A 57671-nucleotide genomic window follows, 5' to 3' on the forward strand; every position below is an offset into this window, starting at 1 on the left:
CTTCATGTTGCCGAAGTCTAACACGGAGTTCCCCGTCTAATCTTTCACCCCTTACCAACAGGGCGAAATCCTGCGAATAAGCGAGCATTCGTGAGAAAATTATATCGTACCGAGGGAGTTCAATACTGAAGGGCAGGATAGTTTAGGGAGTGAATACAATGGGTTCATGGGGAGTAGCTATTTTTTCAGATGATGTAGCGGAAACTGTACGGTTTCACTTTAAGGATTTAATTGGAGATGGATATAGTGCTGAACAAGCTACTCAACTTCTAGTCGAAAAATACGCAAAAGAATTAGATGAAGAAGATGATTTGCTTGTATTTTGGTTATCATTAGCTGCTATTCAGTCAAATTTAGGAAGGCTTCAAGATAATGTAAAAACAAACGCAATTAGAATTATTGACAATGAAACGGAGCTAAAGCGTTGGGATGAAGACCCAAAACTCAAAACTAAACGCCAAAAAGTTTTGAGTAAATTAAAGGAACAACTTACCTCACCTCAACCTCCACCGAAGAATGTTCAAAAACGATATGTTCAAAAAACCAATTTAAAGATTGGGGATGCTATAAGTTATCAATTGCTTTCAGGTAATTACATCATTCTAAAGGTAGTTGATGTTATAGAAGAATGGCAAGGTGACACCTATCCTGAATTCCTAATATGCGATTGGAAAGGGGAAAAAATCCCTGAAAGAAAACAAATTGATGAAGTCTCTCTTTTGAATTGGCGGTGGGGTAATGGTACAGAAGAACTTAAGGGACTTAAAATATTCCGTTCGGGAAAAAGAGATTACCCAGAAAAAAGAATTAGTCATGTAGCCGAACAAGTTAATATAGAGAAGGATAAGACGACAAGTTCTATCCTAATACACTGGAAGGAATTTGATGAAACACTTGAAAAATTTTACAACTTGAAATGATGCTGGAATAGATTTTGTTCAGCTAACGGGTACGATAGTTGAACGATCCAGGAGCGGACCGCTGCGGCAACTGCTCCTTTTATTTTATTTCGTTGAAGTAACGGGAGAATAGTTTAATCATCACGCAATTATATCTATATATCTGGTATAGAGAATTGGGAAGTTGTAAATCGTTATATACAATGGGTGGAAAGTATTATTAAAGTGGGTGATACCAACATGACAACTTATGATCAATTTATGAGTAACCATTTTCCAAATTTGATTCTCAGGCCACCATTATTCTACGACTGGAATGTAGGAATTCGATTTGAACTTGGGGATTCAAATGCGTATGATTTAGATACGAATTTCTATATGGAGCGAGTATATAAACGAGCTATTGAGTTATTCAAAGCTATCAATGAGATAAATGATGAAATTATTATTGTTACAAATGCCGTTTTTGCTTATAACCTAAAAAACAAAGTTAAAAGGGTAAGTTTATATCGAAAATACATTAAGAGTAAACACTTGTTAAGAAATCTAAAGCTAAAAGTTATTCCCGATGTCTTTGCAGATGAAGATGAAATACCAGACGAATTAGATAATACTTTTAGATATATGATCAATTGTAAAGTTAATGAGCTAGATTATCTCAATTTAATTAAAGCTATTTGTAACCAAGATGTAGGGATCAAGCCTTCAATTCATCACGATGTTTTCTTTCTCAATATTAGAAGAGGAACAATTTATCATATTTATGATGATCGTGGATGCGATGTGATTTCAAATTCAATTTCAGGAATTAAAGATATTTTTCTTAAATACAACGATTGGATATTAAATTATGATAGGGAATCTATTAATAAAACATTTGATGAAGTCTTCTAAGAAGCCAGCAACAGCATTTAATCGTGTTTTGGGTAATCGCCCCCGAAGATACTTCTAAGTACATGTATCATTAAGCTAACGGGTACGTTAGTTCAATGAAGTACTCTATACAAACGAAAAAGGAGCTGCCGCGGCAGCTCCTTTTTCATCTTCACAAAATGAGGAATTTTGTACAGATGTCGAGCTTAGGCAGTGCCCATTTACTAAAATCCGAACCAAATGTACAAGCATAACCTATCAGTTTCCATAGATTATAGAATACCAAAAAGGAGTGTGATTTAATATGTGGGGTTTTCATAAATGCTGTGAGTGTCATAGACGCTGTGATTGTCATAGACGCTGTGATTGTCATAGTCGCTGTGATTGTCATAGTCGCTGTGATTGTCATAGACGCTGTGATTGTCATAGACGCTGTGATTGTCATAGATGCTGTGGTTGTCATAGACGCTGTGATTGTCATAGATGCTGTGGTTGGTGAAGTACTACTATTTGTTGTACTAAGCAGTCTTGCAATTGGCCAAGTAGTTAACTGCGTTGAGTATGATAACGGGACTGTTCGGTTATTTATGAAGTTGACAGGGTTTGAAATGGAAATGCAACATTTGTTAACGGTGCAGGTGTCATAATAGCCATACCACCAAGCAAAATCACTTTTATTGCCGTTTAATCTCCAAAAAGACGATTACAGCGTAATCTGCCGTAGTCGTCTTTTTCATCATAGGACTACCTCACAAAATAATGATTTTTGTACATATGTAGCTGAAAAGGCGTTATACGAACGGGCAGAATAGTTATAACTAAAGTTTTCCCAAAATAAGGGATTACATTTGATATAATCATCTAAGCAGCTGGTTAACGGCTGTCGTTTTCTCAATAGATGGGTATCTATGCCCCGCAACATGATAACGAGTATATCCAGGATAATACGCGCTACCTCATCGACAAAGAAGAAAATGGAGGAATAAATGAATATTGAACTTGAAAAGCTGATTTATGCTTTAAACCAACGGTTCAAGACGAATATCATCTCCACCGACTGCCAAACTATGCCGTTACAGGGCGGAACTGTGGGAAATGTGTACCTGGTAACGGGGATCGCCGAAACCGTGGATGGCGAAAAATTGCCTTACCATATAGTGCTGAAAATCCAGAACAAATGGGAGCGTTACGGCGATCCGGGTTCATGGCGTCGGGAATATGATCTCTATTCGTCTGACTTGGGAGCGACTTTCTCGCAAGCCCTCCGCTGGCCGACATGTTATCACGCCGAGTTTAATGCCGAAATTAATGAATACCATCTGTGGCTGGAATATATCGATGGCGTAACCGGTTTAGACTTGACCGGTGATATGTATGAAAAGGCCGCGCTGGAGTTAGGGCGCTTTCAAGGCAAGCTGTATGCGGAGCAACCCGACGTGCTGCAGAGCCTGACCAACCTGAGCCATGCGGATCTCATGAAGAATACGTATTTGCATTACAGGTCATGGCCGGTCGTCTACGATTATATACGATCGGAGGACTGCGAATTGCCTCTGCACGTGCGGCAAATGCTCATCGACATTGATGAGCAAGCAGACGAGATATTCGCCCGTATTGAAAAATTGCCCCTCGTGCTATGTCACCGGGACTTCTGGGTAACCAATCTTATTTATGCTGACGGGAATTTCGCGCTTATCGATTGGGATACCAGCGGATGGGGCTACCTGGGCGAGGATCTCGCAAGCCTGATCGCGGATGAACCGGATATCGATCACATGGTCGAACACTACCAGCGATGCATCCCTGCGTATTACAAAGGCTTTTCGGAGTATGCGGATGTATCCCGAATCGCCGATCATTGTGTCTATGAGATAATCCTTCTCGTATTCGGGTACAGGCTTGTGGAGGGGTATCTCCACACAGAGGCTGATGACGAGAAGACGAAGCATGTCCATACTCTCCAAAAAATCTATGAAATGAAGACCATACCCTTTATGGTCACATCTGGTTACATAGCCTAAACTAACGGATAACGATAGCACAATAAGTAATCAGGAAGCAGACACCGCGGGGATCCGGGATCCGAAAAATAGGATGGGGGAATATACTATGAATAAAAAACAACTCCTAGACTACATCGTTTTGAGTTGTTTTATCATGGCTCTTATTTTTATATTAACTAAACATGGCTCAATTGGAATACCAATTCTGATAGCAGGCTTAGGCATCCAGATCTCAATTATCATTTCAAGGTTGAAACAAACAAAGCGAAATTATTGAGCTAACGGGTAACGATAGTTCAACAATATAGGGTTTACATATTAGTTATGTATAATATGTAAACCTCCATGATTTTATGGGATTTTTCAATTTTAGGTCTTGATAAAAGACGGAGTAGCTTGTGAAAAGTAAATAAGTAAACAGAAGCCCACCGACCATAGGTTAGTGGGCTTCGTCTTATTTTGTGATATTGCGATTTGTATTAAACCATGTATCTAAATAATAAGCTGCCGCTCGGGATTTTGGTCTTTCACGGACGCCATTTCCATCTATGTTCCTCTCATTTTTATGCCAAAATATCGTTTTTCATCATGGCACGTGCCTAAATTGAATTTATGATGTTTTGGCATAATAAAACAAGCCCATTTTCACTTTGTTGTAAAGTATGCTTTCTGACACGTTTTTAAATGGGGTATCATTAAGCTCCTATGGAAGAACGCAATTACTTCCATAATCTGTGGTGTCGCGTCGGGTGAGCGGCATGTAAAGAATATGATTTTGTTAAAGGTGTTCACGATGTATTGCCAGAATGGAATTATGAAGAAGAGAGACCAGGGTTTGAGTGAACCGTATCACAAGTAGCGGCGTAAATTGCCAAGAGGGAGCGAACCCCTTATGATTTTGCTAATTGACTCATCTCCAATAGCAGGATGGTCGTTCTCCATTAACTTAGTTTACTGGTTAAACAAAGTATGGTACAATGGAAATGAAGTTTACAAACGCCATTGTAAAGCTGTTACTTTCACCAAGGAGGAGATCCCGATAATGAAGAAACAAGGTTTTAATCCCTATCTCCCTTCGTGGGAATACATTCCCGATGGGGAGCCGCATGTCTACCATAACCGTGTGTATGTGTACGGCTCTCATGACCGGTTCAATGGACATGTCTTCTGCTTAAATGATTACGTCTGCTGGTCGGCGCCCGTGGATGACTTGGCGGACTGGCGGTATGAAGGCATCATCTATCGGAAAACGGACGATCCACTCAATCCGGACGGCCGGATGTGTCTCTATGCGCCGGACGTCACGCAGGGTTCCGATGGCCGTTATTATTTGTATTACGTACTGGACAAGGTCTCCGTTGTATCGGTCGCCGTCTGCGATACGCCGGCCGGCAAATTCGAGTTCTACGGCTATGTGCAGTATCCCGACGGCACTCGCTTTGGCGAACGGGAAGGCGATCAGCCCCAGTTCGACCCGGGCGTCCTGACAGAGGGCGAGCGAACGTACCTGTACACCGGATTCTGCGCCATCGGCGACAAGACCCGCATGGGACCCATGGCAACGGTGATCGGACCCGATATGCTTACGATTGTGGAAGAGCCTGTTTTTATCGCACCAAGCGAACCGTACAGCCAGGGGAGCGGGTACGAGGGGCACGAGTTTTTCGAGGCGTCTTCCATTCGGAAAAAAGGCGATACATACTATTTCATCTACTCTTCGGTTGTCATGCATGAATTGTGTTATGCTACGAGCCGGCATCCGACCCAGGGCTTCGTCTACCAGGGCGTCATCGTCAGCAATAACGATCTCCATATGGATACTTACAAACCGTCGAACAAGCCGATGTATTACGGCGGCAATAACCATGGAGGCATTGTAGAGATTCTGGGGAATTGGTACATCTTCTATCACCGGCATACCAACGGTACGAGCTATTGCCGGCAAGGCTGCATCGAACCGATCGGGTTCCGGGCGGACGGGACGATTCCCCAAGTCGAGATAACGTCTTGTGGGCCCAATGGGGGACCGCTGATCGGCCGCGGGGAATACCCCGCCTATCTGGCCTGCAATCTATTTTGTCAGGACGAGGAGTTGTACACGGGCACACATGGGGCCTGGATGGACGGTCGATTCCCGAAGATCACTCAGGACGGTAAGGACGGCGACGAAGAAATCGGGTACGTTGCCAACATGCGGGACTCTGCGACGGCCGGATTCAAATATTTCGATTGCCAGGGCATCCGTCAGGTCAAAATCAAAGTTCGTGGCTACTGCCGCGGTTATTTCGCCGTGAAGACGGCTTGGGACGGACCGGATCTCGGCAGGATTTCGGTCGACTTTACGAACGAATGGACAGAATATTCGGCGGACATCGTCATACCAGATGGCAAGCAAGCCTTATATTTCACTTATGTGGGCATGGGCAATGCCAGCCTGGCTGCGTTTACGTTAAATTAAGGAATGTGGGGACCCACGGCAAAAGCGCCCGAGCGGCTGAACTGCAGCCAATCGGGAGTTCTCACCCTAGCCTGTGTTTAAATACAGGCTTTTTTTTCGTCGTTAGAGCCCATACGGAGAACCATACCACAAGTAACGGAGAACTATATTGCGGAAGATTACATGAGAAGCCCCTCCCGAAAAATATCGAGAGGGACTTGCTTATTCAGGCTATTTCCGAAAGCATCCCCTTTCCCCCTCGGATCTATTGCACGGGAGCCGAAATTATAGCTTTCAGGTTGTCTTCCTGGTACTTGTCCATGCCAGAGAAAACGGCAGTATAATAAATATCGTCCTGCTTCCACAAGTAATAAGGCAATTTTACTTCTTTGCTGGGTGCGAAGTACACATGGTTCTTGTCTTCATAAGCCGAAATTTCGACGCCATTAATCTTCAGCATCCGAGTGAGCGAGAGCTTGGACGTGTCGAAAAGCGGCTCCTTGCTCTGATAAAGCGAGAAATTATCGTTTACATCATAGATTGAGGAATCGTGCGGTGCGCCATAGTCTGTCCATAGAGCGTCCGTCGCTTGTCTGAACGCATACGCGGTATTCTGATCGCCAGCCCTGAGCAATCTCGAACCACTCAGCTTAAGCCCGGGCAAATCCAACGGGATTTTCACCTTAAAGCCGAGAATGTTCTTCGCTGCAAGCAAATCCTTTTCATCATAAAGAGGAAATGAATTTCCATCTCCGTCGTAGCGGACATGCTGAACTTGCTGCGGGAAAACAAAGGATTGCACCATTTTTGTGAGCTCTTCTTGCGACATATGCTCGCTATAATAATCGATTGCGTACCAAACACTGTCATCCTGCCAGTAGAAGCTTTTGCCCATTTCTGGCCTTTGCTTGTAGCGTCTCCTATCCGTGAATAAAGTGCCTTTGACATTGCCGATCGTAACAGCTTCCTGCAGGTATTCAGGAGTCTCGTTTGCACTTTGGGGAGCCCCCCGCAATTGATTGTGCTCCAACAAATTGCCATTGCCCTTGGAAGCTTTCACCTCTATGATTTGTTCATTTTTTTTACCAAAGTTAGATACAAAAGTAATGGATGCTACATCAATAAGATTGGCATCGTTGGGGCTGGTGAAATTTCTATAATATAATACATTCTCAAACTGATAACCTTCAGGAAGATAATCAGGTATTTTAAAGTTATATTTCGGAAAATCGAGTGCCCGATCGAGACTATGAAACCATCTGAACGAATCGTTGTATATAGGATATAGATCCAAACTAAGGTTTGCTGCTTGGGCAGCAGTATCCAACCCGGTACCCTTCCCGGCATCCGACGCATTGGTGAGCAAGATGGCGCTCAAGACAATAACCAAGAGAATAGCAGCGGCGGATAGCTTGTACGAACCTCTCTTAAACTTGGTGATCATCATCATTCTCCGTTTTGCTTCATATTTGCTGTCCCCAAAATGCGATAGGTTGATCTGAGGAGAGGGTTGTTGGGAAAATGAACGCGACAGCATGAGTAAGGTCATGCCATAGGACAAAGCTTCACGCTCGCCCAGCGTTTCAAGAACACTCGCGTCGCAGGCCACCTCCTGATCGGCTTTCATCTTTCTTACGGAAAGCCACACGAAAGGGTTGTACCAATGCATCCCTACGGAAAGAGCCCACAGGGAGTTGAACCATAAGTCCTTACGTTTGTAGTGAATCAGCTCATGCATCAGTATATGCGTTAGTTGATTTGAATCGGCGATCGTGCCGATATCTTCGGGCAAATAAATCCTCGGCTTCCATAAGCCATAAAGACAAGGGCTGCGAAGATGGCTTGTTTCATAGGCGTATATCTGTTTTTTAATGTTCAGCTTCTGTTTGCACGCCTCAAGAACGGTGAGTACTTCAGCGTCCTCGATCTTTAGGGAGTTTCCGACTCTTATTCTGAAAATCAGTGCGCTAAACAGGTAATATCCACCCAAGCATAGAAGCCCTACAAGCCATACCAGCGAGCCAATCGATAGCCAAGTTAGTCCATCCGTGGTCCCTGGGAAATGGTCTTGAGAAGAACGTATTACGACTGAAGATCCTGGTTCGTCCGCCCGGTTCAGGGTGAACTCGGGAAGCTGTTTTTTTACATCAATATAATTGGATTGAATTTCCGTGCTGGAACCGGTCTCAGTAAAGGGAGTGGGTTGCTTACTCTTCTGATCTGAATTCCATTCCATCGGGAACGTTTGCGGCAGCACATTAAACAGGCTTATCGGACTCTGCGGAGCAATGGGAACCAGAAGCTTAATCAACACAAGAAACCACAATATATGAACAACTCTAGGTTTAAGGTTCTTTTGAAACAGCTTCCGAATCAAGAGTAATAACAATAGGATTACCGTCGATGCCACTGACGCAGTGAACAGAAGAGAGAAGACCGTTTCCAGATACTTCATGACTTCTTCTTGTTCTCCAAGATTTGTTGAAGCTCCTCAATATCTTTCTCCGAGAGTGTCTCTTCTTCGAGAAATTTCGCGCACAGTATCCCTACGGCTCCTTTATAAACTCTATTCAGGAATGAACGATTCTCGGCTTTTAAGTATTCATCATGCGAAACCAGCGGATAGTAGAGGTAGTTCCGGCCGGACTTTTCGAATCGAATCGCTTTTTTCTTGTGAAGCCTATTCAGGAAGGTTTTAATCGTCTGATGCGACCATTGCATTTTATGGGTTAATTTGGAAATTATCTCACTGGCGGACAAAGGCTCTTTTTGCCAGAGGAGCTTCATCACTTCGCTTTCGGCCTCGGTAATGTGTGTGGACTCGTGCATCGTATTCACCCTTCTTGATTTTCTTTGTTTACACTTGTAAACGATATATAAAGTTTACAAGTGTAAACGTAACGTGTCAAGAGTAAATCGAGCTCCCCGAACATAAGAAAGCGTCGCGCACAGTCACAGTTGCAGAAACGAAAGTGGTATGGATTTATTTCTTATAAGTAAAACCTTGCAATTACAAACTTATTTTTCGCCGATAGATCCGTTAAGCTGAACCGTATCATAACCCGCTGAACTAACGGGTAACGATAGTTAAATGTCGAAGGGGCTGCCACGTGGTCGCCCCTTCACTCAACTACCATGAAAGAATGGATTAACTTTCATGCTCTGTGGTGCAGCATAAGAGATGCATGGATGGCTAACGGGCAGGTTAGTTTTTACTATTGTATCCACGCTTGGCGTGGTAAAATTTATGAAAAAGACAAAGGGGGATAATCATGAGCTTTGTACTTTCAACGGCTATTGTTCAAGTGTTATCAATAGTGTTAGTTATAGCATTCATTTATGTCATATTCCTTGTAATTAAAAAACTGAGGAAGTAACTGGTTAGTGTCTTACCCGATCGATCGTTTTCGTTCAACTAACGGGTACGATAGCGCAATGAACATGAAGTGACGGCAGCCAGTGAAATGGTAAGGAGATCTAAAATGGAAAAAATCTTAAAAATAATTAATACCGTTTCTTTGCTCATTCTCGCTTTGAGTTTGCTTTACATTGCCATGCAATTTCCTGACCTTATCGATAGGCTTTTTATGATTGCACAGATGCTAGGTTCTCATTGAGCTAACGGGTATGATAGTTAAATGTGGATTGGGCTCCCTAGTGGCGGCCCTTCTTTCAGCTAGTGGGCTGTATAGTTATAATTATAAATACCCGATAAACGAGCACAACGAGAATGTATCGGCTGATGTTACAAGATTTAAACATGACATTTAATGAAGAAGCAGCAGCGCGGACTTTCTAAGATCCCGAATGGAGGAACTGTCCGGCATGTTACTTTTATCCTATTGATTAACCGATTGCTTCGGCATAGAATGTACTTGTACAAACTATAGAAGTGGGATTGTGACTGAATTCTCAGGCAAGACCCGAAATGATGCGAGAGTGGCCATATTTATGGTACTGCTCATTCTTGCTCATTTTGGGTCTTTTTTTCGTGCGGAAAAGGGACCTTTAGACACGGGCGCAAAAATGATTTTATAACCGTTTACCACCGCCGGATGTCCGTTCTTATCCTGCAGCGGCCAAGTAACCCAAATTATAAACTCCGAAGTGATTTCCTCAAGCGCTTCAGGAACGCAAGGACGAAGTGATCCGTCAGCAGAAACGGAAGGAGGCGCTGGATCGCATGACTGAGCGCAAAGACGTAGAGAAGGAGCGCGAACTGTTGGCTGTACGAGAGGAATACCAGGCGAAGCTGCGAGAGCTATACGCGTAAATGGATCACCTTCGAGAACAGAATGAACAGAAAATCCGCGAGCTTCAGCAGCCAAAGTAAAGCCAGAAAAAAGAGTAACTAGGAAGGTGAGTCTTATGGAGCACCCCCGTAAAGCAGGAAAGATTGAGCTCCGAATGGGTGAAGAGACAAGCTGGGAAATCCGCTCCGCCAGATCCAGGAGATGAAATGGAAACCTGAAAAATATTCGTAATCGAAATTTGAGGAAGTGTTCCATCATGAAAAACAAATGCTACATTGGAATAGTTGTTATTCATAATCAGTTATACGTTACTTATGGCCCTGATTATGATTATTACGTAGAATTGTTACGCATTTCGTCATTGACTGATGTAAAAAGAGACATAGAGGGAATTTCTAAAGAAATGGGCATACCGGTATTGACCGTTTTGACGGTTCAACATTTAAAAGGAGGCTGTCTGATTTGGCCCCGATAGACTGGTTGGTCGCGGATTCTAGGGTTCCGCTAACAAAACGTAGTTAAGAGGGTAGATGCATTTTAAATTTAAGTACGGTAATGTAATTCAATGAATATTGTGTTATATACGACGAAGCAGACGTATTTCACTAGTTTAAACGCTAATTGTGTCCACTTCAAAGAGTTGCCGATATTTAAGGCCATGCGAATATTCAGTATACGCGAGTTTATACAAAGTCGAGCACCCAGGAAAGAAGGGGAGCTATTGAAAGTCTTTCCTCCATTCAGTGAAAGGAGCTGTCATGAACCGTCATTACCAAAAAATGGAATGATCGGGGTCGTTAAATGCTCGATGAAAATAAAGAATAAAAAATAAAGACTCACATGGCGGCGCTGAACTCCCTTCGGTAGTTTAATATGATTAGGGAAGCTAATATTCAGTCTAATTGTTATTTATTTTGCAATACTAATAATAAAGACCAACGAGAAGCAGGGGATTTCATGATTCGAGGAATATCGAAAAAACTTGAAAAATTAGTGGAGAACGTACCTTTTGTTCGAATTGGCAGTTTCCTAATTCCTGTTATTTCGTTAATCATTATGTTTAGAATCCCTAGCCTCGTCTGGGGGATGATCTTCTTTTTCTTTTTGGGGTTATTTTTTCTCGTTGAAGGTATTCATCCATCTGGAACTTGGAGAGCGTGGAAATACATCATCCAATACGCAGCGACTTTATTTTTCATTCCAGAGAACATTCATCCCAAAAAAAAGAGAAATGACCATGATCTTTAAAGTCCTTCACTGAAGTGAGGTTTTTTTTTGCGTTGATTTAACGGAGTGGGAGCGGAAGGGGCATGGCCGTTCAAATAATATAGCTTCTGTTCTTCGGATCTAAAACTAGAACCATACAAGAAAAAGGACATCGAGTGGTTCCTCGCCCGCGGCGGAGGTAGTTCGGCTGTGCGACGGCCTGACTGACGAGGAACTGCGAGACTACTATCCGGATATCCTATGTCGGTGATAGAAATGCATCACCGATCTCAGGAAGTGACATTCGGAACCGGAGCATCCTTGGCCGCAGAGGGGCGAGCGTTGGCCGGAAGCCGACTAGCTGCTCCTGGTCCAAGCGCGATGACAACAGTCGCTTCGCCTATTCGAGTTCCATCAAGAATATGCCGTGCCCCACTCCGGGCTCATCTCCCCTGCGCGCGGACTGGAATGCGATCTTGCGTCCATCGGGACTGACGACGGGGTTTGATGCCTTGTATCCTGGATAGTCGCCCCAACGGGTCAGCCGCTCGAAAGATTTGCTGTCCGGCTCGAGCCTCAGCTTCCAAATGTCGATTGTCTCGTAGCCTTGCGGGTTTGGCTGATCTTTGCTCGATTCCACCAGAATGTAGCGTCCGTCCGGAAAAATACCTTCCGCCTCATTATATTCCTCGGGCACCTTGCGATAGGTGGTCACCTTCCCGGTGTTCAGGTCAACACCGAAGATGTCTGCATAGACGTTGCGGTAGCAGGTGTAGATCAGTTCATTGTCGTTGTTACGGAAATCCTGCACCTCCAGCGTACATTCAGGCTTTCGGGCACGCAGCACCTCCCGCTTGTTCGCAAGCTTGGGAACACCGTCTTTGTAGACGATATCTGCAATGTAGACGACCGATTCGTTCTGTTCGAGCAGGTCGGGATAATTTCTGCTGGTGTTCGCCCAGGCAACTTTCATGGAGTTGCGCGAGATGGCGACCCCTTCCGAAATCTTGTGTCCGAGCGGTACAGCCTTGGATCGGCCATCGCGTTTGAGGACCCACATCTCCTGATCGGCAAAGCGCGTTTTGTCGATATTCTCGAACGTCGGCGCCCCGATGAGAAAGAGATCGCCGTTCGGCAGATATTGCGCCCTCAGATAACCAGCATGAGGATAATGGGTCAGAAGCCGGATCTGCTTTGTCTCCAAGTCGATCTCGAACACATCGCCAAAGCTCTTTTCCATGAACGCGATCTTGCGACCGTCCGGCGACCAGGATGCTCTCTCTCCGAAATGAGTGAGCTGCGTGATGTTCTCCGGAAGATTCTCTTCCGGAGAGCCGCTGCTCTTTGCCGGCGTCTCGTCCGAAGCTGCAGCAAGGGATGCAACAGTCATGATTTCTTTCACGTTTTCCTTCTTCGGCTTGGCCGTAACCAGCGACACAACTATGACTAAGCAAAGCATTGCCAGCAAGTTGCACACAAGCCATTTCTTCATTCCATTCACCTCACCTTCGATAATAATTTTCCTTTGTTAGAATTCGTTTCTTCCTTCGAAGTTATACTAGGAAAAAATTATATTACACGGGAACAAGGTGGAGTGCTTTCCGGCGCTCGAGAAGCGGGATGAATCAAGACCTTCTGCGGGCGGAAGCTGCGATTTTTGCCGCAGTCATTCCTCGGATTGGAGTATAATCTTTTTAAATATGGAGTGCCGCGGCAGCTCCTTTACATTTTCACAAAATAAGAAATTTTGTACATATGGTAGTCGTTAAGCTCCCTCGGAGAACGTTAGTTCAACAACTGGCCTCTTAAGTAGGTGATCAAGCTTTTTGCGATCAATAGTTTAGTGCGCCACGGAGTAACGCAAACAGTACTTAAATAAAAAGGAATTTCTGCCGAATAGGGAGGACTAACAATAAAAATAGGCGCAAACAAAGGGCGGTATGGCCTCCTTGTTTTGCGCCTATTTGGTTTGCTTGCTATGGGAAGCTTACAACCGGATTTTAAATGATTTTTTAGTTAGCGGATAAAGCCATTTTACGCCGCTCGGCGTCAGCGTGTCCGCAACGAGATGGGATAAATAGCCGAGCATGGAGACGATTGCGATACCCTCGATTTGCAGTTGATTTTGCAATCCCCAGCCGATAGCTCCCCAGATGGGTACGGCCCATATCGTATGCGTCATACCGCGGTGCTTCAGCCATGGTACCCAAGCGGCAAACAGCCCGAAGCCGATGAGCCAGTTCATCTGGTAATAATAACCGGCATACATGACGATTCCGCCTACTGCGCTTGCGAGCACATTTCGTATGACGCCTTGCTTAGCGACGAGACCAAGCAGGAAGACAGCCGCAGCAACACCTATGTACACGGGCGAGGTCGATTTTTCAGAAAAGAAATAATAGCAGACGATGCCGGCTAGCAGGAAGCCCGACCAAAGCGTTAACTCGCGGATAAGCTTAGAGAGCTTGCTTAGTTTGGTGCTCAGCATGCTGGGGCCGTCGAGATCGGCGCTTAATGCGGAGAAACCGGCTACCGCAATGAATAGAGCTGCATGTTCCAATGTGAAAGGGTAATAAATGGAGGCGGCTGCACCTACAGCCGCTCCGATTGCCAAATGGGTCTTTCCTGTCATAAATCCTCCTGTGACTGACGATGAATTGATTCTTTTCGATAGACGCTTGGCGTCATGCCTGTGCACCTTTTAAATAAATGGTTAAAAGAATGAATATCCGTGTAGCCGACCATTTCGGCAATGGCGCTGATTTTAAGCTGGGAGCCGCGAAGCAGCTCTTGGCTTTTTTGAATGCGCAAATTTTGCAGGTAGCGGTGAAAGCTCTGGTTCGTATGCTGCTGAAAGAGCCGCTGAAGATGCCGCTCGCTCCAGCCGCTTGTTTCGGCCAGCTTGGCAAGCGTCAGATCTTGGCCGTAGTGCTGATCGAGGTCATTCAGGAGCATAATGAAAGCCGTTTGCTGCGGAGCCGGAGCCGGACTTTTGCGTTCCAACGAACGCTGCAAAGCGATGAGCAGCTGCAGCAGCAAAGTATGCAAATAATCGGATGAGCCGGTTTGCGGCAGTGCATATTCGCGGTGCAGGGACAGAAACAGCTTCTCGAACTGGCCGTTCGTATCCATACAAGAGTAGTACGGAAAATGTCCGCTTTCCATGTCATTCAGAAATTGGACGATGCCGTAATCGGAAGCGAATGAGCTAAGCTTACGCAGCAGCAGCGGCGAGAAAACGCAGTTATACACGCTCAAAGGGTTGCGGGCTTTACTCAAGGAGACCGGCCTGAATACATGCGAAATGCCGATCGGAATGAAAAATATCTGTCCCTTATGCACCTTATGCACTTGGTCTGCAATGTGATGATAGCCGGATCCTTCAGCGATATATACGCATTCGAGAAAATCATGATCATGATAGGGGCTCATCATGCTCTCGCTGGCGCGATTGACGTAAAGCAGCTGATTTTTTTGGAAAAAATGTTCCCCGCGTAACGTTTCAGCAGGATGATTCATGGTAAGCGCTCCTCACGAATGTTTTTCTGCTTTTCTCGAAAATGTCCGGATTGCCGCATGCTATTGTCCGCTTTGCCATCAAAATTTCCGCTGTGCTTTTTTATAATTATAGAGGAAACAGCAGTGGCAAGGAAGGCGAACACGCAAATAATGCGGCCAACGTAATGAGCAGGTAAGGCAAGAGTATTTGCTTCACTATCTTAAGGAGGAATAGATTATGTTCGAAATTATGGGACTGCGTTGTGAATATCAGCAAAATCCGATTGGAATCGGTGTGACTAGACCGCGTATTAGCTGGAGGCTGCAGTCGGATGAAAGAGCGGTAAGCCAATCGGCTTACGAGATTGAGATCGCGGCAGAAGCCGGTTTTGCCGTTGTTATTTGGCAGTCTGGACGCGTGGAATCGGAGCAGTCGGCTCATGTGGAGTTGGGTTCATTCGCCGCTGAGTCGTGTAAGCGTTATTACTATCGTGTCCGGGCGTGGAATCACAAGGGTGAGGAATCCGCATGGTCGGAAACGGCTTTCTGGGAGATGGGATTGCTTAGTCCGGAGGAGTGGGCCGGGGAATGGATTACTGCGCCGCTTGAGCTGCTGCCTGCTGTGGCCGAGCCTTCCCCGATGCTAAGGAAGAACTTTGAGCTAACCGGTAAGGTGAAGGCTGCGCGGCTTTACGCGACTGCTCTTGGGCTCTACGAGCTTGAGCTTAACGGGCAGCGGGTTGGCGACAGCTATTTTACGCCGGGCTGGACGAGCTACAATCATACGCTGCAAACGCAAACCTATGATGTAACGGAGCTGCTGGAATCAGGCGGGAATGCGATTGGAGCCTATCTCGGAAACGGCTGGTACAAGGGGCATTTGACTTGGAATGACCGGCGCTGCTTGTATGGCGACCGGCTGGCGCTGCTGCTGCAATTACGCATCGTCTATGAAGATGGACGGGAAGAGCTGATCGTTACCGATGAGGGGTGGAAGGCTGCTGTTAGCGAGATTCAGCTGTCGGAAATCTATCATGGGGAAACGTACGATGCGCGCCTTGAACGGAAGGGCTGGAGCACGGCTGCTTATGATGATAGTACGGAAGACTGGCATTTTGTAGATACGCTCCGGCACGGGAAGCATATGCTGAAGCCGCAGGTAAATGAGCCTGTTCGCAAGCAAGAGCGTTTAAAACCGATTGCTCTTCTCACGACGCCTAAGGGGGAGACAATTCTTGATTTTGGTCAAAATATGGTCGGCTGGGTTCAATTTACGGTACAGGGTGAAGCGGGGAGGGAAGTAACGCTGCTGCATGCTGAGGTGCTGGATCATGAAGGCAATTTCTATACGGATAATTTGCGTGCAGCGAAGCAGACGATTAAATATGTGCTGAAGGGCGGAGAGCGGGAAACGTATGAGCCGCGCTTCACGTTTCAAGGCTTTCGTTATGTGCAGGTAATCGGCTTCCCGGAGCCGCTTGAGCTGGATGATTTTACAGGCGTGGTGCTTCATTCGGATATGGAGGAGACCGGCAAATTCAAGTGCTCGGAGCCGCTCGTTAATCAGCTTCAGCACAATATCAAATGGGGCTTGAAGGGGAATTTTCTCGATGTGCCGACCGATTGTCCGCAGCGGGATGAGCGGCTTGGCTGGACTGGCGATGCGCAAATGTTCATCCAGACCGCTTCATACTTATCGAACGTTGCGCCATTTTTCACCAAGTGGCTGAAAGATGTCGAGTCCGATCAAGCAGAGGATGGCGGCGTTCCGTTTGTTGTACCGCATGTGCTGAACGAGACAGATATGTCCTCGGCGGCATGGGGCGACGCGGCTGTTATATGTCCATGGACGATCTATGTCTGCTACGGGGACAAGCGCTTATTAGAAGGTCAATATGAGAGCATGAAAGCTTGGGTATCGTATATTCGATGCCAAGGGGAAAATGAGTTTTTGTGGAATACGGGCTTTCATTATGGAGATTGGCTCGGACTCGATGCGAAATCCGGCGATTATGTAGGAGCGACCGATCGGGATTTCATCGCGACAGCCTTCTACGCGTACTCGGTGTCGCTCCTGCAGAAGACGGCGTCAGTGCTGGATAAGTCGGAGGATGCTGCCGAGTATCTGGAGCTGTACGACAAGATCGTATCGGCTTGGCGGGAGGAATTTGTAACCGGTTCAGGGAGGCTGGCGGTTCCGACGCAAACGGCTCAAGTGCTGGCTTTGATGTTTGGTCTTCTTGATGATGCGGCGGAGAAGCGGGCAATTGCCAAGCTAGCCGAGCTGCTGGAGCAAAATAAGTTCCACCTGACGACCGGCTTTGTCGGTACGCCGTATTTGAACCATGTGCTTAGCGCGTTTGGTCAGAACGAGGCGGCCTATAAGCTGCTTCTTCAGCAAACGTACCCATCATGGCTGTATCCCGTTACGAAGGGCGCAACGACGATTTGGGAGCATTGGGACGGGATTAAGGAGGACGGAAGCTTCTGGAGCAAAGATATGAACTCGTTCAACCATTATGCGTATGGTGCAATCGGCGACTGGATATACCGCACAGTTGCAGGCATTCAAACGGTTGAAGCGGCTCCGGGCTACAAGCAAATCGTTATTGCGCCGCAGCCGGGCGAAGGACTTACTTGGGCGGAAGGCAGCCTGGAAACGATGTACGGTACGGTTAGCTCCAAATGGTCCAAAGCGGAGAACGGAACCTTTACGCTGGATGTGACCATTCCGCCAAACACAGCTGCAGAGATTCGTTTGCCGGGAGCGGCTGCCGTGGAGATGGTTACCGAAAGCGGCGGGGCGGTTGGCGCTGCTGCCGGTATAACGGCAGTGACGGACACTGCAGCCGGCGTTTCCGTTAAAGCCGGATCGGGCAGTTATCGATTTGCTTGGCAGACGCTTTCTAGCCGCGATTTGTGTGCGGCAGTGTCAGCAGAATAAAGAATGAAATTTGCGCTTTGCTGCCCGAATCGTTCAGATTCACTCCGCCAACTGAAACATGCTATAATATGCTTTAAGACAAGTATGGTTGGTGGGATGATAATGGACAATCAGGTTGCCGCAGCATGCGATGATTCATGCGCAGGCTCGGAGGTAAACATAGACAATGTCAGAAGCAAATTGATTCCGGAGACGACCTCTGCCCAGCTGGCTGATCTGTTCAAGGCGCTAGGCGATCCAACGCGGGTGAAGATGATACACGCGCTGTTGCAATCAGAGCTTTGTGTGCACGATCTGACGCAGGTGCTCTCCATGGGCCAATCGGCTGTATCCCATCAGCTGCGGCTGCTGCGGAACATGCGTATCGTAAAGCGGAGGAAGGTCGGCAAGACCGTGTTCTATTCGCTGGATGACGATCACGTGGAGCAAATTTTTTTACTGACGCTGCAGCATTTGAAGCATGAATAATCAAATCAAGGCTGCTCTGCAGGGTTAATAACCCGGGAGCAGCCTTTTCTATTTGGCGGGACGAATACCATTAAGTAAAACAAAAAAATACTTGATTTTTAGTAAAATTGACGTATAATTTCGCTCAGTAAGAGAAATCGCTTACAACACTAGCCCGGAAGCATTGCCGCTTGGCAAGCAAATTCCGATTACGCGGGCAGAACCGGCGAATCCTTCTAATGAACAACCAGCTGCATGCGAGGTATGGCGCGATTTGTTGACGCTACGACCGCGGAGGTTTTGTGCCGCTATGACGAACCGATCTTCCCTGCTGCCGCAGTCACGCGCAATACGTTCGGAAAAGGCATGGTTTATTATATCGGCGGCGGCTTAAGCGCAAAGGTGCTCGATGAACTGGCCCATTCTATTGTCAAGGCTCAGGAAATCTGGCATATTGAAAGTGACAAGGGCGTCGAGGTTGTTGTCCGGGAGGCGGGTGAGCGCAGTCTCTGGTTCATGCTTAACCATACGGACAGCGTGAAGACGTTCCGAGGCCAGCAGCTTTGCCCGTACGAGAGCAGGATCGTGGATGCCGACAGGTTATAACGCGGGAGTCCTTCGCTCATGCAGCGCGCAGCCGCAGCCAGCAGGAAGGAACGGTAGTATGGCTACGATTAAAGATATTGCACAAAAAGCAAAAGTGTCGATCGCAACCGTGTCGCGGGTGCTTAACTATGATCCGGGCATTTCAGTTGCGGACGAGACTCGCAAACGTATATTTGAAATTGCGCAGCAATTGAATTACAAGACGCTGCGCCAGCGCAACGGCGTAGCCGTGAAGGAGCGCTACCGCGTCGGGCTCGTGAACTGGTATTCGGACCAGGAGGAAATGCTTGATCCGTATTATTTGGCCATTCGGCTTGGGATTGAACGGGAATGCTTCCAGCGGCAAATGGAACTGGTGAAGCTGTTCATGCCGGCAGAACCGGACAGCAGAGACTGGTCCGGCGAGTCGCTCGACGGGATGATAGCGATCGGACGCTTCGAGAAAGAAGATGTCGACCGTTTTCCGTCAGGCTTTGAGAACATCGTCTTCGTCGATTCTTCTCCTGACGATAACCGGTTCGATTCGGTTGTCATCGATTTGCGAAAGTCGGTTTTCGAGGTCATCGATTATCTTATCGGACTAGGCCATACGGCGGTCGGTTATATCGGCGGGCATAATACGGTGAACAATAAGCGGGTGCGGGATGAGCGCGAGCTCGCATTTATGGAGCGTTTGGCCACGCATGGGCTGTTCGATGCGGAACTGGTGTTTATCGGCGAGCATTTATATTCCGAGGACGGCTACAGGCTGATGAAGCAGGCCATAAGCGGGGAGAAGCTGCCAACGGCGTTTTTTATCGAGAATGATTCTATGGCTGTCGGCGCGCTCCGTGCGCTGCATGAAGCGAAGCTGCGGGTCCCGCAAGACATTTCGATCGTTGGCTACAACGGCATCGCCATCTCTGAGTTTTTGCAGCCGCCGCTTACGACCGTAAAGGTTCATATGGAGCACATGGGCGAGACGGCGGTTGAGCTGCTCGCGGACCGAATGGCTGCCAAGCGGGAAATTGCGAAGAAGATTGTACTGCCGACCCGTCTGCAAGAGCGTGAGAGCAGCGGTAATCCTTTGAAGCAGCAAAATTAAAGGCAGCGGAAGCAAGTAAAGTATACGCGGAGGTGGCGGGCTTGTCATTGCTCTTGAACGGTCAGCACGTATTGCCGGCGGTGCATAAGCTGAAGGATGTGGAGGCGGTTCTTGCCTCCCCTTTTTCGTATATGGTGCTGCTGGGAGGACATTTGGGACAATTGAAAAATATCGTCGATTTGGCGGGTCAGCATGGGAAAAAGGTGCTTCTGCATGCCGATCTGATCGACGGGCTGAAAAACGATGAATTTGCGGCCGAGTTTCTGTGCCAGTCGATCCGTCCCGCAGGCATTATTTCTACCCGTTCCAGCGTTATCGGCCGGACGAAGCAGAACGGGCTGATTGCCATTCAACGGCTGTTTCTTATCGATTCCGATGCGCTGGAGCGCAGCTATACCGTTCTGGACAAGAATCGTCCCGATTTCATAGAGGTGCTGCCGGGCGTCATACCGGACATTATTAGCGAGGTAAAGCAGCGGAGCGGGATTCCGGTCATCGCTGGAGGTCTTATCCGCACACAGGACCATGTCAAGCAGGCGCTTGAAGCGGGAGCATCGGCGATTACGACATCGCGCAAGGAGTTGTGGAAGGCCGCGTACTAGTGCTGGAGCCAAATAGTGAAGGGGGAAAACGAGTGAACAATTATATGTTATCGCTCGATCAGGGCACGACAAGCACGCGTGCGCTGCTCATTGATCGAAGCGGAACGATTGTAGATATGGCGCGCGAGGAGCTTCCGCTCCATTACCCGCACCCTGGGTGGGTTGAAGCGGATGCTCTTTTTATATGGGAGTCAACGAAGAAGGTGATGGCGGAGCTTCTAGCTAAAACAGGCGTTGCACCCGGGCAAATCGCCGGAATCGGGATTACGAATCAACGGGAAACGACGGTAGTCTGGGATAAAGCGACCGGCCAGCCGATTCATAACGCGATCGTGTGGCAATCCCGTCAAACGGCAGGCATCAGTGATGGACTTAAACGAAGCGGATATGAGCAAATCTTTCATTCGAAGACCGGACTGCTGATCGACGCTTATTTTTCAGGCACGAAGGTGAACTGGCTGCTGGAGCATGTCGATGGCGCACGCGAGCGTGCCGAGAAGGGAGAGCTTCTGTTCGGTACGATCGATACATGGCTTATTTGGAATCTGACTGGCGGAGCGGTGCATGTGACGGATGTATCGAATGCGTCAAGGACGCTTATGTTTAACATTCATGAGCGGAGCTGGGATGACGAGCTGCTGCAAATTTTGGACATTCCTAAAGCGATGCTGCCAGAGGTGCGCTCTTCTTCCGAGGTTTACGGCCAGCTTGATGCGGAACTGCTGGGATGCAAAATACCGGTAGCGGGAGCAGCCGGCGATCAGCAAGCGGCTTTGTTCGGCCAGAATGCTTACGATGAGGGAAGCACCAAAAATACGTACGGCACGGGCTGCTTCATGCTCATGAATACGGGAACGAAAGCGGTCGTCTCGGAGAAAGGACTTCTCACGACGATAGCGTGGGAGGTGGACGGCAAGCTTGAATACGCGCTGGAAGGCAGTGTATTCGTCGCGGGGGCTGCGATCCAGTGGCTTCGCGACGGCCTGCAGCTGATCGAATCCGCTTCTGAAACGGAAGGCTATGCAGAGCAGGCGGAATCCTCGGACGGCGTTTATGTCGTTCCGGCATTCGTCGGGCTCGGAACGCCATATTGGAACAGCGATGTCAGAGGTGCGGTATTCGGATTGACGCGCGGAACGTCGAAGGCCCATTTTGTCCGCGCCGTGCTGGAATCATTGGCTTATCAGACGAAGGATGTCCTATCCGTTATGGAGGAGGAGTCGGGATTGCCGCTGCGGTCGTTGTCCGTAGACGGCGGCGCGGTAGCGAATAATATGCTGATGCAGTTCCAAAGCGATCTGCTCGGCGTTCCCGTGGAACGGCCGGTCGTCAATGAATCGACGGCGCTTGGAGCCGCTTATTTGGCAGGGCTTGCGGTCGGCTTCTGGGAAAACCGCGAGGAGCTGGCCAAGCTGAGACAGGTGGATAAAGTATTTACGCCAGCTATGGAAGAAGAGCAGCGCTCTGCTCTATATAGCGGCTGGCATCGGGCGGTTAAAGCAGCCATGGCGTTTGCGCAATAATTATGTTATACTGACGACAAGTTAATAACGGTTGGAGATCAGGAGAAACCACGAAGACCGCTTCCAAACCCATTTATGGGCTGGGAAGCGGTTTGAGTGGTTTTTTTGTTTGTTTTGGATAATTCGTGAACAGCCAAATTATAGGGCATAACATGAATAGATAGTGACCCGGGAGGAAATAAAAATGACAATCAATAAAAATAAAGAAGTTTTTGCGGCGCAAAATCGGGAGCAAGTGCTTGCTGAGATGCAGCGGATGCCCCTTGACGCACTGATCATCGGCGGAGGAATTACAGGTGCGGGCATTGCGCTTGATGCTGCCGCGCGCGGCATGAAGGTGGCGCTGGTGGAAATGCAGGATTTTGCGGCGGGCACGTCGAGCCGTTCCACGAAGCTCGTTCACGGCGGCTTGCGTTACTTGAAGCAGCTTGAGATCGGCGTCGTAGCCGAGGTCGGCAAGGAGCGGGCCATCGTATATGAGAACGGACCGCATGTCACAACGCCGGAATGGATGCTGCTTCCTCTTTACAAAGGCGGCACCTTCGGCAAGTTTTCGACATCGATCGGTTTGCGCGTATATGACTTTTTGGCAGGGGTCAAAAGAAAAGAGCGCCGCATGATGCTGAACGTGGCCGATACGCTGGCGAAGGAACCTCTTTTGAAGCGGGAGGGCTTGAAGGGCGGCGGCTATTATGTGGAATATCGGACGGATGACGCGCGGCTTACGATTGAAGTGATGAAGAAAGCGGTGGAGACCGGCGCTTTGTCCGTCAATTATGCGAAGGTGGAGACGCTGCGGTACGGCAAGGACGGCAAAATAACCGGCGCTTTGGTTAAAGATACGATTAGCGGCGCTGAATATGAGATTAAGGCAGCCAAAATCATCAATGCAACGGGCCCCTGGGTCGATGATATTCGTGAAATGGACGGCTCGAAAAAGGGCAAAACGCTTCGTCTGACAAAGGGCGTTCACCTCGTGTTCGACAAGAAACGATTCCCTTTACGCCAAGCGGTCTACTTTGATACGCAGGATGGACGCATGGTATTCGCGATTCCCCGCGCCGGTAAAACGTATTTCGGCACAACAGATACGAATTATAAGGGCAATACCGTTAATCCGGTCATGACGCTGGAGGACCGCACCTATTTGCTGAAGGCCGTCAACTTTATGTTCCCGGAGCTTAAGCTAGCCGAAGCGGATGTGGAATCGAGCTGGGCGGGACTTCGGCCGCTCATCCAGCAGGAAGGCAAATCGCCTTCGGAAATATCGCGCAGAGATGAAATATTCGTATCGGAATCCGGCCTTATCTCGATCGCAGGCGGCAAACTGACAGGGTATCGCAAAATGGCCGAAACCGTCGTCGATAAAGTTGTTGAGCTGCTCGGGCAGGAAGACGGCGGCGTTAAGTACGACAAAAGCGCAACAAAAACGATACCGATGTCGGGCGGAGATCTTGGCGGATCGGCAGGCTTTGAGCCATTCGTCCGGAAGAAAACGGCCGAAGGCGCCCGTTTCGGCTTTAACAAGGAAGATTCGGCCTTTCTGGCGCAGCGCTATGGCTCAAATGTAGATCAACTCTTTGCGCTGGCGAAAAGCACGGCTTCATGGGCCGATTCCTTTAAGCTGCCGCTTGTGCTGGCGGTGCAGCTGCGGTATTCGCTTGAAGCGGAAATGACGGTTAAGCCGGCAGATTTCTTCATCCGCCGTACGGGCGACTTGTTCTTCCGCATCGGATACGTGCAGAAATGGAAAGGGCCGGTAATTGCCGCGATGGCGGAGCGCCTTAAATGGAGCGAGGAGCAGCGAGCTGCCTTTGCAGCGGAGCTGGAAGAGAAGCTGGTGGAGGCGGTGGAGCCGCTGCGGAGCTAATATTTTGCAATAAGAGTGACCGTCTAATAACGAATGAGGCTGTGAAAATAAGCGGAGGCGCAGAAATGCGTCTCTTTTTGTATGATAAAAGGGATAGCGCTTCTCATTCCCGAATGATTGAAGTTCGATAACTGCCCGTAAGCAAAAGTTGTTGCAACATTGGTATCTATTACATATAATACATTTAATACATATGAGCATGTATTCATATGTTTCTGAGTAATGGGAATATAGAGCTAATGAAAAACAGAGTTATGAAGCAGACTATTATCGTTTGTTTGCGGAATGGATCGGGGGAGAACTGATGAGCGGAGCACACGACGACAATAAACAAGGACAAAGGATAAGTGCAGCAGCAAGAGGCAGGGATAAACAGAGTAATGAGCATCTTCATTCAGAAGGGGAATGCTGTCATGCGCATGAGCATGACCAAGTTGGACACGAGCATGACCACAACCATAGCGGTAGCGATCATGATCATAGCGGAAGTTGCCATGACCACAACCATAGCGGTAGCTATCATGATCATAGTGGACATTGCCATGAGCATGATCATAGCGGAAGTTGCCATGACCACAACCGTAGCGGTCGCGACCATGACCATAGCGGACATAACCATGAGCATGGTCATAACGGTCACGACCATACGCATGAAGGCTTAAAGAAGCCGCAAGCAAAGGCGGTCAAGCATAGTCACAACCACCATTCGCACGGGCATCATCATGGACACCATCACGGACACGGTCACGCCCATGGCCATCACGGGCACTCGCATGCGCCGAATAATAAGGCAGGGCTGCTGATCGCACTGATCATTACCGCAGGAATTATGCTGCTGGAGTTTGTTGGGGGCTTGGTAACGAACTCATTAGCGCTTTTATCGGATTCCGGACATATGCTTAGCGACACGGCGGCGCTTGCGTTAAGCTTAGCGGCCATGTGGATTGCGGTACGTCCGCGGTCGTCCAGTCGGACCTACGGCTTCCACCGCTTTGAAATATTGGCTGCCTTGCTGAATGGCGTTACGCTATTTGTCATTGCCGCTTTCATTATAGCCGAGGCGGTCAAACGGTTCGGGGAGCCGCCAACCGTAGCGAGCGGCACGATGATGATTATAGCAGGTATTGGTTTGCTGGCTAATCTTGCAAGCGCGTGGTTTCTTATGCGGAAGGCCGATGTGAAGGACAATTTGAATGTCCGCAGCGCATATCTCCATGTTATCGGGGATGCGATCGGCTCGGTGGGCGCGATTATTGCCGGTATCCTGATGTCTTTGTTCTCCTGGTATATTGCCGATCCGATTATCAGCGTTATCGTGGCGGTGCTTATTTTGAAAAGCGCGTGGGGAGTTATCAAATCAACCGTCCATATTTTAATGGAGGGAACGCCTGCTAATGTGGATGCCGGGAAAGTCGAGGAGACGCTGCTCCTTATTCAAGGAGTAAAAGAGGTGCATGATCTTCATATTTGGACGATTACGTCAGGCCTCGATTCCTTAAGCTGCCACCTTATCGTCGAGGACAGCGCCGATTGCCAGTCGGTTCTGCAGGAAGCGATCGGGCAAATTGCCGAACAATTCCAAATCGAGCATACGACGATACAAATCGAGAAGTCGCAGCTGAAACATCCGGCTCTGAAGGTATAGAGGCTTCTAAGCTAAACGATCTCCACCACTGCAACTTAGAAGCTCATTTAGTTCGATTTCAAGCAACTAATTGTGCCTACCGTATGGTTGACCGCCGAATAGTTCGATTTTGTCGACTTATATCGGGTTTTTCAGAAGAGCAATAAAAAAGAGGGCAAATAAGTCGACAAGATCGACTTATTCGCCTTTTTTTACGTTATAACTCGGATTAGTTCGATGAAATCAATTTAATCGGTTTGCGCCATTTCATCTGTTTGCAACAGCCATCATCTCTACCGGGCTAACTATGTCAGGAAAGAAAAAAACGTTTAACTTCCTGCCAGTTGTTCACTCTTTCATATCCTGTTTCATTGCTGTTATGCGGTGCCGAGAATAAGATCCCTTGACCTTTAAAATATTTGAAATGCCTCACATTATCATCGATCAGATAGTCTGCATTCAGAATGCTTTTATCCCCGCAAAACACGAAATTCATCTCATTCAAAAAACCAAAATGTTCTTTCAGCCAATCGTATTTCGCCGTAAAGGAAGTTGGAAATTCCATAGCGGCAGTCGTAATAAACACCTCATAGTGCTCGGTCAATTCTTTTATCACTTGCTGGCTGCCTTCCATTACTTTTAAATCACGAAAAAAAGTCGGGTCTTTCAAGTAGTTGAGAATTTCAGTTTCTAAATGCGGACGCAGTACTTTAAGATGCGTCCCCATTAAGTCTTGAACCGTAATATTCTCATTAAAATCACGGTTAAAAAGCTGCAAATGTTTATGGCCGGCATCAGCGATTACTTCGTCCATATCAATGGCAATTCTCTTCATGAGCATTCAGCAACCCTTCCTTAATCAATTGTAAAAACGTATAAACGCGTAATAACAATTACTTAAATACGATAATACAATTATAAAAAAGCATAGTCAAGATGTTTCAAATGTTAAATGACGATGGTACAATTAATTTCGTGCAGGATCTAGCATATAAGCATGATACCATGTAATGGAAGAACCTGGATTGATTTTGAAGATGAGGAGCGTATATATGCTTAGGGAAGAACGCCATCAACATATACTCGAAATGCTAAATAGAGATAAAAAAGTAATCGCAACGGAATTAAGCGAAAAATTAATGGTTTCAGAAGATACGATCCGCCGTGATTTGCGGGAAATGGATCATTTGGGTTTGCTCCACCGCGTGCATGGCGGGGCACTTCCCAAACCGCCTTTAGCGGTACACTATGAAGACCGGCAAAAAGACGCGGTTGAAATCAAGGAGCAGCTTGCAGAAAAGGCAATCTCCCTTATTCATAAGGGGCAGGTTATATTAATGGATGGAAGCACTTCAAATCTTAGGGTGGCGGAACGGCTTCCCGCTCACTTAGAGGTTACTGTGTTTACGAATAGTCCGCCAATTGCAATCGCATTAGCATCCCATCCGAAGGCCGAGGTCATTATGATCGGAGGCTCCCTGTTCAAAGATGCATTAGTGAATGTAGGTGTGGCGGCTATAGAAGCCTTAAATAAAGTGAGAGCAGATCTTTACTTTCTCGGCGTCTATGCGATCCACCCGGAAATCGGTATGAGCACGCCTTTTCTAGACGAGTCCTACATAAAAAGACAAATGATCGCATCCGCAGCCGAGACAGTAGGGCTTGTCACTTCGGCGAAAATGGGCACCTCATCGAGCTATGTCGTAGCGCCTGCAAGCTCGCTGACTTATATGGTGACGGAGAAGCAAGTACCGGACGAGACGCTCCAGCCTTACCGCAATCTCGGCGTAACCATTATTCAAGGATAGCCATTCGCAGCTTAACAGCACAAAAAGGAGCAATCCGGAAGATTGCTCCTTTTTGTGCTGTTTAATGATAACTACCGCGTGGCAGCTATCGACTTCGCTTTGTACACCTGCGAGCCGACTAAGAAGGATACGACGCCCCATAGCAGCATAATGCCGATCCCCATCCAGAACGAACCGGAGGCTACGCCTGAGGCGTATATGAGGCCGTCCCGCATCCCGTCGACGAAGTAGGTGAGCGGCAGCATTTGCGTGACCGGGTGCAGCCAGGCCGGCAATGATTCGAGCGGGAAGAAGACGCCGCTGAGAAACATCATAAGCATGCTTGCGATGTTGGCCATCCCCATGTAAGCTTCCATTGTTTTGCTGAACGAGGAAAATAAATATCCCATCGCATTAAAGACGAGTCCGCCTGCAAGAAAGGCAATGATCAAGCTGAACACGTTAATATGCAGATTTGCGCCAAAACCGTATACGCCAATCAGCGCTAAAATAATAATTTGAATGACCCCGAGCAGAAGCCGGACGAGCATGCTGGCCAGCCCGTAGAGGCCCATTTTGGCAGGAGTCATACGCAGCCGCTTCATTAATCCGCGCTTGCGCATCTCGACTAAATCGACCATGCCGAACAGTCCGCCTTGCGCGACGGACAGCCCGATCATACCCGTGAGCAGGAAGTCCGCATAATTCAAATCGTCTGCGCCCGAGGAGATGGAGCTTGTCATTAGGCTAAACGTAGGCGCAGCCCCGGCTGCGGCCCAATTCGCCTGCTGAATAAATTTGTCTAATATGCCGGCAATCGCTTGCGTAGTAGCGCTTTGCTCATCTGCCTTGTTCACGACAAGCTGCATCGTGGCGGCTTCAGCCGATTCAGGCAGGATGATGAGCGCATCAATATCCTGTTTCTCAACGAGCTTATTGCCGGTCTCTATGGCGATAGGCTGCTCTTCCTTGAACTCGAACACCGGAATTTGCCGCAGCTGCTCAAGCAGCATGCCTGAAGTCGAATTTGGCTGCGAATCGACAACGGCAATCGTCGCTTTGAAGCTGTCGCTTGAGCCGCCCCCGAATATAACCATAAATAACACCATTAAGATGACGGGGAAAAAGATATTCCAAAACCATACCTGCTTCTCGCGAAACATCATTTTGATTTGAGCGGTGAACATTTTGGAAAATTGCTTGGCGCCGTTCATTTAATCCCTCCATTCCTTGCCGGTGAAGGCGATGAATACGTCTTCCAGACTCATCTCGCGGATCGAAATTTGTTCGACCCGGTAGCCGCGGTCCTTCGTAAAGCCGAACAGCTCATAGAGCGTCTCTTCCGGCTGCGTCGACCATAGCTGGAGCGAAGCGCCCTCGCGCTTCGTCTTTACGACCGTAGGCTGAAGAAGCGCCATCTTCTCCGTCTCGCCAGCAGCGGCGGCGCCGTCAAGGAAGGTGAGCCGTACCTCGCGTTCCTTCGTAAGGCGATCGATTAATGCGGCTGGCGTGTCGAGTGTGACGATCTTTCCTTGATCGACGATGCAGACGCGGTCGCTCAGCTTCTCGGCCTCTTCCATGTAATGCGTCGTAAGGATGGTCGTTTTGCCGAGCTCCTTCAGCTTGAGAATGATGTCCCAAATATTTCGCCTAGCCTGCGGATCGAGTCCGGTTGTCGGCTCATCAAGGAAAATGATCGTCGGGTCATTAATCATCGCTAGGCCGATAGCAAGCCGCTGCTTTTGGCCGCCGGATAGCTTCTTGACCTGCTTGCTGCGCTGATCCGTTAAATTGATCATCTCAAGCACCTCTGACGCAGGCCTCGATTTTGGATAGAAGGTCGCGAATAAATCCAAATTTTCTTCTACCGTCAACAAGTCGAACAAAGCGCTCGATTGGGGCTGCACGCCGATGGATACCTTGATTTGCTCGCTATTTCTCGCCCAGCTGAGCGGTCCGAACTGAATTTGGCCCGAATCTGGAGCCTGCAGCCCTTCAATCATTTCGAGCGTGGTTGTCTTGCCGGCACCGTTCGGCCCGATAATTGTAAACACTTCTCCAGGCTCTACCGAGAAGCTGATGTCTTCCACGGCGCTAACCGTACCAAACGATTTTTTTAAATGGCGCACTTCCAAAACAGACATTAGAATAACCTCCTAAAAGTTTTGTGAAGCAAAACAGACTTCAGGAACGGAAGCTAAATGTTTTATTTCCTACAATTGTAAAACAAAAACATTTTATGAGAGTACCGCCTTAAGCATGCTTTTGCTCTCGGTCTGGAGGAGGAGGGGGAAGACGACCGACATCATTTGATGTAAAATAAACCAAGTCATTGACGATTGCCCCAAAAAAACATATATTGATATCATTAATTGAGAATGATTATTATTTAGTTGATGAAAAGGGAATGTCTCAAAAATGCGAATAAAATGGATCATACGTCTGTCGGCTGTGCCCTTGCTTGCTGCTTTTATATGGATGACATGGCGGTGGTTTGATAAGGATGAATGGCTCGGCGATCTATTGCTGCTCGTTAAGCAGCCGCAGTGGCTTATGTTTATGTTTACGGCCTATTTGCTGTCGTTTATTCTGAAGGCAGAGGCATGGCGGAGATATACGGGATCAAACGAGCGCTTAGCAATTTTTTTCCATGGAATCATCTACAGCCTGCTGGTCAACCATCTGCTGCCGCTCAAAGTCGGAGACATTGTGCGTACCGGATTTTTGATGAAAACGGCCCGTAAAACGTGGGACGAGGCGCTGCATTCGGTAACCGTCATGCGTTTGCTCGATATGCTCACTTTATGCCTGTATGCCGGCGCAGGCATCCTTATGCTCGGTCTGCCTACCTCATGGCTATGGGTTGCCGTATTGCTGGCTGCCGCTGTTCTGCTGGCCGCTATCTATAAGCTGCCCGTTTTAAAAAAAATGCCGCTTATACAGAAGCATCTGGCGCATTTCAAAGCTGCGATGCTTTCGGGAAAGGGGCTGTTTATTTTGGCCGCTATTGCGGTGAGCTGGATTTTGGAAGCAGGCATCATTTACGGTATCGCAAGCATACTCGAGCTGAAGCTTGGTGCTGCCTCTCTCGTATGGGCCAACAGCATGACGATTGCCGGGCAAGTATTTCATATTACGCCTGGAGGTATCGGCACTTACGAGAGCACCTTAAGCGGTTCGCTCGCCATGCTCGGTATAAACGGGAAGGAAGCTTACGGGGCGGCGATCTTGTCGCATGCGTTCAAATTCGTGTTCGCCTTCGGTATGGGGGCTAATTCCCTGCTGCGCATGCCGCTCGGCTGGCGGGAAGCGAGAGCCTGGATTAAGGAAAGAAAAATAGGATAAAGGAATGAATTCATTATGAAAAAGGCATCGCCATTTGAGATTGTAGCTGCGAGATGTTGGAATCTATTAAACGAAGGGAAGCCTTTCACCCCGATTTTTGTGCTCGGCGTATTTATGCTATACCGCATAGGAGAGTGGTCGGACACGCAGTTCTGGAGTGCAGCAGGGCTCGGGCTGTTGATAACACTACCCTTTTTTGTTATTTATTACTGCTTTGATTTTCCTCTCCTCCTCCGCAATTATTTATGGCTGCCGCTTATAGCCGCGCTGCTCGTCTGGGATCATGGAAGCCTCTCTCTTTATTTGCTTGCGCTCGGACTTTTCTATTTCTTCACCGTCTATTTTTGGGGGACATTCTATTACCATTTGCGGATCGGCACATCGTGGTGGAATTTCACCCGTTTCTGGAAGCTGGTCTTGAAGAACAGCGACTCGACCAGCGGCAACGCGCAGGAGCAAATGCCGAAGTTTTTGCTGCTGCTGCTCGTATGGAACCATTTTTACGATGTTTTTTATGCTATCGGTTCATCTGATGCCTCTGCATCCGCGGCTGACTTGCATTTGTTAACGTCTGCTGTTTTTGCTGTATGCCTATGGCTGTACAGCTATGTGCTTCATGCCAATCTGTTCGACTGGAAGCCGGCTGAGAATGCCCCGCTTACAGACAAGTCAGGCTGGCCAGAGAAAGCGGTAAACGAGAAAGTGATCGTCATCGTCATTGACGGCATGCGCAAGGAACGGTTCGAGGATGCGAACGCGCCTTTTCTGAAAAAGCTTAGAGCCGAAGGCACCGAATATACGCAGATGGAAACGGTCTATCCGGCGCGTACGGTCGTATGCTTCTCTTCCATGTTTACAGGCACATATCCGCGCGAGCACGGTATCCGCTCGAATATGGTGTGGAAGCTGGGCATCAAGGTGGAAAGCATCTTTGATTCGCTCCGCAAGGTGGGGAAAAAAGGAAGGCTGCTCGGCATCGCCCATCTGATCGATTCGATGGGCGATGATGTGGAGAGCGTTACGGCCGTCATGCATAACGACGTCGCGGACCGGAATATTATCGAGCGCGCCAAAAAAATCATGGCAGAGCAAAATCCGGATTTGCTGGTAGCTCAGCTGATCGGCGTCGACCAAACCGGACACAGCCGGGGCGTCTTGTATGATGAATACGTGCAGAAGATCGAGGAAGCTGACCGTTTAATCGAAGAGTTCGTGGGCTGGCTGGTAAGCCGCGGCATGATGAACAATACGACGCTGCTCGTGTGCGCGGATCACGGACAGGCTGACGGCATCGGCGGACACGGTCATCTTGACGAAGGGGAGCGGTATGTGCCTTTCTTTCTGCACGGCCCCTTCATTAAGCAAGGCTTGCGCATCGATGAGAAGCATTCACTTATATCGATTGCTCCTACTTTAGCTTATTTGCTTGGAGCTCCGGTCCCAGGCAGCAGCAGAGGCACTGTGCTGTCGGAGGCCATGAAGACAAAATAATACGGGAACGGGAAAGGAATCCATCATGGACAAACAGAAGATCGTCGTCTTCATGCCGGCGCACAACGAAGAAAGCAATATCGCAAGCGTGATTGCCAGAGTCCCGCGAAATTTTCATCCGCATTATACAGTAGAGGTGCTGGTTATCGATGACGGCTCTACCGACAACACGGCGGCAGTCGCGAAACAAGCGGGGGCCGACCGTATTATTTCCTTTCCGGGCAATCGCGGCTTGGGGGCCGCCGTTCGGGAAGGGCTGGCGGAATGCTGCAGAATGGATGCCGCGATCGGGCTGATGATCGACGCCGACAATGAATATCCGCCGGAGCAAATTCCGGACGTCATCGCTCCGATCATCGGCAGGCGGGCCGACTACACCTTCGGCTCGCGATTCAAAGGACAGATTCGCGGAATGAGGCTGCACCGCAGGCTGGGCAACTATGTGTTCACTCTGGTGCAGGCTTTGCTTCTCCGCAAATGGATTTATGACGGACAATCCGGGATGAGAGGATTTTCCCGGGAAGCGATGGAGAACGCCGAAATTATTCACGATTACAATTATGCCCAGGTACTTACGATCAATCTGATCAGGCAGGGATTCCGCTTGGAGGAGGTTCCGATCTCTTATCAGGTGCGCACGATGGGACAATCGTTTATTAAGTTCCGGGAATATGTAACCTCCGTCATCCCCGCGATTTATAAGGAAATGAGGCGTCCGCTGCCCGGAAGAGAGGCCGGGAAGGCTTTGCGCCGCAAGGAGCGGGCCAGCCTATGAGGCGTGCGGCCGTCCAAGCAGGCACGGCGTTATTGGCTGCTGCAGTCATTCTTGTATTCGTCTATATGTGTCTGCGTTATGCCAGTCCAATAGCGCGTACATGGGACGAGGTTGATTTTGCGCTTGCCCTGCACCGGTATGATTTGCTCGCTATGCAGCCGCATTTTCCCGGCTACCCTTACTTTATTCTAGGCGCCTCCTTTATCCACCGCTGGATTGAAGACCCCGTTCAAGCCTTGTCCGTATTCAACACGCTAGCGGCGTTAAGCTCAGCCATTCCGATGGCGCTGCTGGCGCGCCGCTTTACAGGGGCCGGAGTCAAAGGCTTGTTGTTTGCCGCGTTTGTCTTGACGAGTCCTTATTTGTGGCTGATGTCTGCGCGCCCGATGTCAGAATGTGCCGGCATTGCCGTGCTATGGTGGTATTTATGGAGCATCAGCGCAGCATTGGCGCGTCCAAAATCACTAGTCCGGCATCTGCTTCCGATGCTGATGTTCGGGCTTCTGATGGGGACACGCCTGTCTTTTTTTCCATTTGGGCTTGCGCTCCTGCCGCTTTGGATGGACCAATACAAGCAGGGCGGGAAAAAATACAAACGGCTGGCGCTGTCCGCTGCGGCTTTCTTGTCGGCTGAGCTCGTCTGGGTCGTCGGACTGGCGTTGTCGGAGGGAACCATATCCGGCTTCTGGAAGCTTTCCCTTGCATTTGTGGAAGGCCATTTCTCGGAGTGGGGAGGCGGAATCACTTCCTCAAGTATGGCATTTGGCCCGCGGATACTAAAGCTGATCGGGTCTAATCTGATTGAGAATGCGCTGCTTGGCCGATCCTTAATCGCCGGCATCCTGCTTGGGCTGCTTCTGCTCGCTACGGCCGCAGGACGTTGGCAGCGGAGTGATGGGCAGAGAAGCCTCTCTTCTATAGACGGCGATCATGACAGCCCAGCCCGGGAGAAACAGCCGATATCGGAAATGGAACAGGCAAAACGGTCCTATTATGGATGGCTTACCGCATGCACCTTGTTTTATTTCTTGTGGGCGTTTTTCGGTCAAAATATCGAGAAGCCGCGCCACATTGCCCCAATAGTCGGTCCGCTGCTGTTTTTTATCTACTGCACGGCGATAAACACCGCTTCATCGATTTGGCGAGATCAGCCCGCGAAGCCATCCCATCGTACATTTGCTATTCCCATGGTCATTTATTCTTTGCTGCTTGCTCTGATTGCCGTCCAGATTGTGAACGGGGCAAGCCTGCTTCAACGTCAGGCTGCCGAGGTTCCGGCCGTGTATCAGCTTCACCGGTATGCAAGCGAGCTAAAGGAGCCTTTCGTGCTGTACACTTGGGAGGAGACACGCGTGCTGCAATATTTGGAGGCCGGATACGAGCATGAGCGGATTTTCACTTATGAGTATTTTAAGGCGACAGCGGCAGCTGGCACGGAACGACGGGTGCTGCTTACGGATCATGTCGTGCAAGGATTCGAGCAGCAAGGACAGCCTGTACGTGAACAGGTGAAGCCGATCGCACAGTTTCATTCGGATCCTTTATTTGATCCGGTTTATGCGGATATCACCTTATACGAGTGGGCCTTGAAATGATGACATCGTCATCATTTTTTTATTTAATCAAATTGTCGATTATCAATCCAATATGCGAATGGCGAGGCACTCCATAAACGGGAATAAGCCCGATTTTTTGAAAACCTGAATGTTTGCTGAAAAAAAAGTTCACATAGGTATTGACGTTATCGTCGATAATGATTATCATTACACCTTGTAGGTGAGAATTATAATCAATGAGAGGTGATGAGATGAAACGTTGGCTGTTATGCGTTCTTCTCTTGGTTACTGTAGCGTTATATATCGCACCGTCCCAAGCGCTGGCCTATTCTTACGGGGATGCCAATACGGAAGAGATTGCTGAAACATTCAAATTGGTAGAAGCGAGTTTAGCAGGCGCATCGCCTAATTGGAAGTCTGCGGAAGAAGCTTATAAAGTACGGAGACCGGAAATTGTATCGCACTTCGGCGAATCGGTGGCGGTAACGCTCGATAACAATTTCAAGGACAAGAATGCCAAGCTTACCATATCCAATTTCAAAGCTGTGCTCGTAATGAATCTGGATCGACGCTTCACTTATGCGATCAAGGGATTCGACGATTATGCCCAAACGAAGCTGCTGCTCGCGAAAGCAAAAGCGACGTTTGATACATTGAAGCCTTATGTCGGCTCTAAGTCTGATGAAGTAAATGCGGCATTCGATGAGGCTCTTGAAGCGCTCGGAAATCCGGGACTGTTCGGAGTCGGCCAAAAAGCAGCGGAGCCCGATGTATTTAAGAAAAAGGTGAATTACATTTACGGCGTCGTGAAGCCGCTGTTTCCTTACAAGGCTTCCGCAAAGCCTGCGGCGACCGCTAAGCCTGCTGCAACGCAGAAGCCTGCGGCGACCGTAAAGCCTGCCGCAACGCCAAAGCCCGCAGCAACACAGAAGCCTGCGGTGACCGCGAAGCCTGCTGCAGTGCAGGAGACAGTCAAACCGACGGAAGCCGCGGAAAGTGAAGCGCCTTCCGCAACTCCGGCTGCAGATGAGGAAACGGTAAAGCCTTCTGCAGAAGCTGATGCAACAGCAACTGCAGAAGCGGCTGCAACGCCGGCGCCTGCCGAGAGTGAGACGGTGGAATCTGCAGAGCAGGATGCAACTAAAGCGGAAGCAGCTGCGTCAGAAGGCAGCGGCGTAGTCGAGGAATCCGGTAAGGAGCTTGCAGCGCATGCACCGATGGAGCATGCCGACAAAACGAATCCTTTGGTAACCGTTTCGGTTATCGGCGGTGTTGTATTGCTGGCTGGCGCAGGCGTTTGGCTTGCCCGCAAAAAGAAATGGTTATAAAAAAAACTTTGGGAGAGATTAAGATGCGCAAATGGTTTGCAATGATTTTGAGCGTTTCGCTAGTGCTTTCATCCTTCTTCACACTAGGTTCAGCCGTAAGTGCGGAAAGCAAGTTCAAGATTACCGAAGATGCGGCTATCGCTGCACGGATCAAGGCTTTCGCTGATATTAAAGCATTATTTACAGACAATACCGATTTAAACGCAGTAAAGAAATTTTATGTAGATAACTTCCAAACCGAAGTAAAACGGATCGATACGATAATTAAACCTGACGACCCGAAAATCGATGAGAACATTGTGCTCGTGCTGGACAATGCGATCGCAGGCTCTTTGAATGTGAACCAAGCGAAGCAAGCTGTCGATAAAGGATTGCAATGGTATTTCTTCTTCGCTCTTCGCGATCTTGTCAGCACTCAAGTTAGACCGGCTCTCAAAGATGGCGACTACGCGACGGCTCAAACGGCGTTCGATAAAGTGGTACAAATTTATGAGGGCGTTTTGCAAGCTACAGTTGTAAAACGTGATGCTACCTTCAGCCTACATATGGCCGATATTCTAAACGGCACGATTGAGCAGCTGTTTAGCGATCTTGCAAACCAGAAAGTGGATGATTTCAACGTTCACCGTCAAGTGCTTGACAAAACTTTGATTAAAACCTATGCGCTTGCCGCTTATACGTATGCGAAAAACATCCCGACGAAGCCAGTTGCCGATCAACCGGCAGCGATTACTGAAGGTTACTTCCTGTTCATGCCGGTATACACTTACTTGAAAGGCGGCAGCCCGGAAGACGCTGATTATATCCGCAAAGCATTCGCTTCGGGAGATGCCAAACAAATCAACACGGTAAAAATTCAGGATGCAATGCAGCGTACGATGATCGGAAAAGTGTCCGAGTATGTAAACCAGGCTTTCGTTAAACTGGAAGCAGGAGATTTGCAAGGTGCCCGCGGTTACGCGATGGAAGGCAACATGTTCCTTTCGGCTCAAGAAGTGTTCCTTGGTCCTGAGAAATATGCGGCAGCGGCGGCATACGCTCAGCAATTCGCTGATGCGGTAGACAAATCCGATCTTGCGTCCGCTAAGAAGTATGGTTTCCAAGTTCTGAAGTTCCTGGTCGTTAAAGACGGCGTACAATTGAAAGTTAACGTTAAAAACTATCAAGTGAACGGCAAGGTTGTTACTGCGGTTGCTGCGCCTTACATCAACCCGAAAACGAGCCGTACGCTGGTACCGGTTCGTGTAATCGCAGAAGCGATTGCTGCAGAAGTGAAGTTTGATGCAGCTTCCAAAACAGTGAGCATCGTGAAAGACGGCAAAACGACTGAAATTAAGATCGGATCGGATCAAGTTGTCCAAGACGGCAAAGTAAATGCGGATGTAAAGCTGGATCAGCCGGTTCTCGTAAAAAACGGCAGATCGTTTATCCCTCTTCGCGCTGTAGCGGAACTGTTCGGCAAAGGTGTATTTTATGATAAGGGTGAAATCATTATCCTTCGCTAAATGAATCAAAACGGATGAAGAAGACACTTGCGCCATATGGCGCAAGTGTTTTCCTTGCAAATATGCTAGTACAGAGCAGGAGATGGAAACATGGATTTACAGGCGTTTTTGATCACGTTTCGCGAGGCGCTGGAAGCGATTTTGATCGTTGGGGTTATACTAACGTATCTGACCCGGATTGAGCAAACGCGCTATCATAAATGGGTTTGGGTCGGCGTGCTGCTCGCTTTGGCGGCGAGCTACGGCGTTGCGCTTGCCTTCCAGATCATTTTTACCGGATTCGCGAGCATAGGCAGCCAAAACTATTTGAAAATCGGGATTATGCTTGTGTCCTGCGGATTATTGACCCATATGGTGATGTTTATGACCAAGCAGGGCGATATGCAGGGGAAAGTTCAAAATAAAATCGCTGCCATATTAACGGTCGGTGGCATCATTAATATGGTCGTGCACTCGTTTCTCGTTGTGGTGCGCGAAGGGGTGGAAACGGTCTTTTTCTTTGCCGCGATTACAGGCGGGGATATCCAGAAGGCGCTGCAGAGCTGGGGTGCGCTGGGCGGCCTTATTTTGGCTTTCGCTGTCGGCTTTTTATTTTTCAAAGGCACCAAAAAGATCAGCCTCCGCACGTTTTTCCGGATCACCTCCGTATTTCTTATGATGATCTCGGCGGGGCTTCTCGTGCAGGCAGTCGGTATTATGCAGGATCTCGGCATCTTGGGCAGCGTTTACCGGACGGCGGGAGGAGAGATCGGAGAAGTATATAACATTACGGCGTTTATGCCGGAGCATCCGATCGATGAAATGCAATATGTTCGTGACAACGGCAGCCAACCGCTGATCAACGGCCAAGTAGGGATTTTTATGAAAGCCTTTTTGGGCTACACCCAGAATCCTTCCGTAGAGGAGTTTTTGTTATACTGGGGTTATTATTTCTTTCTGTTTGTTCTGCTCGCCGTTCAGCGAAAACGGAGCGGGATAGAAGCAGCCGTAAAAACTGCAGCATGATATGGAGCGTGAAAGTACGATGAAGGTCGGCATTGTCGGATATGGTCATGTCGGAAAAGCGATGCGCGTACTTTTTCCGGATGCAATCGTTTATGATGAGCCTTTGAACATGGGAACGAGGGAAGGCGTGAACGGCTGCGATGTAACATTCGTATGTGTGCCGACGCCGCCGCTTTCAAACGGAAAATGCGATTCCTCCATCGTAGAGGATGTTTTGGCATGGCTGGAAGCGGCGGTAATTGTAATCAGATCTACGGTACCTGTCGGATTTACGGATGAACAGAAGCAGATAACAGGGAAGCGAATCGTATTTCATCCGGAATATTACGGAGAAACCGCCAGTCATCCCTTTGCCACTCTCAGTCAGCGCACCTGGCTGGCGTTCGGCGGCGCTGCGGAAGATATAAGCATCGCAGTCCGCGCTTATCAGAAGGTGTACAATGCCGAGGTAAAGCTGGTGCTGACTGACGCAAAAACAGCGGAGCTGGCGAAATATATGGAAAACTGCTTTCTGGCCATGAAGGTTACTTTCTGCAACGAGTTTTATGATATTGCGAAAGCCTATGATATCGACTATAACGAGCTGCGCGAAGTATGGCTTGAAGATCCGAGGATTGGCAGAAGCCACACGTTTGTTTATGAAGACAATCGGGGATTTTCCGGGAAATGTTTGCCCAAAGATGTGAACGGTTTAATTGAAATGGCCAATGAAAAAAATGTGAATGTCGATTTGATGAAGTCTGTGCGGGACAAAAACGAGGATTGGCGGCGTTATGAAAGGTAACGGACGGCAATTTGTATTAATAAAGAGGCTGTCTCAAAGGTCTAATAACCTGAGAGACAGCCACTTTTGTTTATTGGATTTGTACAAGCGGATGAAAGCAGCCGATTCGATCATGTGAAAAGTGATTTAATTCATTTCACAAAACTAAATCGCGCTCGGGATGCGAGAACGGCGAATTAGTTCTATTTTGCAAACCTAATCGGTCTTTTTTAGAAGCTGCATTCCCAATACGCTGTTTAATTAGACAAAATCAATCTAAATGGCCGCTATCGGATAACGATCTTCAAATAGTTTCACTAAATCGAATTAAACTGCCCAGCGAAGAACAATGCTTAGGCCCGGTAATGGAAAGAGCTCCTGCAGCCATTTGGCTTCTGAGACAGCTGTTTTTTTATGGTGAAGACTATGCGGTATGATCTTGGCAGCGCTAGCTGAGCACAACAACGCCGTAGCCTTCGAGCGTTACGGTGCCGCTTAAATTTTTGCCGGTAAGGAGGTCGGTTTTTGCTTCACGGAGCGTCAATTCTGCAGGCTGCTCGCTGTAGTTGAGCAGGAAGTGCAGCGGTCCGGCTTCGTCCTCGCGTATGGCCAGTTCAACCTCCTTAGGAAGCGTCAGCCAGCCGGCAGCCGGCGATACGAGGCCAAGCCGTTCAATGATTTGCCCGGCCGATGCTTCGTTGAATACGGCGCCGAAGTACCATGCCTCGCCTTCGCCGAACTTGTTCTTCGTTACCGCAGGCTTGCCTGCATAATAATCGGAGGCGTAATGGGCGACCACCTCAGCCGAATCGCTCTCCACGAACAATATATCATTAAATGAATCCGCCCCTGTCAAGGTTTCCTCTCCGCCGCTCCACTTCATGGATGTCGCTGCCCGCGTGCCTTTGACCATCGTAAACTCTTCGACGGAAATGCCGCATAGTCCAGCTGCCGCCCCCGGGAACGGGCGCATGTAGCAGTGGCCGCGCTCATCCTTATAACCAGTCCTGCAGCCGAAAACGACAATGCCGCCCTCGCGCGTATACTGCTCCAGAAGTGCAGCCGTCTCATCGCGCATAATAGCAGGGTGCGGGTAGACGAGCACCTTATAGCGCTTCAAATCTTCGATCGTTGTACTGCTGCGCACATACAGCGTATCGCTTGGAATGTGCCGGCGGTTCAGCGCTTTAAACCATGCCTTGCCGCTTTGCCATGAGAACGGGCCGTGCCACATATCGTATTCGCCGTCCCAATCGTTGTCGTAGTCGCGAAGCAGCGCGATCTCGGCTTTAAACCGGGTACTCGCTATGCGATTGCCCGCTTGCGCAAGCTCCGCTCCGATTTGTCCAGCCTCGCGCACGCGCCGGTTCGGCCTATTATGGTAATCATTAATGCCATGCCAATAAATTTCATTGCCAACCGTCGCTGTCCGCCAGCGGAAGTATAGAACCATATTCGCGCCGTGGGCAATCGATTGGTACGTCCAGAGGCGCATTTGCCCGGGCTTAGGGGAAGGCATGTCCATCTTGTTAACCCAGCCGCCCGGACCTGACTGCTGCTCCATAATGGTGAAGTTAGGCGAGATGGAGCGAACCGTCCCGAGGGTTTGGCTCCAGCCTCTGTCAGCCAGCGGGTTTTCTTCGTTTTTATCGTTAAAAATCGTCGAGAACTGCGGATAGGAATCATAGCTAAAAAAGTCGAGCAGCTCATCATTCATCCGGTGGCTGTCCAAGTGGCCGAACAGACCGTTCGTCGTTACCCAGAGATCAGGCGCGACCTCGCGCAAAATATCTGCCTGCACCTTAGCGTACGAGATGGTGTTTTCCGATATAAACCGCTTCTCGTCCAGCGCTTGATGCGGATTCGGCTGTTTATGCGCCGGCGTCGGACGCGGCAGAAACACCTGCTCCCAGTCCGAATACGTTTGGCTCCAGAAAACGGTACCCCAGGCTTCGTTCAGCTTGTCCAGCGTGCCGTATTTCTCCTGAAGCCATATGCGGAACGCATCATGATCGGCAGGCGCGTAAAACTCGCTGATTTCACAGTTGAATTCATTGTCGATCTGCCAGCCGATAACGGCCGGATGGTTTTTATAATGCTCAGCCATTTGGCGCGTAATAATAGCGGACAGCTCGCGGTATTTTTGGGAGCTGTAGTTATAATGGCGGCGTAAGCCGTGATGCAGCGTCACGCCGTCCTGCGATACATTCAGCACTTCGGGATACTTATGGGTAAGCCAAGCCGGCGGTGTCGCAGTCGGCGTGCCGACGATGACCTTCAGTCCCTGCTCATGGGCAAGGTCAAGCGCACGGTCGAACAGGTCAAACGAAAAGACGCCCTCCTCCGGCTCGAAAATCGACCAGGCAAACTCGGCTACGCGAACGACTGACAACCCAAGCTCGCGCATACGGCGGAAATCATCCTCCCACAAGGATTCCGGCCAATGCTCGGGGTAATAGCAGACGCCCAGGCGAAATTCTTTTAACGCGTCGGTCTGTTTCATTTCAGTTTCCTCCTAGTGAGTGAAATCTTAATAATGCGAATATATTGCGAATCATTGCTTTCCTTACTCATTGTAAAATCAATTATATATACCGTAAATGACAATATCCTGCGATTTATGATACAATATTGCGAACTTGATGAAGGAGGCTGGAAGCGATGATCAGGCACTATATCGTACCGAATCCGTCTTTTTCCCAGTACGTCTGCTACCCTGATTTATTCGGCCGGTACAATGCCTTTCCGCAGCATGCCGAACGAAGAGAACAGGGACAGCTTAAGCATTATAATTTGCATCTTATTTTCGAGGGAAGCGGCTATGTCATAGGAAGCGGAGGGGAGCGGCTGGAGCTGCGGGCTGGCGACGGCTTTCTGTTTCCGAAGCATGCCTTTCAGCAGTACGGTTCGAGCGCGGAGGATCCGTGGGACGTGCGGTGGATTCATTTCGAGACGCAAATTCCGCTGCCTATGCTGAGAGAGGCCGATGATTCCGGAGGCTGGCTGTTTACGTTTTCCAACCGCGAGCGGTTCAGGGAGCTGACGGAGGATATGTACGCGCTTTGCAGCCCTTTCGAGACCAGCAATGAGCCGCGCATATCTGCGCTGTTATATGAAATATTAGTGGAGCTGGTGCAGCATTCGGAGCGGCTGGAGGGTTCTTCCGCACTGGAGAAGCAGAATGCGATACGGTCGGCTGCCGATCAAATCCGGCACAGATGCGAGGAGCCGTGGAGCTTGGAGCGGATGGCGGCGCTGGCGGGCTACAGCCCTTATCATTTTCTGAGATTGTTTCAGCAGGTGATGGGGAAGACGCCGAATCACTATGTCACGGAATGCCGCATCGATGCGGCGAAGCTGCTGCTTGCGACAACAGCTTTGTCCGTGACAGAGGTTGCGGTGCGGTGCGGGTTCGCACAGGCGAGTTATTTTATACGTGTATTCCGCTTAGCAGAGGGTGTATCACCGAAAATGTACCGGACCATCTACGGACAAGGGGTGCCGCTTCATTAATCGGCTTTTACGGTCAGGTGAATGGCGATGCCGGCAGGGTCGTGTACGACAAACGCGCTTCCAAGCGCCTGGACGTTAACAGCTTCGCTCCGCAGATGGTCAAGCAAAGCATCGCGTGAAGCGGATGTTGGAAAAACGATTGTGAAATACGACAATCCTACCGTATTTGCCGGCGGAAGCGCAGCGCCAACGCCAGCCCATATGTTCAAACCGAGATGGTGGTGGTATCCGCCTGCCGAGATGAACAAAGCAGACATTTGCTGCGCATAATCCCCTACAACATCGAAGCCGAGCTTGCCTTCGTAGAAGGCTCTAGATATTCGCAGATCGCCAACATGCAGATGCACATGACCGATGACCGTGCCCTGCGGCAGGCCGCTCCATTCCACACCCTCGCTCTCGGCAAGCAGGCTTTCCCAAGCGATTGGATCGGATGCCATCACATAGTTGCCGCCTGCATCGCGCTTCCACTCTTCGCGCGGACGGTCCGCGTAAATTTCGATGCCGTTATTGTCCGGATCGGCAATGTAAAGCGCCTCGCTCACGAGGTGATCCGCCTGCCCGATATGGATGCCCGATTGTATCAGATTGCGAAGTGCAAGCGACAGCGAACGGCGATCCGGCAGCAATATCGCAAAATGGTACAATCCGGCATAGGATCTTCTTTGGGGCACGACCGCATCCGGCACTTCCTCCAGCACAAGCAGTGTATGCTGCCCATCGGCAGTGAAAGAAACGACGCCATTATCCGCATCATGCTGCAGAACCTTTAACCCGACTACCTCCTCATAAAATCGAATCGACCGCCCCAGCTGGCTAACCTTCAGCTTTACTTCGCCCAGCGAAATATGTTTATCCAAAAATGTCGGCATAGTAAGACCTCCTAAATTGAATTGTGAAGCCATACAGAAAAAAACGTATTCCGTGCCGTCTTTGTAGCATGTTCAATACTGGAAGACGCCACGCATGTTACGCTTATTTTAATGTATGCAAACATAAAAATAAAGTTAATTATTAAAAGTAAGCAATAGACACTGAGGCATTCTGCAAAAAAAAGCCGTCCGTGCTTGCTTAAGCGATCGGGCGGCTTTGTTCGATTAGGCTTCGATACCCGGCTGATTTGGAGAAGCGGGCTGTTTTTTCTTTGCCGGGAGCGGGCCGAACAGCAGCCAGTGCCATTTAAAAGGCGCGCACAGCGATACGAGCAGCCACGGGATAAGCAGCGCTGCAAAGAAGCCGCATGCCGCCCAGACGTGGTACAGGAGCGGATAAGAACTCACATCTATTTTTCGGTATAGAAACAAGATGATCGGGTGAATCAAGTAGATGCCGAAGGAGGTAGCTCCGATATGTAAGAGCGCTCTGACCGCCGTTTTGTTCCACGCCGCATATACCCAGCAGGAAAGCTGGATCAGTACGATTCCCGCGGTTACGCAGCGAACCTCGTCCACAAGCTCGAGCAGCTTCGTATTAATAACGGATATATTATACAGGCGATTCTCGTAATAAAAATAAACCACAACGGCACTCGATGATAGGAATAACGCCCAAAGCGCAATCGAGGCTGCGATTTTTTGAGGCGATGCGTTTTTTTTAGTCAGATTGATCCAACCGGCCAGCTTCAAGTAATAAATGCCGATAAACGCCCCCGCCGCAAAATAAAACATATAGGTAAACGAATAGCTGCCGCGATTGATGAGATGAAACAAGTCGGCCAGCTTATAAACAAACAGCCACTGCACCAGCAGTCCTATCCAGACAATATGCCTGCTGAGCGCCGGAAACCGTTTGACGGCATACAGCATGAACGGCGCGAGCACATAAAATTGAATGATAATGACGACAAAATAGAGATGCGTATAGGTTTTGCCGATGACAAGCATTTTGAGAAATTTAGCCGTCGTAAAGTAGCCGATAAACGTCTGCACGTCGGTAAAGCCGAACTGTATCAGCCTCGTAAGGCCAAAATAAAGGAACGAAAATAGAAGAAACGGGATAATAATTTTGGACATTCTTTTTTTGTAAAATTGTCCGATCGTTTTTGTTGTGAAAGGCTTGTCGTAGTAGTTATAAAAAAGCACGAATCCGCTTAAAAAAATGAAAACGGGAACCGCGAATTTTGTAACTGTGTTTAAAAGGAGGTACAGCGGATACAGCGTAGCCTGGTGATCGTAGTTTGCTACGACCGACGATGTAGCGTGAATCATGATGACCGCCATAATGCCGAATGCTCTGACGATGTCCAGCTCGGGCAAATGCGGTCTTTTTGCAGCGTGTGCCATTAAAATCCCCTTGTTTTGTATAGGATGCTCGCGGTATGTCCGGCAGCGGAGCCGCCGCTATCGTAATTATAAGGTTTGTTCCAATTTCAGCCAATACTTTTATTTTTGCTGGCTTATTGCGGCGCAGGCACACCCCATTTGTTACAGACAAAACGGGTTCGGCTTGTTATGATAGGTTCTATTATGTTTATCGTCCGGACAGGATGGATCAAGGAAAGGGGACTTTATGCTCTCATGTGGCTGACTTATTCCGTGTTCGCCGCCATTTGCTTTGGCTTGCGGGGCATTCTGTATCATTGGACGAGCCAGAAGCCGCTCAACCGTAATTTATTGCTCTGCGGCACGTTTAGTATGGGGGCGATCGTGAACGGCATTTGTGCGATTGCCTTCTCGTCGAGCTGGACGATTCCGGCGCTGATCGGGATACAAATGGGATTGTTCTCATTCGGAGCGAATGCGAGCATGTTCAAAGGCTTTGCGGTCGGCAAGGCGTCGCTGGTGGCGATCTTGACGGCGCTGCCGTCGGTTGTTGTGGTTATTGTTGCATTTGGTCTATGGCGCGAGAAGCTTCATGCGATGCAGCTCATCGCATTCGTCGTTATTATAGGCGGCGTGCTGCTGGTTCGTATGTCTAATGACATCTCGCTTCGGAATTTGCAGGGAGCGCAGTGGGGGCTGCTGGCGATGCTGCTGTTTGCGGCAAATGATTTGTCGGGCAAGTGGTCGACCATGATGGAGGCGGATCTTTTCCCTACGATGTTTTTTATGTTTGTGACGGGAGCGGCCTGCTTCGGAATATGGTGGCTGCGTGATTGGCAAAGCGAGCGGGGCAAGCAGGCGCGCGCGCTTCTAAGCGAAAGCGCTGCTGGCCGCGAGGTGCGTGTGTCGCAGCATGCTGCTAACCGATACGCGGCGCCAAATACATCGGTGTGGAGCGATAAACGAACGTATCTCGTCGGTCTGGCCGTCGGCACGACAAACGCGGCAGGCATGATGCTGATTATAACGGCCTTCGACCTGGGCAAAGCCGGCCTCGTATCCGCAGTCACCGCGCTCAACGTACTGATCGTGCTCCTCTACACGCGCTTTGTCGTAAAGGAAAAGTTCACGAAGGCGGAGATTACCGGCATCTCACTCGCGTTCGCCGGCATACTGCTCATGCGGCTGTTTGGGGCGTAGCGGACGATGCCGAGGCGTAATGGACGATTATGAGTCGTAATGGAGCGATCTCAGATGCGATATGGCTTCAGAGCTCTTTTTCATTACCAGACCTAAGTACATCGTTCACCGTCCGGCAGTTTAATTCGAGTTTATGAAACTATTTGAAAACCGATATTCGAAAATGGCGATTTAGTTTGATTTTGCCTAATTAAACAGCGTATTGGGAGAGCAGCTTCTAAAAATGGCCCGATTACGTTCGCAAAATAGAACTATTCCGCCGTAATCCAACACCTAGCGCGATTTAGTTTTGTGAAATGAAACTAATACCCCAGTAGCAAAATTTAGTTTTGTGAAATGAAACTAATACCCCAGTAGCAAAATTTAGTTTTATGAGATTGAACTAACAAACCTAATTTAATCTCTCTTAAATATTCGAATTGGCATCGTTCATCGTCAGGCAGTTAATTCGATTTTATCAAACTAATTGTAGGTCGTTATCTGTTAGAGGCCATTTAGTTTGATATTGCCTAATTAAACAGCGTATTGGGAGAGCAGCTTCTAAAAATGGCCCGATTACGTTCGCAAAATAGTGCTAATCCGCCGTAATCCCACACCGGCCGCGATTTAGTTTTGTGAAATGAAATTAAATTACTTTTTACCTAATCGAATCGGCCGCATACACCCGCTAGCATAGATCCAAAAAACAAATAAGGGCTGTCTCTCAGGTTTTTAGACCTCTTGAGACAGCCACACTTGTATTATGAGGTCACCAGAGATTACAGGTTGGCCTTTTTTTGCTGCGTCGGCACCGCTTTCTATCATGTCAGTTCTTACTGTTGACCAGGGCGAATACGGACGACGCCTACTTCAGTTGCGTTAATGGCGAATGCATTGCCGCCTTGGTTGATCGTTGCGTTAGCGCCTTGTTTTACGTTGACGAATGTTTTGCCGTTGTCCTTTTTGACCGAGTTGCCTTGTTTGGAATGTTTACGTGACATTTCCTCACCCCCTTTCATGCGTACTGCACAACAAGGTTACAGGTAGAGGGAAAGCTAGCTAGCCCCGCTTGGTTTTTTTGAATATTTGCACGGTAGCTGCGTTGCTTGCCAGCACGTTGCCATGCACGGCGCTTGCTTCGGAAGATTGAAAGATATTAATGATGAGATATTTGTTTTTTCCTACGCGATACTTAAAGGTTTTGACGCTTGAACGAACCATGGGTGTACCTCCCCTACCAGCAAAATTGTCTTTGCTAGATAATATATGAGAGAAACAGACAGGCTGTATCCGCTAATAATAACCGTCAAACCTATCAGTTATTCGCTCTTTTTGTAATGCGAGGGAGTCATGCCGGTTAGTTTCTTGAACATACGGTGGAAATGCGGAAGACTTTCGAAGCCGCATCGCTCGGCAATGTCGGCGATATTGGCATCACTCTCTACAAGCAGCTCCTTGGCGCGAATAATCCGTTTGGTCGTCACGTATTCCGTGACGTTCATGCCGGTTAGCTTCTTGAAGACGCGGGAGAAGTGGGCAGGGGTAACAGATGCGCGCTTAGCAAGCTGCGACAGGCCGAGGGGGCCGGCCGGATTCTCGTCAATATAGGTCAGAATAGCAACCATCCAGCTCGGAGCCGATGACGATACCGCTTGGCCTTCTTCCGGCGGGTTAAGGGTGCGGCCAAGGAGCAGCAAAATGTGCTGCAGATGAAGAAGGACGGCCTGGCGGTAGCCCGGCAGCTTGTCCGTTTCCTCCGCATGAATGCGGTCAATCAAAGCGATGATTTGCTGTTTATCGGCCGCCGCCGCCGCCGGCAGCTTGTACGCTTTGCGGCGTTTGGCCTGCTCAAAGCAGCGTAAATAAGAGAATGAATCGCCAAGCGGCGGGTTATGAACGAGCGAAGCGTTAAAGAAAAGCGCAGTCGATGTCTTCGGATCATCCGGGTCAGGGAAGGAGCGGTGAATGGTGTTGCCGGGAATCATGAATACGTCGCCGGGGACGGCATCATAAAATGTCTGATCGATAAAAAAAGTGCCTTTGCCGCTATAGATGTAGACCATTTCATACCAATCGTGAAAATGGTCGGGCAGCTCGTTCTGCGCGGTTTTCGTATCCCGGTAGACGCATTCGAATGGAAACGGGGTCAGGGCATCAAACCTTTTGCGATACGGATTCACAGGCTTCACCTCAGTCGGATGGATTGTCGTCCTGATTGTAACAAATATCAAAAAAGAGTACAAATATGCGATAATTGATTATTTCAGACATCGATATTGTTTTTTATAATAAAGGGGAACTGCAATCTGCTAGAAAAGAGGCGGAAGAGATGAGATTGGATGCGCATCAGCATTATTGGAGCATAGAGCGTGGGGACTACGGCTGGATAACGCCGGATATTCCAGTGCTGTACCGCGATTTTTTGCCGGAGCATTTGGAGCCTCATTTAAATAAACATAAGCTGGATGGATCGATCGTTGTACAGGCGGCGGCGACGCTTGCTGAAACCGATTATTTGCTGGCATTAAGCGAAACCGCTGATTCAATTGCAGGCGTTGTCGCTTGGCTTGATCTTGCAGACCCTGACTATCGCATGCATTATGAACGTTTTGCGCAGCATCCGAAGTTTGCAGGGTTCCGCATTATGATACAGGAAATGCCTGACGCGAACGCGATACTTGCCCCCGGCTTTGTGGAAGCGCTCACTTTTTTTGCGGAGAAGGGCGTTCCCGTCGATTTGCTGGTTGTGTCGCATCAGCTGGAGCCTTTGATCAGGCTGCTGGATGAAGTGCCGGGCCTGCATGCGGTCATTGACCATATCGCCAAGCCGCGCATTAAGGACGGGGCGCTTGAGCCTTGGAAAAGTCAAATGAGCCAAATCGCCGCCCATCCTAATCTATATTGCAAGCTTTCGGGCATGGTGACAGAGGCAGATCACAATAGCTGGAAACCAGCGGATTTCAAGGTATATATCGAGCATGTGCTGGACGTTTTCGGAAGCGGGCGGGTTATGTTCGGCAGCGATTGGCCGGTCAGCTTGCTTGCGGCAAGCTATGACGACGTTGTGGATGTGCTTGAGCAGGCTCTACCGGAAACTTGGACGGATTCGGAGCGGGAGCGGCTGTTCGGACTGAACGCAAAGGAGTTTTACCGCATATGACAACATTAAATCACCGCCAATTGAATGAAGAGCAGACAAGCCTATACGAGGAGATGAAGCAGGCCAAAATTACGGTGCTGCAGATCGGCGAAGGCAATTTCCTGCGCGGCTTTTTTGACTGGATGCTTCATGAATGCCGGAAGCAAGGGTTATACGAGGGCAGCGTCGCGGTAACACAGCCGCGCCCCGGCGGCAAGCCGAAAATCGATGCGCTGGCAAGTCAGGACGGACTATACACGTTGGTCGTACGCGGCTTGGAAAACGGGGAACGCGTCGAGCGGACGGAAGTGATTTCAGTGTTCGGCAGCGTGTTTGACCCTTACTCCGACTGGGGAAATTTTCTTGCTTTAGCTGAACATGAGGATCTTCAGGTCGTCGTATCCAATACGACGGAAGCGGGACTCGTTTACCGGCCGGAGGAGCTTGTGGAAGGGCAGCCGATTCAGTCGTTTCCCGGCAAGCTGACAGCGCTGCTTTACCGCAGGTTTAATCATTTCAACGGCGATCCGGAGCGGGGCTTAGTGTGCTTGCCTTGCGAGCTGCTGGAGCGTAACGGCGACGAGCTTCGGAGCTGTGTCCTGCGCTATAGCGATGATTGGGGTTATCCGGAGGCATTCAAGCATTGGGTCGCCCGGCATAACCGCTTTCTAAACTCGCTTGTGGATCGTATTGTAACGGGCTATCCGGACGAGGCGCAGGCTGAGGCATGGTTTAGCGAATGGGGCTATTCCGATCCGATGCTGAGCACAGCGGAACCTTATCATCTATGGGCAATTGAGGCGGAGCCGGAGCTCGAGAAGCTGCTGCCGCTGCGCAGGGCGGGGCTGAATGTGCACTGGGTGGCGGATTTGAAGCCTTACCAGCTCAGAAAGGTGCGCATTTTGAACGGGGCGCATACGCTCATGACACCGCTTGGCTTGCTGCACGACGTCGAGCAGGTGCGGGAGGCGATGAAGCATCCGGCGCTTGGACCGCTTTTGCGGGCTGCGGTGGAGACGGAAATTATCCCAACGCTTTCGATTGCAGAGGACGAGCTTCAGGCTTACGTGGGGGAAGTATACGAGCGGTTTTTGAATCCGTTCATCCGTCACAGGCTCGCCGACATTGCGATGAACAGCCTCAGCAAATTTAAGACGCGGCTGCTGCCTTCCTTACTTCATTATGCGGCTGGCGGCAGAGCGGTGCCAAGCGGGCTTGCGCAAGGATTTGCGGGCTTGCTGCGGTATTACAAGGTGAAGCGGACGGAAGCGGGCTTTGAAGGGAAGACGCTGAGCGGCGCTCTCTATACGGTACGGGACGATGCAGCCATGCTGGAGACGATTGCGGCGGTATGGTCGGTGGCGGAAGAGAAACAGTGGTCTCTGGAGCAGACGACTGTAAAGCTGCTAAGTCTGGAGAGCGTCTGGGGCCGCGATTTGGCGGCTGAATGGCCGGATTTAGCAGCTGAGGTAAGCGCGAAAATAGCGGAAATGGAGCGGTATGCCAATGAATAGCTGGGTCAGGTTGCATGAGAACGATCATGTTGTAATCGCGCTGCAGTCTTTTGCCAAAGGAGATAAGCTGCCGCTTGAGGGGGGACATGCGCTTTCACTGCTGGATGAGGTGCCGAAGGGGCATAAGGTGCTTACGCGCGCTGTCCGTAAGGGCCAGCATGTGCTGAAGTTTGGTTATTCCATCGGTGTGGCGAAGGAAGACATCGAGCCCGGCAGCTGGGTGCATACGCATAACATGGGAACCGGCTTGAAGGGCTTTCTGGATTATGGTTATGAGCCTGCCGCGCAGGAGCATGTCAAGGCGCAGTCGCCGGATGCGGGCCGTACTTTCCAAGGCTATATTCGCGAAAATGGCGAGGTCGGCATCCGCAACGAAATTTGGATTATTAACACGGTCGGCTGCATTAACAAAACCTGTGAGATTGTAGCTAGAAAGGCGCATGCGCTCTATGAAGGCCGCGTGGATGGCGTGTTTCACTTTGCGCATCCGTTCGGCTGCTCGCAGCTTGGCGATGACCTTGTGCATACGCAGAAGCTGCTTGCCTCGCTCGTGAACCATCCGAATGCGGCAGGCGTGCTTGTCATCGGCCTTGGCTGCGAGAATAATCAGATCGATGCGTTCAGGCGGGCGATCGGAGAGCGTAGCCCGGAGCGGGTGAGGTTTCTGAAGTCGCAGGAGGCGGAGGACGAGATCGAGGAGGCGCTGGAACTCGTTGAAGAGCTTGTCGGCTATGCCGGGCGTTTCAAGCGCGAGCCGGTGCCGGTGTCGAAGCTGAAGCTGGGTCTGAAATGCGGCGGCTCGGACGGCTTGTCGGGCATAACGGCGAATCCGCTCGTAGGCGCCGTATCCGACCGCTTGATCGAGGCGGGCGGAACGGCGATTTTGACCGAGGTGCCGGAGATGTTCGGCGCGGAGACGATTCTGATGAACCGTGCCGCCGACGAGAAGGTTTTCGGTAAAATCGTGCATTTGATTAATGATTTCAAGCAATATTTTATAAAGCATAATCAAGAGATTTATGAGAACCCGTCTCCCGGCAATAAAGCAGGCGGTATCAGCACGCTGGAAGAGAAATCGCTCGGCTGCACGCAGAAGGGCGGCCATGCGATCGTGCAGGATGTTGTGCCTTACGGGGAGCGCATTACGAGCAGCGGGCTTAATCTGCTGGAGGCGCCGGGCAATGATCTCGTATCGGTAACGGCGTTGTCCGCGGGAGGCGCCCATATCGTGCTGTTCACGACGGGCAGAGGAACGCCTTTCGGCGGACCGGTTCCGACGGTGAAGATCGCGACGAACAGCGAGCTGGCCGGACGCAAAAAAAATTGGATCGATTTCAATGCCGGACAGCTGCTTGAGGACAAGAGTATGGAGGCGCTGACTGATGAACTATGGGAGCAGCTGATCAGCCTTGCTTCTGGCGAAACGCAGACGAACAATGAGCGCAACGGCTTTAAGGAAATCGCGATTTTCAAAGACGGCGTTATTTTATAGGGCTATGCGCGCGGGGGCGTGCAAAGATTTTTTAAGGAGTGGATAACGGTGCAATATCGCAAGCTTGGTAAGACTGGATTGGATGTGTCGGCGCTCAGCTTTGGCGCATCGTCGTTAGGGTCTGTGTTCAGGGAGACGGATGATGCGGAAAGCGTGCGCACGGTGCATACGGCAGTGGATATGGGCATTAATCTGATCGACGTTTCGCCGTATTACGGCTTAACGAAGGCGGAAACGGTGCTGGGCAAGGCGATCGCGGAGATCGCGAGAGACCGGTTTATTTTGACCACGAAGGCCGGGCGTTACGGAGCAGACCAATTCGATTTCTCCGAGAAGCGCATCATCAGCAGCGTGGAAGAGAGTCTGTTGAGGCTGCAGACGGACTACATCGACATTTTGTTTTTACATGATATTGAGTTTGTGGCATTCGAGCAGGTTGCAGAGGGCGCATTTCTTGCTCTCGATAAGCTAAAGCAGCAAGGCAAAATCCGTTTCTCGGGCGTATCGGGCCTTCCGCTCACCGTGTTCGAGAAATCGCTTGCTCATACGGAGCTTGACGCCGTGCTCTCTTATTGCCACTACTCGCTGAATGATACGTCCTTGCTGGACATTTTACCTTTGCTCGAGCAGAGGGAGGTCGGCTTGATCAGCGCATCTCCGCTATCGATGGGGTTGCTGGGAAACCGTCCGCTGGCAGACTGGCATCCCGCTGGCGCAGACATTCGAGCCGCTTGCAGGAAAGCGGCCGAACACTGCGCGGCCAAAGGGGAAGACATCGCCAAGCTGGCGGTGCAGTTCGCTACGGCAAACGAGCGGATTCCAACGACGCTGGTGAGTACGGCTAATCCGGATAACATTCGCAAAAATATCGAATGGACGGACGAGCCGCTTGACGAAGAGCTGCTGCTGGAGGTTCTGGCGATACTTGCTCCGGTTCACAACCGGAGCTGGGAAAGCGGCAGAGAAGAATACAATACGCACGTCAATGTATAAAGGGAGAGCTGCATAGTGAGAGCAATCGTATGTGAACAAATCGATCAGCTTAGGCTTGTGGAGCAGGAGGAGCCGGTTTTACAGCCGGGAACAGCGGTCGTTCGTATTCGGAGAATCGGCATATGCGGCACCGATCTGCATGCTTATAAGGGGAATCAGCCCTTCTTCTCTTATCCGCGCGTGCTTGGTCATGAGCTGGCAGGAATTGTAGAGCAGATTGATGATCCGCAAGGCCGGATCAAGGCAGGCGATCAGGTGAGTGTCATTCCATATATGCACTGCGGGATATGCATTGCATGCCGCAACGGGAAAACGAATTGCTGTACAGATATGAAGGTGCTCGGCGTTCATATCGACGGAGGCATGCGGGAACAGCTGACCGTGCCTGTTACGCATTTGCTCGTGACAAATGAGCTGACGCTCGATCAGGCGGCGGTGCTGGAGCCGCTCGGAATCGGAGCGCATGCAGTTCGCCGCTCCGGTCTTGGGGCCGGAGAAACGGCGCTCGTCATTGGCTCGGGGCCGATCGGGCTTGGTGTCATGGCTTTCGCGAAGCATCGCGGAGCGCGCGTTATCGCGATGGACATTCAGGAGGAGCGGCTAGCGTTCTGCAGGCAGTGGGCGAAGGTCGACGAGACAGTAAATGCGCTGCAGGGCGCTAAGGAGCGGCTGGCCGAATTAACGGACGGGGAATATCCGACGGTCGTATTTGACGCTACCGGCAACGCAAGGTCGATGACCGATGCGTTCGGCCTCGTCGCGCATGGCGGCAGGCTTGTCTACGTCGGCCTCGTTAAGGCGGATCTTTCCTTCAACGATCCGGAGTTTCACAAGCGGGAAATGACGTTAATGGGCAGTCGAAACGCGACGATTGAGGATTTCGCCGCTGTTTTGGAAGCTGTACAAAGCGGCGGCATCGATGTGTCCAGCTTCATTACGCATCGTGTGCCGTTTGCGGAAATGATCGACCATTTCGATAGCTGGCTGAAGCCGGAATCGAAGGTTATTAAAGCGATGGTGGAATTATAGACGGGGTCATCTGAACTATTATAGAAAGTCCGGCAAAAGGCATTTCAACCTTTAGCCGGGCTTTCTATGCGTTGATTCGCCTATCCGCTTAGCAGCGGAATGGTCAAGAACTTTTATATTCAATTACTACGTTGACAAAAGATTTGGCCGGAATTATGATTGGAAACCTAACTGCCAAAAATTAGGCTGTGCAAAGAGCGTTAAATAAGAAGAACAAGGGGGGAATGAAGATGGACATAACAGAGGAGCGGGCGGAAGATGGCAGGGAGACGCCAAAGGCGAAGGATCGATCCCGGAAGCAGGCGGACAAAGCGAAGCAGAAGCTTGAGCTTGACGAATCGAAGCGCTCCTATGTGTGGGCGCTTAAGTTTTTGCTGCCCTATAAGAAGCAAATAGCGGCACTTGCGGCTTGCGGCACAATAGCGGTAGCCGGGGAGACGTTAACGCCCAAAATGATCCAATATGTTATCGATCATATCGTGGTCAACAAGGATACGTCCCTTTTTATCGTTATTTTAGCAGCGCTTACAATCATCAATTTGCTGATGCTCATCGCCAAAAACTATCGCAACCTGCTGCAGCGGACGATAGGAGAGCTCGCCTCGCGCGATATGCAAACCGCAATCTTCAAGCATTTGCGCAAGCTTGGCTTCGCTCACTACGAACGGCATCCGGCGGGGGAAACGCTGTCGATGTTCAACTCCGAGGTCGCATCCGTTCAGAAAATATACCGCAACGTCCTGCCGAGCGTCATCGATAACTTGCTTTTCATTTCGGTAGCGATCGTCCTGCTTCTTAGCATTAGCGGCTGGCTATGTCTGATTATGCTGCCGACTTTCGCGCTTTATTATTTATTCGGGCCGTACTTTGAACGGAAAGCGGCGCTCTACGGACGGCAGTCCGGGCAGTCGCGCATTGATTATAACCAAGCGGTCTACGAAAGCATTTCCGGCTTACGTGAATTCCGCGCCTTTGGCTCGCAGCCCTGGTACCATGAGCGAACGCTCGGAAAGCATAAAAACTGGTCGCATTATTATTTGCTTAGCGCAACCTACAGCTTCGGGAGAGGAAGCTTTCGGCGCTTTACGTTTTATTTGGGGGCGATTGCCCTGTTTATAACCGGTTACTACTCCTTGCAAAATAATTGGATTACGCTCGGGGGCTTTATCGCTTTCACCCTATTGTACATGACGACGATGTTCCGGCTCACCTTGCTCGTCACCCAGCTAACCGAGCAAAAGCTCATCATCCATCAGACGATTCCGCTGTTTCGGTTCATGCACAAGCCTGTTGAAATCGATGACCCGGAGGATCCGGTAGCTCTTGATGCAGTGCGCGGCGGACTAGTCTTCGAGGACGTTCACTTTCAATATCCCGGGCAGCCACCCGTTATTAACGGCTTCTCGCTCACCATTAAGCCCGGCGAGAAGGTCGCATTTGTGGGAGCCAGCGGCAACGGCAAAACAACGATGTTCAAAATGATCGGACGCTTTTACGATCCGACCTCCGGCAGCATTAAGCTCGATGGCGTACCCATTCAGCAGATGACGCTGGAGCGGCTGCGGGAGTCGATCGGCTATGTGTTCCAAGAGACCTATTTGTTCGGCTCTTCGGTCAAAGAAAACATTCGCTTCGGCAAGCCGGAGGCTAGCGACGAAGAGGTAGTCGCAGCTGCGAAAGCGGCTTACGCGCATGATTTCATCATGCAATTGCCGGAGGGCTACGACACGCTCGTCGGCGAGCGGGGGATGAAGCTGTCCGGCGGACAGAAGCAGCGCATATCGATAGCGCGGATGTTCGTGAAGCAGCCGGCTGTTATTTTGCTCGATGAGGCAACCTCTTCGCTCGACAATGTGAGTGAGTACGAGGTGCAGCGCGCGCTTGACGAGGTGCTTGTGAACCGGACGACGATCGCGATCGCGCACCGGCTGTCAACGGTGAAGCAATTTGACCAAATCGTAGTCATTCATGAAGGCTGCGTCGCGGAAGCGGGAAGCTATGAGGAGCTTATGGCCCGCAAGGGGCTGTTATATGAGCTGGAAATCGGCCAACCGGAAACGGCGGAGGGGAGAGTGGCGCATGAAGTATCTTAAAATCTTTTGGTCGAATTCGATCATGCTGAAGGGCACTTATTTGATTGTACTGCTCTATCTTGCGCTGGAGTCGGTGTCCAACTACACGCTCGTTTATGTGCAAAAAATATTGATCGATGACGTGTTCAGCAAAGGGAAGTATGAGCTGCTGCCGGTCGTAGTCGGCGTATTCGCGCTTGCGGGCGTTGTCTATTCACTCATGTTTACGATGACGAGCCGCAGCCTTGTCCGCAATGAATTTGCAGTCAGCCGCTCCTTGCTCACCCGCATGCTGAAGCGGATCGAAGGCATTCCGGTTGAGCGGTTTCAAAATGAGCGTACCGGCAAATACGTATATACGTTCACGCAGGATCTGTTCATCTCGGCGAGCGTGATGGGCTGGCAAATTCCGCGCGGCATCCAGGAGACGCTGAACCTGTGCATCCTGATGACGATCATCGGCTTCGCAAGTCCAATTTTGCTGCTCATGATCGTGGGTCTTTGCATTATTTATGTGCTGATCGGATACTACTTCACGCCTAAGCTGAAGGCGCAGGCAAGGCAGGTGGCCGAGAAGCGCACCGCTTTGCTCATCCAAATCGAGGAAGGCGTCGCGTCTACGCGCGAGGTTGTCGCGTATCACCGGTTGAAATGGGAAGAGAAGCTGTACAACAAGATGTTCGCGGAATATTTTGAACAGGTGATGAATGAGGGCAGGCTCGTTAACCGGCAAATCCGCTATAGCGATCCGATGAAATGGGGCATAGGCATTCTGGTGCTGGGCTACTGCGGCATGCAGCTTATCCATGAGCAAATGTCGATCGGAACGTTCGTTATTATATTTCAGTTTTCTACGCAGTTGTCTGATTCGTTTTATAATTTATTTCAATTTATAATGGGCATGTCGTCGCAGCTGGCGAATGTGGACAGGGTACAGCGGGTTTTGGAGCTGGAGCAGCATGACGCGGGCACGCAGACAATGGAAGAAAGAATCGAGCGCTTAACGTTCAACTGTGCGAGCTTCCGCTATTCGCCGGAGCTTCCGGAGGTCATTC

The 57671-nt window shown here is 49.6% G+C and carries 45 protein-coding genes and 1 pseudogene (1 of these 46 running past the window's edge); 32 read left to right on the top strand and 14 right to left on the bottom strand.

The features are described 5' to 3' along the window. Positions 1-158 precede the first annotated feature (158 nt). The 4 genes from AC0YNZ_RS13585 (at position 159) to AC0YNZ_RS13600 (ending at position 6233) form a co-directional block, all read left to right on the top strand. On the top strand, positions 159-920 hold the full coding sequence (locus AC0YNZ_RS13585; RefSeq protein WP_475827107.1) for a hypothetical protein: 762 nt from the start codon (positions 159-161) through the stop codon (positions 918-920). 219 nt (positions 921-1139) lie between these two features. Then, positions 1140-1793: a DUF3885 domain-containing protein gene (locus AC0YNZ_RS13590; protein ID WP_475827108.1), complete on the top strand. Its 654-nt coding sequence runs from the start codon at positions 1140-1142 to the stop codon at positions 1791-1793. Between the two features lie 965 nt (positions 1794-2758). Then, positions 2759-3793 carry an aminoglycoside phosphotransferase family protein gene (locus AC0YNZ_RS13595; protein WP_475827109.1) on the top strand — a complete coding sequence of 345 codons (1035 nt, stop codon included), beginning with the start codon at positions 2759-2761 and terminating at the stop codon, positions 3791-3793. Positions 3794-4817: 1024 nt separating this feature from the next. Further along, the gene (locus AC0YNZ_RS13600; protein WP_475827348.1) at positions 4818-6233 is read left to right on the top strand and encodes a family 43 glycosylhydrolase; all 1416 of its coding nucleotides are present in this window, start codon (positions 4818-4820) and stop codon (positions 6231-6233) included. Positions 6234-6477: 244 nt separating this feature from the next. Here AC0YNZ_RS13600 and AC0YNZ_RS13605 read toward each other — a convergent pair whose 3' ends face one another. Both AC0YNZ_RS13605 and AC0YNZ_RS13610 read right to left on the bottom strand, forming a co-directional pair. Continuing rightward, complete coding sequence (locus AC0YNZ_RS13605) at positions 6478-8667, bottom strand: M56 family metallopeptidase (protein WP_475827110.1); 2190 nt, start codon at positions 8665-8667, stop codon at positions 6478-6480. After that, positions 8664-9041: a BlaI/MecI/CopY family transcriptional regulator gene (locus AC0YNZ_RS13610; RefSeq protein ID WP_475827111.1), complete on the bottom strand. Its 378-nt coding sequence runs from the start codon at positions 9039-9041 to the stop codon at positions 8664-8666. Before AC0YNZ_RS13610 ends, AC0YNZ_RS13605 begins: the two co-directional genes overlap by 4 nt. A gap of 653 nt (positions 9042-9694) precedes the next feature. Here AC0YNZ_RS13610 and AC0YNZ_RS13615 point away from each other — a divergent pair. Together AC0YNZ_RS13615 and AC0YNZ_RS13620 are read left to right on the top strand one after the other, a co-directional pair. Then, positions 9695-9829 carry a hypothetical protein gene (locus AC0YNZ_RS13615; protein WP_475827112.1) on the top strand — a complete coding sequence of 45 codons (135 nt, stop codon included), beginning with the start codon at positions 9695-9697 and terminating at the stop codon, positions 9827-9829. A 1593-nt stretch (positions 9830-11422) separates the two neighbouring features. Continuing rightward, the gene (locus AC0YNZ_RS13620; protein WP_475827113.1) at positions 11423-11713 is read left to right on the top strand and encodes a hypothetical protein; all 291 of its coding nucleotides are present in this window, start codon (positions 11423-11425) and stop codon (positions 11711-11713) included. 358 nt (positions 11714-12071) lie between these two features. On the opposite strand, the gene AC0YNZ_RS13625 is transcribed toward AC0YNZ_RS13620, so the two are convergent. The 3 genes from AC0YNZ_RS13625 to AC0YNZ_RS13635 form a co-directional block, all read right to left on the bottom strand. Next, a complete protein-coding gene (locus tag AC0YNZ_RS13625) occupies positions 12072-13163 on the bottom strand; it encodes a TolB family protein (RefSeq protein WP_475827114.1) in 1092 nt (363 codons plus the stop codon). A gap of 495 nt (positions 13164-13658) precedes the next feature. Beyond that, positions 13659-14303: a metal-dependent hydrolase gene (locus AC0YNZ_RS13630; protein WP_475827115.1), complete on the bottom strand. Its 645-nt coding sequence runs from the start codon at positions 14301-14303 to the stop codon at positions 13659-13661. After that, positions 14300-15190, bottom strand: coding sequence for a helix-turn-helix domain-containing protein (locus AC0YNZ_RS13635; protein ID WP_475827116.1), 891 nt, complete (start codon positions 15188-15190; stop codon positions 14300-14302). The genes AC0YNZ_RS13630 and AC0YNZ_RS13635 overlap by 4 nt, the downstream gene beginning before the upstream one ends. Positions 15191-15407: 217 nt before the next feature. Here AC0YNZ_RS13635 and AC0YNZ_RS13640 point away from each other — a divergent pair, with 217 nt between their 5' ends. From AC0YNZ_RS13640 to AC0YNZ_RS13675, 8 genes and pseudogenes are all read left to right on the top strand, one after another. Continuing rightward, positions 15408-18113 carry a family 78 glycoside hydrolase catalytic domain gene (locus AC0YNZ_RS13640; RefSeq protein WP_475827117.1) on the top strand — a complete coding sequence of 902 codons (2706 nt, stop codon included), beginning with the start codon at positions 15408-15410 and terminating at the stop codon, positions 18111-18113. 102 nt (positions 18114-18215) lie between these two features. Beyond that, positions 18216-18581, top strand: a complete 366-nt coding sequence (locus AC0YNZ_RS13645; protein ID WP_475827118.1) for an ArsR/SmtB family transcription factor — start codon at positions 18216-18218, stop codon at positions 18579-18581. A 243-nt stretch (positions 18582-18824) separates the two neighbouring features. Beyond that, positions 18825-19166, top strand: coding sequence for a beta-galactosidase trimerization domain-containing protein (locus AC0YNZ_RS13650; protein WP_475827119.1), 342 nt, complete (start codon positions 18825-18827; stop codon positions 19164-19166). 58 nt (positions 19167-19224) lie between these two features. Next, the gene (locus AC0YNZ_RS13655; protein WP_475827120.1) at positions 19225-20250 is read left to right on the top strand and encodes a LacI family DNA-binding transcriptional regulator; all 1026 of its coding nucleotides are present in this window, start codon (positions 19225-19227) and stop codon (positions 20248-20250) included. Between the two features lie 47 nt (positions 20251-20297). Then, positions 20298-20852 (top strand): glycerol-3-phosphate responsive antiterminator, encoded by a 555-nt coding sequence (locus AC0YNZ_RS13660; RefSeq protein ID WP_475827349.1) that lies wholly within the window; start codon positions 20298-20300, stop codon positions 20850-20852. A gap of 32 nt (positions 20853-20884) precedes the next feature. Continuing rightward, entirely contained in the window at positions 20885-22375 is a 1491-nt protein-coding gene (gene glpK / locus AC0YNZ_RS13665; protein WP_475827121.1) for a glycerol kinase GlpK, read from the top strand. A 184-nt stretch (positions 22376-22559) separates the two neighbouring features. Further along, positions 22560-24245, top strand: a complete 1686-nt coding sequence (locus AC0YNZ_RS13670) for a glycerol-3-phosphate dehydrogenase/oxidase (RefSeq protein WP_475827122.1) — start codon at positions 22560-22562, stop codon at positions 24243-24245. A 688-nt stretch (positions 24246-24933) separates the two neighbouring features. Continuing rightward, positions 24934-25890, top strand: a pseudogene (locus AC0YNZ_RS13675) (cation diffusion facilitator family transporter); the annotation flags it as partial. 289 nt (positions 25891-26179) lie between these two features. Here AC0YNZ_RS13675 and AC0YNZ_RS13680 read toward each other — a convergent pair. Beyond that, on the bottom strand, positions 26180-26710 hold the full coding sequence (locus tag AC0YNZ_RS13680) for a 5' nucleotidase, NT5C type (RefSeq protein ID WP_475827123.1): 531 nt from the start codon (positions 26708-26710) through the stop codon (positions 26180-26182). 211 nt (positions 26711-26921) lie between these two features. Between AC0YNZ_RS13680 and AC0YNZ_RS13685 the strand changes: the two genes are divergently transcribed. Then, positions 26922-27677: a DeoR/GlpR family DNA-binding transcription regulator gene (locus tag AC0YNZ_RS13685; protein WP_475827124.1), complete on the top strand. Its 756-nt coding sequence runs from the start codon at positions 26922-26924 to the stop codon at positions 27675-27677. Between the two features lie 71 nt (positions 27678-27748). On the opposite strand, the gene AC0YNZ_RS13690 is transcribed toward AC0YNZ_RS13685, so the two are convergent. After that, positions 27749-28870, bottom strand: coding sequence for an ABC transporter permease (locus AC0YNZ_RS13690; RefSeq protein WP_475827125.1), 1122 nt, complete (start codon positions 28868-28870; stop codon positions 27749-27751). Continuing rightward, on the bottom strand, positions 28871-29800 hold the full coding sequence (locus AC0YNZ_RS13695; protein ID WP_475827126.1) for an ABC transporter ATP-binding protein: 930 nt from the start codon (positions 29798-29800) through the stop codon (positions 28871-28873). A 274-nt stretch (positions 29801-30074) separates the two neighbouring features. Between AC0YNZ_RS13695 and AC0YNZ_RS13700 the strand changes: the two genes are divergently transcribed. From AC0YNZ_RS13700 to AC0YNZ_RS13735, 8 genes are all read left to right on the top strand, one after another. Beyond that, entirely contained in the window at positions 30075-31001 is a 927-nt protein-coding gene (locus AC0YNZ_RS13700; protein ID WP_475827127.1) for a lysylphosphatidylglycerol synthase transmembrane domain-containing protein, read from the top strand. A 15-nt stretch (positions 31002-31016) separates the two neighbouring features. Then, complete coding sequence (locus AC0YNZ_RS13705) at positions 31017-32492, top strand: alkaline phosphatase family protein (protein WP_475827128.1); 1476 nt, start codon at positions 31017-31019, stop codon at positions 32490-32492. A gap of 25 nt (positions 32493-32517) precedes the next feature. Then, positions 32518-33267, top strand: coding sequence for a glycosyltransferase family 2 protein (locus AC0YNZ_RS13710; RefSeq protein ID WP_475827129.1), 750 nt, complete (start codon positions 32518-32520; stop codon positions 33265-33267). Continuing rightward, the gene (locus AC0YNZ_RS13715) at positions 33264-34862 is read left to right on the top strand and encodes a hypothetical protein (RefSeq protein ID WP_475827130.1); all 1599 of its coding nucleotides are present in this window, start codon (positions 33264-33266) and stop codon (positions 34860-34862) included. Before AC0YNZ_RS13710 ends, AC0YNZ_RS13715 begins: the two co-directional genes overlap by 4 nt. A gap of 212 nt (positions 34863-35074) precedes the next feature. Further along, a complete protein-coding gene (locus AC0YNZ_RS13720) occupies positions 35075-36151 on the top strand; it encodes a hypothetical protein (RefSeq protein WP_475827131.1) in 1077 nt (358 codons plus the stop codon). A 23-nt stretch (positions 36152-36174) separates the two neighbouring features. Next, positions 36175-37656, top strand: a complete 1482-nt coding sequence (locus AC0YNZ_RS13725; RefSeq protein WP_475827132.1) for a stalk domain-containing protein — start codon at positions 36175-36177, stop codon at positions 37654-37656. Between the two features lie 90 nt (positions 37657-37746). Beyond that, positions 37747-38661 carry an FTR1 family iron permease gene (locus AC0YNZ_RS13730; RefSeq protein ID WP_475827133.1) on the top strand — a complete coding sequence of 305 codons (915 nt, stop codon included), beginning with the start codon at positions 37747-37749 and terminating at the stop codon, positions 38659-38661. A gap of 19 nt (positions 38662-38680) precedes the next feature. Beyond that, positions 38681-39445, top strand: a complete 765-nt coding sequence (locus tag AC0YNZ_RS13735) for a Rossmann-fold NAD(P)-binding domain-containing protein (RefSeq protein ID WP_475827134.1) — start codon at positions 38681-38683, stop codon at positions 39443-39445. Between the two features lie 427 nt (positions 39446-39872). Here AC0YNZ_RS13735 and AC0YNZ_RS13740 read toward each other — a convergent pair whose 3' ends face one another. Further along, entirely contained in the window at positions 39873-41927 is a 2055-nt protein-coding gene (locus tag AC0YNZ_RS13740) for a beta-galactosidase (protein WP_475827135.1), read from the bottom strand. Positions 41928-42085: 158 nt separating this feature from the next. Here AC0YNZ_RS13740 and AC0YNZ_RS13745 point away from each other — a divergent pair, with 158 nt between their 5' ends. Then, a complete protein-coding gene (locus AC0YNZ_RS13745; RefSeq protein WP_475827136.1) occupies positions 42086-42937 on the top strand; it encodes a helix-turn-helix transcriptional regulator in 852 nt (283 codons plus the stop codon). Here AC0YNZ_RS13745 and AC0YNZ_RS13750 read toward each other — a convergent pair. After that, positions 42934-43809 carry a VOC family protein gene (locus AC0YNZ_RS13750; RefSeq protein ID WP_475827137.1) on the bottom strand — a complete coding sequence of 292 codons (876 nt, stop codon included), beginning with the start codon at positions 43807-43809 and terminating at the stop codon, positions 42934-42936. The two genes, AC0YNZ_RS13745 and AC0YNZ_RS13750, sit on opposite strands and share 4 nt — an antisense overlap. A 225-nt stretch (positions 43810-44034) precedes the next feature. Then, positions 44035-45219, bottom strand: coding sequence for an acyltransferase (locus AC0YNZ_RS13755; protein WP_475827138.1), 1185 nt, complete (start codon positions 45217-45219; stop codon positions 44035-44037). 138 nt (positions 45220-45357) lie between these two features. Between AC0YNZ_RS13755 and AC0YNZ_RS13760 the strand changes: the two genes are divergently transcribed. Beyond that, complete coding sequence (locus AC0YNZ_RS13760; protein WP_475827139.1) at positions 45358-46398, top strand: EamA family transporter; 1041 nt, start codon at positions 45358-45360, stop codon at positions 46396-46398. 812 nt (positions 46399-47210) lie between these two features. Here AC0YNZ_RS13760 and AC0YNZ_RS13765 read toward each other — a convergent pair. From AC0YNZ_RS13765 to AC0YNZ_RS13775, 3 genes are all read right to left on the bottom strand, one after another. Beyond that, positions 47211-47378 carry a hypothetical protein gene (locus tag AC0YNZ_RS13765; RefSeq protein WP_475827140.1) on the bottom strand — a complete coding sequence of 56 codons (168 nt, stop codon included), beginning with the start codon at positions 47376-47378 and terminating at the stop codon, positions 47211-47213. Between the two features lie 58 nt (positions 47379-47436). After that, positions 47437-47598, bottom strand: coding sequence for a hypothetical protein (locus tag AC0YNZ_RS13770; protein WP_475827141.1), 162 nt, complete (start codon positions 47596-47598; stop codon positions 47437-47439). A 98-nt stretch (positions 47599-47696) separates the two neighbouring features. Beyond that, on the bottom strand, positions 47697-48557 hold the full coding sequence (locus AC0YNZ_RS13775) for an AraC family transcriptional regulator (protein ID WP_475827142.1): 861 nt from the start codon (positions 48555-48557) through the stop codon (positions 47697-47699). A 149-nt stretch (positions 48558-48706) separates the two neighbouring features. Here AC0YNZ_RS13775 and AC0YNZ_RS13780 point away from each other — a divergent pair, with 149 nt between their 5' ends. The 7 genes from AC0YNZ_RS13780 to AC0YNZ_RS13810 form a co-directional block, all read left to right on the top strand. After that, entirely contained in the window at positions 48707-49537 is an 831-nt protein-coding gene (locus AC0YNZ_RS13780) for an amidohydrolase family protein (RefSeq protein ID WP_475827143.1), read from the top strand. After that, the gene (locus AC0YNZ_RS13785; protein ID WP_475827144.1) at positions 49534-51030 is read left to right on the top strand and encodes a tagaturonate reductase; all 1497 of its coding nucleotides are present in this window, start codon (positions 49534-49536) and stop codon (positions 51028-51030) included. Before AC0YNZ_RS13780 ends, AC0YNZ_RS13785 begins: the two co-directional genes overlap by 4 nt. Next, the gene (locus tag AC0YNZ_RS13790) at positions 51023-52522 is read left to right on the top strand and encodes a UxaA family hydrolase (RefSeq protein WP_475827145.1); all 1500 of its coding nucleotides are present in this window, start codon (positions 51023-51025) and stop codon (positions 52520-52522) included. Before AC0YNZ_RS13785 ends, AC0YNZ_RS13790 begins: the two co-directional genes overlap by 8 nt. Before the next feature lie 48 nt (positions 52523-52570). Further along, the gene (locus AC0YNZ_RS13795; RefSeq protein ID WP_475827146.1) at positions 52571-53515 is read left to right on the top strand and encodes an aldo/keto reductase; all 945 of its coding nucleotides are present in this window, start codon (positions 52571-52573) and stop codon (positions 53513-53515) included. Between the two features lie 15 nt (positions 53516-53530). After that, entirely contained in the window at positions 53531-54544 is a 1014-nt protein-coding gene (locus AC0YNZ_RS13800; protein WP_475827147.1) for a zinc-binding alcohol dehydrogenase family protein, read from the top strand. Between the two features lie 230 nt (positions 54545-54774). Beyond that, on the top strand, positions 54775-56637 hold the full coding sequence (locus AC0YNZ_RS13805; RefSeq protein ID WP_475827148.1) for an ABC transporter ATP-binding protein: 1863 nt from the start codon (positions 54775-54777) through the stop codon (positions 56635-56637). After that, positions 56624-57671 carry the 5' portion of an ABC transporter ATP-binding protein gene (locus AC0YNZ_RS13810; protein ID WP_475827149.1) on the top strand. It continues 662 nt past the right edge of the window, so only the first 1048 of its 1710 coding nucleotides appear in the window; the start codon lies at positions 56624-56626; its stop codon lies off the right edge, out of view. The genes AC0YNZ_RS13805 and AC0YNZ_RS13810 overlap by 14 nt, the downstream gene beginning before the upstream one ends.

This window comes from Paenibacillus sp. J2L1-98 (assembly GCF_056269405.1).

What these genes read in the sequence shown, in the direction of transcription:
- AC0YNZ_RS13600 (WP_475827348.1), top strand. Translation starts at nt 4,818, where the DNA reads ATGAAGAAACAAGGTTTTAATCCCTATCTCCCTTCGTGGGAATACATT.
- AC0YNZ_RS13595 (WP_475827109.1), top strand. Translation starts at nt 2,759, where the DNA reads ATGAATATTGAACTTGAAAAGCTGATTTATGCTTTAAACCAACGGTTC.
- AC0YNZ_RS13790 (WP_475827145.1), top strand. Translation starts at nt 51,023, where the DNA reads ATGAATAGCTGGGTCAGGTTGCATGAGAACGATCATGTTGTAATCGCG.
- AC0YNZ_RS13655 (WP_475827120.1), top strand. Translation starts at nt 19,225, where the DNA reads ATGGCTACGATTAAAGATATTGCACAAAAAGCAAAAGTGTCGATCGCA.
- AC0YNZ_RS13740 (WP_475827135.1), bottom strand. Translation starts at nt 41,927, where the DNA reads ATGAAACAGACCGACGCGTTAAAAGAATTTCGCCTGGGCGTCTGCTAT.
- AC0YNZ_RS13730 (WP_475827133.1), top strand. Translation starts at nt 37,747, where the DNA reads ATGGATTTACAGGCGTTTTTGATCACGTTTCGCGAGGCGCTGGAAGCG.
- AC0YNZ_RS13725 (WP_475827132.1), top strand. Translation starts at nt 36,175, where the DNA reads ATGCGCAAATGGTTTGCAATGATTTTGAGCGTTTCGCTAGTGCTTTCA.
- AC0YNZ_RS13635 (WP_475827116.1), bottom strand. Translation starts at nt 15,190, where the DNA reads ATGAATCATCCTGCTGAAACGTTACGCGGGGAACATTTTTTCCAAAAA.
- AC0YNZ_RS13755 (WP_475827138.1), bottom strand. Translation starts at nt 45,219, where the DNA reads ATGGCACACGCTGCAAAAAGACCGCATTTGCCCGAGCTGGACATCGTC.
- AC0YNZ_RS13605 (WP_475827110.1), bottom strand. Translation starts at nt 8,667, where the DNA reads ATGAAGTATCTGGAAACGGTCTTCTCTCTTCTGTTCACTGCGTCAGTG.
- AC0YNZ_RS13785 (WP_475827144.1), top strand. Translation starts at nt 49,534, where the DNA reads ATGACAACATTAAATCACCGCCAATTGAATGAAGAGCAGACAAGCCTA.
- AC0YNZ_RS13690 (WP_475827125.1), bottom strand. Translation starts at nt 28,870, where the DNA reads ATGAACGGCGCCAAGCAATTTTCCAAAATGTTCACCGCTCAAATCAAA.
- AC0YNZ_RS13610 (WP_475827111.1), bottom strand. Translation starts at nt 9,041, where the DNA reads ATGCACGAGTCCACACACATTACCGAGGCCGAAAGCGAAGTGATGAAG.
- AC0YNZ_RS13705 (WP_475827128.1), top strand. Translation starts at nt 31,017, where the DNA reads ATGAAAAAGGCATCGCCATTTGAGATTGTAGCTGCGAGATGTTGGAAT.
- AC0YNZ_RS13630 (WP_475827115.1), bottom strand. Translation starts at nt 14,303, where the DNA reads ATGACAGGAAAGACCCATTTGGCAATCGGAGCGGCTGTAGGTGCAGCC.
- AC0YNZ_RS13700 (WP_475827127.1), top strand. Translation starts at nt 30,075, where the DNA reads ATGCGAATAAAATGGATCATACGTCTGTCGGCTGTGCCCTTGCTTGCT.
- AC0YNZ_RS13640 (WP_475827117.1), top strand. Translation starts at nt 15,408, where the DNA reads ATGTTCGAAATTATGGGACTGCGTTGTGAATATCAGCAAAATCCGATT.
- AC0YNZ_RS13625 (WP_475827114.1), bottom strand. Translation starts at nt 13,163, where the DNA reads ATGAAGAAATGGCTTGTGTGCAACTTGCTGGCAATGCTTTGCTTAGTC.
- AC0YNZ_RS13805 (WP_475827148.1), top strand. Translation starts at nt 54,775, where the DNA reads ATGGACATAACAGAGGAGCGGGCGGAAGATGGCAGGGAGACGCCAAAG.
- AC0YNZ_RS13645 (WP_475827118.1), top strand. Translation starts at nt 18,216, where the DNA reads ATGGACAATCAGGTTGCCGCAGCATGCGATGATTCATGCGCAGGCTCG.
- AC0YNZ_RS13590 (WP_475827108.1), top strand. Translation starts at nt 1,140, where the DNA reads ATGACAACTTATGATCAATTTATGAGTAACCATTTTCCAAATTTGATT.
- AC0YNZ_RS13770 (WP_475827141.1), bottom strand. Translation starts at nt 47,598, where the DNA reads ATGGTTCGTTCAAGCGTCAAAACCTTTAAGTATCGCGTAGGAAAAAAC.
- AC0YNZ_RS13735 (WP_475827134.1), top strand. Translation starts at nt 38,681, where the DNA reads ATGAAGGTCGGCATTGTCGGATATGGTCATGTCGGAAAAGCGATGCGC.
- AC0YNZ_RS13650 (WP_475827119.1), top strand. Translation starts at nt 18,825, where the DNA reads ATGGCGCGATTTGTTGACGCTACGACCGCGGAGGTTTTGTGCCGCTAT.
- AC0YNZ_RS13585 (WP_475827107.1), top strand. Translation starts at nt 159, where the DNA reads ATGGGTTCATGGGGAGTAGCTATTTTTTCAGATGATGTAGCGGAAACT.
- AC0YNZ_RS13615 (WP_475827112.1), top strand. Translation starts at nt 9,695, where the DNA reads ATGGAAAAAATCTTAAAAATAATTAATACCGTTTCTTTGCTCATTCTC.
- AC0YNZ_RS13720 (WP_475827131.1), top strand. Translation starts at nt 35,075, where the DNA reads ATGAAACGTTGGCTGTTATGCGTTCTTCTCTTGGTTACTGTAGCGTTA.
- AC0YNZ_RS13670 (WP_475827122.1), top strand. Translation starts at nt 22,560, where the DNA reads ATGACAATCAATAAAAATAAAGAAGTTTTTGCGGCGCAAAATCGGGAG.
- AC0YNZ_RS13780 (WP_475827143.1), top strand. Translation starts at nt 48,707, where the DNA reads ATGAGATTGGATGCGCATCAGCATTATTGGAGCATAGAGCGTGGGGAC.
- AC0YNZ_RS13765 (WP_475827140.1), bottom strand. Translation starts at nt 47,378, where the DNA reads ATGTCACGTAAACATTCCAAACAAGGCAACTCGGTCAAAAAGGACAAC.
- AC0YNZ_RS13680 (WP_475827123.1), bottom strand. Translation starts at nt 26,710, where the DNA reads ATGCTCATGAAGAGAATTGCCATTGATATGGACGAAGTAATCGCTGAT.
- AC0YNZ_RS13715 (WP_475827130.1), top strand. Translation starts at nt 33,264, where the DNA reads ATGAGGCGTGCGGCCGTCCAAGCAGGCACGGCGTTATTGGCTGCTGCA.
- AC0YNZ_RS13695 (WP_475827126.1), bottom strand. Translation starts at nt 29,800, where the DNA reads ATGTCTGTTTTGGAAGTGCGCCATTTAAAAAAATCGTTTGGTACGGTT.
- AC0YNZ_RS13710 (WP_475827129.1), top strand. Translation starts at nt 32,518, where the DNA reads ATGGACAAACAGAAGATCGTCGTCTTCATGCCGGCGCACAACGAAGAA.
- AC0YNZ_RS13685 (WP_475827124.1), top strand. Translation starts at nt 26,922, where the DNA reads ATGCTTAGGGAAGAACGCCATCAACATATACTCGAAATGCTAAATAGA.
- AC0YNZ_RS13620 (WP_475827113.1), top strand. Translation starts at nt 11,423, where the DNA reads ATGATTCGAGGAATATCGAAAAAACTTGAAAAATTAGTGGAGAACGTA.
- AC0YNZ_RS13750 (WP_475827137.1), bottom strand. Translation starts at nt 43,809, where the DNA reads ATGCCGACATTTTTGGATAAACATATTTCGCTGGGCGAAGTAAAGCTG.
- AC0YNZ_RS13745 (WP_475827136.1), top strand. Translation starts at nt 42,086, where the DNA reads ATGATCAGGCACTATATCGTACCGAATCCGTCTTTTTCCCAGTACGTC.